At 34.9% G+C, this 57,671-nt stretch carries 46 protein-coding genes, 1 tRNA gene and 1 pseudogene (1 of these 48 running past the window's edge); 25 read left to right on the top strand and 23 right to left on the bottom strand.

What is annotated here, in order from left to right:
* From CF599_RS07870 to CF599_RS07855, 4 genes are all read left to right on the top strand, one after another.
* Positions 1-792 carry the 3' portion of an SH3 domain-containing protein gene (locus CF599_RS07870; RefSeq protein ID WP_121965490.1) on the top strand. 387 nt of this gene lie to the left of the window's left edge, so the window shows 792 of its 1,179 coding nt (coding positions 388-1,179); its start codon lies beyond the left edge, outside the window; the stop codon is at positions 790-792.
* A 54-nt stretch (positions 793-846) separates the two neighbouring features.
* Positions 847-1,665, top strand: a complete 819-nt coding sequence (gene panB, locus CF599_RS07865) for a 3-methyl-2-oxobutanoate hydroxymethyltransferase (protein WP_121965489.1) — start codon at positions 847-849, stop codon at positions 1,663-1,665.
* Positions 1,666-1,742: 77 nt separating this feature from the next.
* Positions 1,743-2,441 carry an RluA family pseudouridine synthase gene (locus CF599_RS07860; protein WP_121965488.1) on the top strand — a complete coding sequence of 233 codons (699 nt, stop codon included), beginning with the start codon at positions 1,743-1,745 and terminating at the stop codon, positions 2,439-2,441.
* A gap of 70 nt (positions 2,442-2,511) precedes the next feature.
* Positions 2,512-3,588, top strand: a complete 1,077-nt coding sequence (locus CF599_RS07855) for a hypothetical protein (RefSeq protein WP_121965487.1) — start codon at positions 2,512-2,514, stop codon at positions 3,586-3,588.
* A gap of 47 nt (positions 3,589-3,635) precedes the next feature.
* On the opposite strand, the gene CF599_RS07850 is transcribed toward CF599_RS07855, so the two are convergent.
* Entirely contained in the window at positions 3,636-4,478 is an 843-nt protein-coding gene (locus CF599_RS07850) for a sulfurtransferase (protein ID WP_121965486.1), read from the bottom strand.
* 29 nt (positions 4,479-4,507) lie between these two features.
* Positions 4,508-5,446: a hypothetical protein gene (locus CF599_RS07845; protein ID WP_121965485.1), complete on the bottom strand. Its 939-nt coding sequence runs from the start codon at positions 5,444-5,446 to the stop codon at positions 4,508-4,510.
* 175 nt (positions 5,447-5,621) lie between these two features.
* On the opposite strand from CF599_RS07845, the gene CF599_RS07840 reads away from it, so the two are divergent.
* The 3 genes from CF599_RS07840 (at position 5,622) to CF599_RS07830 (ending at position 10,996) form a co-directional block, all read left to right on the top strand.
* Positions 5,622-8,156, top strand: coding sequence for a heavy metal translocating P-type ATPase (locus tag CF599_RS07840; protein ID WP_121965484.1), 2,535 nt, complete (start codon positions 5,622-5,624; stop codon positions 8,154-8,156).
* A gap of 945 nt (positions 8,157-9,101) precedes the next feature.
* The gene (gcvT, locus tag CF599_RS07835; RefSeq protein WP_121965483.1) at positions 9,102-10,184 is read left to right on the top strand and encodes a glycine cleavage system aminomethyltransferase GcvT; all 1,083 of its coding nucleotides are present in this window, start codon (positions 9,102-9,104) and stop codon (positions 10,182-10,184) included.
* A 101-nt stretch (positions 10,185-10,285) separates the two neighbouring features.
* Positions 10,286-10,996, top strand: coding sequence for a YebC/PmpR family DNA-binding transcriptional regulator (locus CF599_RS07830; protein WP_121965482.1), 711 nt, complete (start codon positions 10,286-10,288; stop codon positions 10,994-10,996).
* Positions 10,997-11,057: 61 nt separating this feature from the next.
* Here the strand turns inward: CF599_RS07830 and CF599_RS07825 are convergent, their stop codons facing one another.
* Positions 11,058-12,041 (bottom strand): AraC family transcriptional regulator, encoded by a 984-nt coding sequence (locus CF599_RS07825; RefSeq protein ID WP_121965481.1) that lies wholly within the window; start codon positions 12,039-12,041, stop codon positions 11,058-11,060.
* A 120-nt stretch (positions 12,042-12,161) separates the two neighbouring features.
* Here CF599_RS07825 and CF599_RS07820 point away from each other — a divergent pair, with 120 nt between their 5' ends.
* The 3 genes from CF599_RS07820 (at position 12,162) to CF599_RS07805 (ending at position 16,565) form a co-directional block, all read left to right on the top strand.
* Positions 12,162-14,567, top strand: coding sequence for a TonB-dependent receptor (locus CF599_RS07820; RefSeq protein WP_121965480.1), 2,406 nt, complete (start codon positions 12,162-12,164; stop codon positions 14,565-14,567).
* A 303-nt stretch (positions 14,568-14,870) separates the two neighbouring features.
* Complete coding sequence (locus CF599_RS07810; RefSeq protein ID WP_121965479.1) at positions 14,871-15,725, top strand: neutral zinc metallopeptidase; 855 nt, start codon at positions 14,871-14,873, stop codon at positions 15,723-15,725.
* 57 nt (positions 15,726-15,782) lie between these two features.
* On the top strand, positions 15,783-16,565 hold the full coding sequence (locus tag CF599_RS07805; protein WP_121965478.1) for a hypothetical protein: 783 nt from the start codon (positions 15,783-15,785) through the stop codon (positions 16,563-16,565).
* Here the strand turns inward: CF599_RS07805 and CF599_RS07800 are convergent.
* On the bottom strand, positions 16,557-18,098 hold the full coding sequence (locus CF599_RS07800; RefSeq protein ID WP_121965477.1) for a YifB family Mg chelatase-like AAA ATPase: 1,542 nt from the start codon (positions 18,096-18,098) through the stop codon (positions 16,557-16,559). The two genes, CF599_RS07805 and CF599_RS07800, sit on opposite strands and share 9 nt — an antisense overlap.
* Before the next feature lie 312 nt (positions 18,099-18,410).
* Between CF599_RS07800 and CF599_RS07795 the strand changes: the two genes are divergently transcribed.
* Genes CF599_RS07795 through CF599_RS07785 form a run of 3 tightly spaced genes read left to right on the top strand, consistent with a single transcriptional unit; the run spans position 18,411 to position 24,241 of the window.
* Positions 18,411-19,553, top strand: a complete 1,143-nt coding sequence (locus tag CF599_RS07795; protein WP_121965476.1) for an efflux RND transporter periplasmic adaptor subunit — start codon at positions 18,411-18,413, stop codon at positions 19,551-19,553.
* 54 nt (positions 19,554-19,607) lie between these two features.
* Positions 19,608-22,757 (top strand): efflux RND transporter permease subunit, encoded by a 3,150-nt coding sequence (locus tag CF599_RS07790; RefSeq protein WP_121965475.1) that lies wholly within the window; start codon positions 19,608-19,610, stop codon positions 22,755-22,757.
* A gap of 11 nt (positions 22,758-22,768) precedes the next feature.
* Entirely contained in the window at positions 22,769-24,241 is a 1,473-nt protein-coding gene (locus CF599_RS07785; RefSeq protein WP_121965474.1) for an efflux transporter outer membrane subunit, read from the top strand.
* A gap of 885 nt (positions 24,242-25,126) precedes the next feature.
* On the opposite strand, the gene mltG is transcribed toward CF599_RS07785, so the two are convergent.
* From mltG to dapF, 3 genes are read right to left on the bottom strand one after another with little or no spacing between them, the layout of a single operon-like run.
* Complete coding sequence (gene mltG / locus CF599_RS07775) at positions 25,127-26,164, bottom strand: endolytic transglycosylase MltG (RefSeq protein ID WP_121965473.1); 1,038 nt, start codon at positions 26,162-26,164, stop codon at positions 25,127-25,129.
* An 8-nt stretch (positions 26,165-26,172) separates the two neighbouring features.
* A complete protein-coding gene (locus tag CF599_RS07770; RefSeq protein WP_121965472.1) occupies positions 26,173-26,697 on the bottom strand; it encodes a GNAT family N-acetyltransferase in 525 nt (174 codons plus the stop codon).
* A 5-nt stretch (positions 26,698-26,702) separates the two neighbouring features.
* Positions 26,703-27,485, bottom strand: coding sequence for a diaminopimelate epimerase (dapF, locus tag CF599_RS07765; RefSeq protein WP_121965471.1), 783 nt, complete (start codon positions 27,483-27,485; stop codon positions 26,703-26,705).
* Between the two features lie 134 nt (positions 27,486-27,619).
* Between dapF and CF599_RS07760 the strand changes: the two genes are divergently transcribed.
* Together CF599_RS07760 and CF599_RS07755 are read left to right on the top strand one after the other, a co-directional pair.
* Positions 27,620-29,020 carry a S1C family serine protease gene (locus CF599_RS07760; protein ID WP_121965470.1) on the top strand — a complete coding sequence of 467 codons (1,401 nt, stop codon included), beginning with the start codon at positions 27,620-27,622 and terminating at the stop codon, positions 29,018-29,020.
* A gap of 113 nt (positions 29,021-29,133) precedes the next feature.
* Positions 29,134-30,582 (top strand): glyceraldehyde-3-phosphate dehydrogenase, encoded by a 1,449-nt coding sequence (locus tag CF599_RS07755; protein WP_121965469.1) that lies wholly within the window; start codon positions 29,134-29,136, stop codon positions 30,580-30,582.
* A 185-nt stretch (positions 30,583-30,767) separates the two neighbouring features.
* On the opposite strand, the gene CF599_RS07750 is transcribed toward CF599_RS07755, so the two are convergent.
* The 3 genes from CF599_RS07750 to CF599_RS07740 form a co-directional block, all read right to left on the bottom strand.
* On the bottom strand, positions 30,768-31,337 hold the full coding sequence (locus tag CF599_RS07750) for a TlpA disulfide reductase family protein (protein ID WP_121965468.1): 570 nt from the start codon (positions 31,335-31,337) through the stop codon (positions 30,768-30,770).
* Positions 31,338-31,417: 80 nt separating this feature from the next.
* Positions 31,418-32,737 carry a solute carrier family 23 protein gene (locus tag CF599_RS07745; protein ID WP_121965467.1) on the bottom strand — a complete coding sequence of 440 codons (1,320 nt, stop codon included), beginning with the start codon at positions 32,735-32,737 and terminating at the stop codon, positions 31,418-31,420.
* Positions 32,738-32,868: 131 nt separating this feature from the next.
* Positions 32,869-35,130, bottom strand: a complete 2,262-nt coding sequence (locus CF599_RS07740) for an aconitate hydratase (protein ID WP_121965466.1) — start codon at positions 35,128-35,130, stop codon at positions 32,869-32,871.
* A 319-nt stretch (positions 35,131-35,449) separates the two neighbouring features.
* Here CF599_RS07740 and CF599_RS07735 point away from each other — a divergent pair, with 319 nt between their 5' ends.
* A complete protein-coding gene (locus tag CF599_RS07735; protein WP_121965465.1) occupies positions 35,450-35,920 on the top strand; it encodes an OsmC family protein in 471 nt (156 codons plus the stop codon).
* A gap of 239 nt (positions 35,921-36,159) precedes the next feature.
* Here CF599_RS07735 and CF599_RS07730 read toward each other — a convergent pair whose 3' ends face one another.
* From CF599_RS07730 to CF599_RS07720, 3 genes are all read right to left on the bottom strand, one after another.
* On the bottom strand, positions 36,160-38,922 hold the full coding sequence (locus tag CF599_RS07730) for a bifunctional aconitate hydratase 2/2-methylisocitrate dehydratase (protein ID WP_121965464.1): 2,763 nt from the start codon (positions 38,920-38,922) through the stop codon (positions 36,160-36,162).
* 406 nt (positions 38,923-39,328) lie between these two features.
* Entirely contained in the window at positions 39,329-40,702 is a 1,374-nt protein-coding gene (locus tag CF599_RS07725) for a peptidylprolyl isomerase (RefSeq protein WP_121965529.1), read from the bottom strand.
* Complete coding sequence (locus CF599_RS07720) at positions 40,689-41,558, bottom strand: hypothetical protein (RefSeq protein ID WP_121965463.1); 870 nt, start codon at positions 41,556-41,558, stop codon at positions 40,689-40,691. The genes CF599_RS07725 and CF599_RS07720 overlap by 14 nt, the downstream gene beginning before the upstream one ends.
* A gap of 349 nt (positions 41,559-41,907) precedes the next feature.
* On the opposite strand from CF599_RS07720, the gene CF599_RS07715 reads away from it, so the two are divergent.
* Positions 41,908-43,500 (top strand): peptide chain release factor 3, encoded by a 1,593-nt coding sequence (locus tag CF599_RS07715; RefSeq protein WP_121965462.1) that lies wholly within the window; start codon positions 41,908-41,910, stop codon positions 43,498-43,500.
* A gap of 442 nt (positions 43,501-43,942) precedes the next feature.
* Here the strand turns inward: CF599_RS07715 and CF599_RS07710 are convergent, their stop codons facing one another.
* The 7 genes from CF599_RS07710 to CF599_RS07685 form a co-directional block, all read right to left on the bottom strand.
* Positions 43,943-44,329, bottom strand: coding sequence for a hypothetical protein (locus CF599_RS07710; protein WP_121965461.1), 387 nt, complete (start codon positions 44,327-44,329; stop codon positions 43,943-43,945).
* Positions 44,316-44,465 carry a hypothetical protein gene (locus CF599_RS19500; protein WP_158221773.1) on the bottom strand — a complete coding sequence of 50 codons (150 nt, stop codon included), beginning with the start codon at positions 44,463-44,465 and terminating at the stop codon, positions 44,316-44,318. Before CF599_RS19500 ends, CF599_RS07710 begins: the two co-directional genes overlap by 14 nt.
* On the bottom strand, positions 44,458-45,000 hold the full coding sequence (locus tag CF599_RS07705; RefSeq protein WP_121965460.1) for a hypothetical protein: 543 nt from the start codon (positions 44,998-45,000) through the stop codon (positions 44,458-44,460). Before CF599_RS07705 ends, CF599_RS19500 begins: the two co-directional genes overlap by 8 nt.
* Before the next feature lie 299 nt (positions 45,001-45,299).
* Positions 45,300-46,541 (bottom strand): beta-ketoacyl-ACP synthase II, encoded by a 1,242-nt coding sequence (gene fabF, locus CF599_RS07700; protein ID WP_121965459.1) that lies wholly within the window; start codon positions 46,539-46,541, stop codon positions 45,300-45,302.
* 54 nt (positions 46,542-46,595) lie between these two features.
* Entirely contained in the window at positions 46,596-47,141 is a 546-nt protein-coding gene (locus CF599_RS07695) for a TetR/AcrR family transcriptional regulator (protein WP_121965458.1), read from the bottom strand.
* A 726-nt stretch (positions 47,142-47,867) separates the two neighbouring features.
* Positions 47,868-48,383, bottom strand: a complete 516-nt coding sequence (locus tag CF599_RS07690) for a DUF2892 domain-containing protein (RefSeq protein WP_121965457.1) — start codon at positions 48,381-48,383, stop codon at positions 47,868-47,870.
* Positions 48,384-48,536: 153 nt separating this feature from the next.
* Positions 48,537-49,193 (bottom strand): HAD family phosphatase, encoded by a 657-nt coding sequence (locus CF599_RS07685; RefSeq protein ID WP_121965456.1) that lies wholly within the window; start codon positions 49,191-49,193, stop codon positions 48,537-48,539.
* A gap of 89 nt (positions 49,194-49,282) precedes the next feature.
* Here CF599_RS07685 and CF599_RS07680 point away from each other — a divergent pair, with 89 nt between their 5' ends.
* From CF599_RS07680 to CF599_RS07655, 6 genes are all read left to right on the top strand, one after another.
* A complete protein-coding gene (locus CF599_RS07680; protein ID WP_121965455.1) occupies positions 49,283-49,825 on the top strand; it encodes an RNA polymerase sigma factor in 543 nt (180 codons plus the stop codon).
* 44 nt (positions 49,826-49,869) lie between these two features.
* Complete coding sequence (locus CF599_RS07675) at positions 49,870-50,283, top strand: hypothetical protein (RefSeq protein WP_121965454.1); 414 nt, start codon at positions 49,870-49,872, stop codon at positions 50,281-50,283.
* Positions 50,284-50,287: 4 nt separating this feature from the next.
* Positions 50,288-50,719 carry a hypothetical protein gene (locus CF599_RS07670; RefSeq protein ID WP_121965528.1) on the top strand — a complete coding sequence of 144 codons (432 nt, stop codon included), beginning with the start codon at positions 50,288-50,290 and terminating at the stop codon, positions 50,717-50,719.
* Between the two features lie 296 nt (positions 50,720-51,015).
* Positions 51,016-52,227, top strand: coding sequence for an RsmB/NOP family class I SAM-dependent RNA methyltransferase (locus tag CF599_RS07665; RefSeq protein ID WP_121965453.1), 1,212 nt, complete (start codon positions 51,016-51,018; stop codon positions 52,225-52,227).
* 95 nt (positions 52,228-52,322) lie between these two features.
* Positions 52,323-53,249, top strand: coding sequence for an endonuclease I family protein (locus CF599_RS07660; protein WP_254050256.1), 927 nt, complete (start codon positions 52,323-52,325; stop codon positions 53,247-53,249).
* Positions 53,250-53,570: 321 nt separating this feature from the next.
* A complete protein-coding gene (locus tag CF599_RS07655) occupies positions 53,571-54,599 on the top strand; it encodes an endonuclease I family protein (RefSeq protein ID WP_121965451.1) in 1,029 nt (342 codons plus the stop codon).
* Between the two features lie 67 nt (positions 54,600-54,666).
* Here CF599_RS07655 and CF599_RS07650 read toward each other — a convergent pair whose 3' ends face one another.
* Positions 54,667-55,272 (bottom strand): NAD(P)H-dependent oxidoreductase, encoded by a 606-nt coding sequence (locus CF599_RS07650; RefSeq protein ID WP_121965450.1) that lies wholly within the window; start codon positions 55,270-55,272, stop codon positions 54,667-54,669.
* 94 nt (positions 55,273-55,366) lie between these two features.
* On the opposite strand from CF599_RS07650, the gene CF599_RS07645 reads away from it, so the two are divergent.
* Positions 55,367-56,275 (top strand): LysR family transcriptional regulator, encoded by a 909-nt coding sequence (locus CF599_RS07645; protein WP_121965449.1) that lies wholly within the window; start codon positions 55,367-55,369, stop codon positions 56,273-56,275.
* 32 nt (positions 56,276-56,307) lie between these two features.
* Here CF599_RS07645 and CF599_RS07640 read toward each other — a convergent pair whose 3' ends face one another.
* Positions 56,308-56,955 carry a DedA family protein gene (locus CF599_RS07640; protein ID WP_121965448.1) on the bottom strand — a complete coding sequence of 216 codons (648 nt, stop codon included), beginning with the start codon at positions 56,953-56,955 and terminating at the stop codon, positions 56,308-56,310.
* A 386-nt stretch (positions 56,956-57,341) separates the two neighbouring features.
* Here CF599_RS07640 and CF599_RS07635 point away from each other — a divergent pair.
* Positions 57,342-57,415: transfer RNA gene (locus tag CF599_RS07635), tRNA-Met, on the top strand.
* A 161-nt stretch (positions 57,416-57,576) separates the two neighbouring features.
* Here CF599_RS07635 and CF599_RS19810 read toward each other — a convergent pair.
* A pseudogene (locus tag CF599_RS19810) lies at positions 57,577-57,671 on the bottom strand (transposase); the annotation flags it as partial.

Below are 57,671 nucleotides of genomic sequence, written 5' to 3'. Positions count from 1 at the left end.
TTATATAATGGTACTCCTGTAGGGATTAACTACTATCCTTATGACAAAGAGGCTTGGATAAAAATTACCTTTAACGAAGGACAAGGTTATATCCCTGTGAAGTACTTAGGAAAAAGACCAATACTTGCTAATTTAATAGCTAGCTATAAGAAAGCTACTGATCCGAAAGAACAAAAAAGACTAACGCAACGTATAGTAGAACTTGGTTGGAATAGTTCTGATGAAGAGGCTGCAAAAGCTTTATTAGTATTCGCTGACTTCGCAGAGAAAAACGGACAACCTGAAAAAGGGGCTATTGCTAGATTACAAGCTGAAGTACTAAAAGCTACACCTGAGGAAGAAATGTATGAGAAGATACTAGCGATGGTGAGCAAAAAACAACTTGGTTTTACGTTAAATAATGTGATAGAACCAACAAAAGGTTTTAGCTTAGCCACGTTAGAGAAGACTTTCGGAAAGATTAAAGAAAGTTATTCTAACTTAGACGACTGTGCTTTAGATAACTATGAGAGCAATATTAAGTTCAATAATGCTGAATGTATCGGTCATGATGTTAACAAGACCTATACTTTAAGAATAGTTAATATCGCTAATGGTGCAGGTTTTAAGATAAATAATAGTGTATTAAACGAAAATACAACTGAGAAAGAATTTTTAAAAATTGGAAAGGGATTAATTAACTTAATTCTATCTACTGAGAAAGCTTATCAAATACCTATAGGTGATTCAGCATATCGATTCACATTTGCAGAGGGTAAGTTAAGTAAGGTAGAGTTAATATATTTCTGTTAGTCTTATTTCTAATATTTATATATTATTTTATAATAACCCAAAAAAACAAGAAAAATGTCTGTAGCAAAAAAGGACTATAAAAAAGTGACAACTAAGTCGCTAATAGATATGAAAGCCAACGGAGAGAAGATATCAATGCTTACGTGTTATGACTACTCTATGGCTAAAGTATTAGAAGCAGGTGGAGTTGACGTTATGCTTGTAGGAGATTCTGCTAGTAACGTTATGGCTGGTCATGAGACTACCTTACCGATCACACTAGATCAGATGATCTATCACGCACAGTCTGTAGTACGTGGAGCTGACAGAGCGCTAATTGTTGTGGATTTACCATTTGGTTCTTACCAATCTGATCCTAAAGAAGCATTGCGTTCAGCTATTCGTATTATGAAAGAAAGTGGAGCTCACGCTGTCAAGATGGAAGGTGGAGAAGAAATCAGAGATGGTATTAAGCGTATCTTAGATGCTGGTATTCCTGTGATGGGACACTTAGGTCTTACACCTCAGTCTATCTATAAATTCGGTACTTACACTGTAAGAGCGAAAGAAGAAGAAGAAGCTAACCAACTTATCAAAGATGCTAAGATGTTAGAAGAGATAGGATGTTTCTCATTAGTATTAGAGAAGATTCCTGCTTCACTAGCGAAAAAAGTAGCTGAGAGTATCTCTATACCTGTTATTGGTATCGGTGCTGGTAATGGTGTAGATGGTCAAGTATTAGTAATACACGATATGATCGGTCTTACACATGAGTTTAGCCCTAAATTCTTACGTCGTTATATGAATATCTATGAAGATATGAAAAACGCAGTAGCTCAATATGTTGATGATGTAAAAGCTGTTGACTTCCCTAACGAGAAAGAGCAGTACTAGAAACAATAAATACATTATACTATCTTAAATATCCTTTTTAAAATTAAAAAGGATATTTTTGTTTAAAATTATTACAGATGAAAATTGTCTCTACACCCGAAAACCTACAAGTACTATATGAGGATAACCATATTATCATTATCAATAAACGCGTAGGTGATCTTGTACAAGGTGATCAGACAGGCGATATGCCGTTAAGCGAAATAGTAAAGCTTTACTTAAAGAAGAAACACAATAAACCTGGCGAAGTATACTTAGGTGTAATACATCGTCTAGATCGCCCTACTTCAGGGTTAGTGGTATTCGCTAAAACGTCAAAAGCGCTAACGCGATTAAACGAATCTTTTAAGAACAGAGAAACACAGAAGACCTATTGGGCAGTGGTAAAGGATGCACCACCTAAGGTAGAAGACACTTTAGAACACTTCTTAGTCAGAAACCCTAAGAACAATACTTCGAAGGCGCATAAGAAAGAAGTTCCTAATAGCAAGAAAGCTAAACTTACTTATACGATGTTTCACCAGTTAAAGAACTACTCTGCTTTAGAGATAGACTTATACACTGGAAGACATCATCAGATACGCTGTCAGTTAGCCGCAGTAGGATGTCCTATTAAAGGAGATCTAAAGTATGGTGCTGATAGAAGTAATCCAGATGGAGGAATACACTTACACGCTCGTAAGCTTACCTTTATTCATCCTGTAACTAAAGAGAGTATGACTATCATAGCTCCTACTCCAGATGAAGTGATATGGAATAATATAGAACCTAAATAATATGAAAGGCTATTCAGAGATGAGTAGCCTTTTCTTATTTAATTGTATATTAGTATTAAAATTGCAACCAATGAAAATAGAACAGAAATACTCCTATACACTTAACTCAGAAGAGACTATCCTCTCTGCTACGCTATCTAAAGAAGATGAAGTGGTAATGGTACTGAGTAATGGTGATGTGGTAAAATATAACTTCCTATCTAATGAGGCTACTGAAGTATCAACGCTTAAAGACAGTATAAAATATCCTGATAATGGCTTTGATCTAACTGACTGGATTTCTATCTATACGCTAGATGATATCATCGTTATAGTCAATGACTTTAAACGCCACGGTTATGTATTTAACTCAAAACAAGAATACCGATTACACTTATGGAGAGGAGAATATTATGTAGAACACTCTAAATACCCTATCTCCTTATATAAAGATGATAACGACGTACCACATCTTATCTATGCAGATGACTGGAACCGTGTACAGATTATGAATCTTAATACTCGCCAAGTCTTAACTGCTACCAAATCATTAATAGAAGAAGGTGCTGAAGAACGTCACATAGAATATTATAAAACCCAAAAAGAATCAAACAAACTTGCTTGGCCTAGAAGCTATGACTACTTCTATGGGGAGTTAATGATGGCTCCTGATAATAAACACTTCGCTAGTGCAGGGTGGTTTTGGGGTTCATATGATTGTAGTAATGCTTATCTTATCGATGATTTTATCAATAACATTAGAATATCTGATATTCATATCACAACTGGCGAGCATATAGTCAGATCTATGTGCTGGGTAAATAACAACACTATTGCTATAGAATATGATCCTAATGTAGAAGGTGATGATGATGCTACAAAAGAATCATTAAAAGAAATACATTTATATCAAATAGAAAATAATAAATCGAACTTATCAGAAAAGATAAAACTACAAGATAAAGACATCAAATACGACAATATGTACTTTGATACAACACTAGATGCCTTTGTATTAATCAACTCAACTAAAGCTGTATATATCGTCTCAAAGACAGGAGAAGTACTACATCAGGATAATACTATTCGTACAAGAACATATAACACTACGTATCAGCAGTTCTTAGAGCTTAAGGAGAAGAGTGTGAGTGTGTATAAGCTAGTATAGCTAATATACATACTAAAAAAGGCTGTCTTTTCGAACAGCCCTTTATACTATTTATCAGTTGCGATAGCCTTACCACTTCTAGACCATTCACTCCATGAGCCTACATATAATTTAGGAGTTGGTAATCCTGCTGCTGTAATCGCTAATAAAGTATGACATGCTGTGATACCAGAGCCACAGTGTACTGCTCTATTATTTAAAGGATAATCACCTAATACAGAACTATACTTCACTTTTAATAACTCTTCACTTAAGAACAGTCCTTCACTATCTAAATTAGACATATAGGGAATGTTAATCGCACCAGGTATATGCCCTGCTATAGTATCTATAGGTTCTGAGATTCCTTTATATCTACTCTCCTCACGCACATCGATCACGATATAATCTTCGCGCTCTGCATTAACAGCTATCTCATTAATATCAGCTAATGGCAATTGCCATGCAGTAACAGGATAAAGTCCTACTTCACTTATCTCTACTTTATTATTATTGACAGGATAACCTGCTTTCTCAGCTGCTACCATCCCTCCACTTAACACTTGTACCTTTTGATGTCCTACTGCTGTAAGCATCCACCAAAAGCGCGCTGCTGAATTACCTCCAAATACTGTATCGTAAATAATCACATGACTATCTGGTGTTATCCCTAACTCTTGAAGGCTTTGACCAAACTTCTCTACAGATGGCAAGGGGTGTCTCCCTCCTTTAGAAGCATCCTCTCCTATCTCTGCCAACTGCGTATTCCCATCTACGAATATAGCTCCTTCTAAATGTTGATTGTCATAATTCTCTCTCGCGACTTTACTATTCGTAGCGTCTATTAATATAAATGAACTACCTGAGTCTTTTAACTGTACTAGTTCTTGTGGTTTAATGATTGGTTTCATTTAGTTTGTATGTTTTGGTTGTATACTTTTTATAAACTTGGCGGAACGATAATCTTAGCTAGGTTTAGATCTAAAGCTAAGAAGTCTCTATTTTCCTTAACAGCGACAAATGCCTTAGTCGCTAATATAGATGTTTCATCTTCTATAAGCTTGCGTTTTACTACCATATTTGCTTGATAAATCATCTGAATACTATGCTCCGATTCTGATAATTCTACTTCTAGTTTTAAGATTCCGTATTCTTCTGCCACCAAATATGGCATTACTTTATTAATAACAGGATTAAAGGCTTTAGAGTTATAGACTGTCACTAATTTAGGTAAAATACGCTCTCCTGATACTACAGATGGCTTGCGAGTATATATAATTTTTTCTACCGGATAGCCCGCTATTTCACTTACCACACCAGTCGCTACTCGATCATACTTATCTAAGGTAATATTGGTTTGCAACTGTTCAGCTTCTAAAAAACCTTTGCCATAACGAAAGTTAAGCTTTGCATTAGGCACTATGGTAGACCCAGCATATCCTTGTCCTTCTTCTAGTAAATCATTCCATCTATTTTCTAATACATAACTTGGTCCTTCTCCCTTGTATACTACTTCATAGCCAGCTACATAGATATTATTCTTTAAAAATGGAAGTGTACCATACCTAGTGATAAAGCTAGGATTAGCCTTGATAAAAGCATTCAGATGTTCAGCTTGCTCAGCAGGCAGTTGACTAATATACTTCTTTCCTAATTCCTTACTGTATAACGGATCTTCACTTATCGCTCTTAGAAAGTCTTCTACTATAGTATCACTAAAAGACATCTGATAAGTTAGTGCTCCTTCTTCAAATTCACTAATCTCTTTATCCTTATTACTTGTCTTTTCTATAGTTGTTGTATCTTCTTGTTGTTCCTTATTCTTACAGCTGACTACTAATAATCCGATAGCTAATAACCCTATGCTTATTCTTCTCATCTCCTTTTTATTTTCAAAAAACTAAAGTACGAAAATAGTAATCACAGGATTTATAAAAAGCCCTTTTCTTTATATTAAATCCCCAAAAAGATATAACGCTTCATAATAATTGTATAACAGCATATCTGCCTTTTTATTCGTACTTTGTATATGTAAAAAAGAATACCCTATAAATATGAAAAAAGAATATAAAGTAAGCGGTATGAGCTGTAATGGTTGTAGAACCAAAATAGAAGATACGCTTAATGAAATACACGGTATTAAAGCTGAAGTCTCATTAGAAAAAGAATATGCCAACATAGAATCACATCATGATATAGATACATTAACCTTACAAAAAGCATTACTTCAAAAAGGGAACTATATCTTACAAGAGATTGTGACTAAAGAAGATGGTACTCAAGAGATACTTCCAGCATTAGAGATAAGTGAGGAAGAGATGTACGTACAAGAATTGCCAGAAGGTATGGCTGATAAAGCGGGTAAATACTTCTGTCCAATGCTATGTGAGGGAGATAAAGTCTATGATACCAACGTAGGATGTCCTGTCTGTGGGATGAACTTAGAACAAATACCTGCTCCTAAAGTAGAAAAGACAGTATACTACTGTCCGATGCTGTGTGAGGGAGAAAAAACGTATGACAAACCAGGTAACTGTCCTAAGTGCGGGATGAATCTAGTCCCTAAAACAATAATGGTAGAGCAGGAAGACACTACATACACTGATATGCTTAAGAAATTGCGTATATCAGTTGGGTTTACTATTCCTGTCTTTATACTAGCTATGGGATCTATGATACCAGGTGATCCAATAGGTAAGATAGTGCCTCATGAATGGAATAACTATATCCAATTATTATTTACTATTCCTGTAGTATGGGTATGTTGGATGTTCTTTACTAGAGCGTGGACTTCATTCAAAACTTGGAATCTGAATATGTTTAGTTTGATTGGATTAGGATCAGCAGCCGGTTTGCTATTTAGTGTAGTGGCGCTATTCTTCCCGGACTTATTTCCTCAGGACTTTAAGGGAGAACATGGTATACATTTATATTTCGAATCTGTAGCAGTGATCCTAACCTTAGTACTAGTAGGTCAGGTAATGGAAGCTAAGGCACATAGTCGTACGAATACAGCTATCAAAGAATTATTAAAACTATCACCTACTGAAGCTACTTTAGTAACTGACAGTGGTGAAGAGGTTATCCAAATAGAGAAAATAGTAAAGGGTGATCGCTTACGTGTAAAACCAGGAGAAAAAATACCTGTAGATGGTGTCATCAGTGAAGGAGAATCTAGTATAGATGAATCTATGATTACTGGAGAGCCTATCCCTGTACATAAGGTAAAAGACGATAAAGTAGTCTCTGGTACAATCAACGGAAATAGCTCATTCATTATGACTGCAGAGAAAGTAGGTAATGAAACGCTATTAGCACAAATCATCGAAATGGTGAATAACGCAAGTAGATCTAGAGCCCCTATCCAGAAGCTGGCAGATCAGGTAGCGAAGTATTTCGTGCCTATCGTAGTGCTGATTTCTATAGCGACATTTATTCTATGGAAAGTAATGGGACCTGAGCCTAAACTTGCTTATGCATTCGTAAACGCACTTGCTGTATTGATTATCGCTTGTCCATGTGCATTAGGATTAGCTACTCCTATGTCTATTATGGTAGGTATCGGTAAGGGGGCTCAGAATGGTATTCTGATTAAGAATGCTGAAGCTTTAGAAACAGCGAATAAAGTAAATGTCTTAATCACTGACAAAACAGGTACTCTTACAGAAGGGAAGCCATCAGTAGAAAAGATAGTAAGTGTACACCCTGATTATACTGAAGAGGAGCTATTAATGCTTACAGCTTCATTAAATCAAAATAGTGAACACGCACTGGCTACTTCGTTTACGAATAAAGCGAAAGAGCAAAAGATGCAGTTGACTCCTGTCAAAATGTTTAATAACATCACAGGAAAAGGAATACAAGGTGTAGTAGATAAAAAACGTGTTTCTCTAGGAAATAAAGCACTTATGGAAGTAATACAAGCTGAAATAACGGCTAGTATTCTACCACAAGTAGAAAAAGAACAGAACTTAGGAAAGACCGTTTCTTATATCGCAGAAGGAAATACAATCATCGGATACGCTGTACTGTTTGACAAAATAAAAGAAAGTAGTAAACAAGCTGTAAAACAATTACAAGACAAGGGAATCGAAGTGATTATGATCACTGGTGATAACCCTAATACGGCTAAAGCAGTAGCTAATGAATTAGGAATTAAACATTTCTTAGCTGAGGCAATGCCAGAAGACAAGTTAAATGAAATCAAAAAGCTACAAGAGCAAGGTAAAATTGTCGCAATGGCTGGTGATGGAATAAATGATGCTCCTGCCCTAGCCCAAGCTAACGTAGGTATCTCAATGGGTACAGGAACTGATGTAGCGATAGAAAGTGCTGAAGTAACTTTATTACAAGGGGATTTAGCTGGTATACCTAAAGCAATCAACCTAAGCCATGGAGTAATGAAGAATATTAAACAAAACTTGTTCTTCGCATTTATCTATAATAGTGTGGGAATACCAATAGCAGCAGGGATATTATACCCGATGTTCGGTATCGTATTATCACCTATGATAGCAGCAGTAGCGATGAGTTTTAGCTCTGTATCAGTTATTACTAACTCATTAAGACTAAAAAACATTAAACTTTAATCATCATTTTTTTTTTATAACCTTAAATCTACAGATAACATTTAAACGAGAATGATTTGTGCAAAACAGAGCAAAATTAGTGATTAAAGCACACTGTAGTGTGGTTTTAGAGCTAATTGACGCTATGTAAAGTAGAATTAATTCGCAGTAAATGGTGGTTGCAGATTTAGGGTATTACCTTAAATCTAATTTAAGGTAATCCTTTCATTTTTTAAGTCGGAGCGATAGCAATAGCTCCGACTTTTTTTTGTGCTGATTTTAGGTTAACTAAAGGACAAAAAAAAGCCAGGGCTCACTATCCCGGGCTTTTTTATTCACCTTAAAAACTAAAACTGTAAACACAAATACCAAATTTTAGTTGATTAAACCGAAAAAAAGGCCATTCAGAGAATGGCCTATTCAGATACATCTATATAAGAAAAAACAAGTCCCCACTCTGTTTTTTAATAATTGTATTAGATGCTCTGAGTAATATCTTCAAGCTTAACAGGTGCTAATGTACAAATAAAATACTAATATTAACAAATAAAAGAATACATAATAACAAATTAATACATCAACAACAAATCAATCAATAAAATAACATTAAATAGCAACTTATAACTAACAGACACTATGTTTATTAACAAATACAAGAGAATCATAAATACTATCTAATGTAAACACAGCCTTAACAATGATTATTGCTCATTAAGTTACTTTTTCTCCTACTTGCTGATACCTTACAATAACACAATATTACTTATCACAAAACATAAGGTTACCTGCTATCATTAAAACAAGGTTTTCTTCTTCCCAAAAACGAAACATATACTATTATTATATCATCCATACTACCTAACCATTTGTATCATTCTCTTTAACAATATCAACTCTAAATGACTTTTATTTGAAGTAAAAAAAACTTACTTTAGCACCAATTATTATTAAATCAATAACAACACGATGAAACAAGTAACTTTAAACCATATACACGAAGCTTTAGGGGCTAAGATGGTTCCTTTCGCAGGTTTTAATATGCCAGTACAATATGAAGGAGTAAATGCAGAACACGAGACAGTAAGAAATGGAGTTGGTGTATTTGATGTATCTCACATGGGAATCTTCAAAATATCAGGACCTAATGCTTTAGCATTAATCCAAAAGGTTACTTCTAATGATGCATCTGTATTAGTAGATGGTAAAGCACAATACTGCTACTTCCCAAATACAACTGGAGGAGTTATAGATGATATTATTACATATAGAGTAAATGAAAACGAATATTTGATGGTTGTAAACGCATCAAATATTGAGAAAGATTGGAACTGGATAAGTTCTCATAACGATATGAATGCTACATTAGAAAACTTATCTGATGGGTACTCTATCTTAGCTATTCAAGGGCCTAAAGCTATTGAAGCAATGCAAAGCCTTACTGCTGTAAACTTAGCAGATATTAAATTCTACAACTTCGTGATTGACACTTTCGCAGGTGTGAATGATGTAGTTATCTCTGCTACAGGATACACTGGATCAGGAGGTTTTGAAGTTTATGTAAAAAACCAAGATGTTGAAGCACTTTGGAACAAAGTATTTGAAGCAGGTGCTAACTGGGGTATCAAACCTATCGGATTAGCTGCACGTGATACTTTACGTCTTGAGATGGGATACTGTCTATATGGTAACGAGCTAAACGATGAGATTTCTCCATTAGAAGCTGGTTTAGGATGGGTGACTAAATTCACAAAGAACTTTATCAACTCTGATAACTTAAAAGCTGAGAAAGAAGCTGGTATCAAAAATAGATTAGTAGGTTTTGAATTAATCGGTAAAGGTATTCCAAGACACGACTACGAAATCGTTGATGCAGAAGGTAACGTAATCGGAAAAGTAACTTCTGGTACGCAATCTCCTTCATTAGGAAAAGGAATCGGTATGGGATATGTACCTGTAGCTCTTGCAGCTGAAGGTAGCCAAATCTTCATCCGTATTCGTAAAAATGACATTGAAGCAAAAGTGGTTAAAACACCATTCTACAAAAAATAAGACAAATAGAAGAGAGTTTAGAAATAAGCTCTCTTTTTTTTTGTGATATATTTGAATAATGAGTTATTTTTGCACTACTAAAAATTAAGTAAATAATTATTATGGGAAGAGCGTTTGAATTTAGAAAAGGACGTAAGCTAAAACGTTGGTCTGCTATGGCTAAAACGTTTACAAGAATTGGTAAGGATATCGTAATGGCTGTTAAAGAAGGCGGACCTAATCCTGAGGCTAATTCACGCCTTCGTGCAGTAATACAAAATGCTAAGGCAGCGAATATGCCTAAAGAAAACGTAGAACGTGCTATTAAACGTGCTACGGATAAAGATACTGAGAACTATAAAGAAGTTATCTTCGAAGGATACGGACCACACGGAATCGCTTTCTTAATCGAAACAGCAACTGATAACAATAATAGAACAGTAGCAAACATTAGAAGTTACTTCAACAAATGTAACGGGACAATGGGTACGCAAGGTTCTGTTGAGTTTATGTTTGACCACACGTGTAACTTTAGAATCCCTGCTGAAGAAGGTAGAGATTTAGAAGAGTTCGAATTAGAATTAATAGACTACGGTATCGACGAAATCTTTGAAGACGAAGATGGTGTAATGATTTATGCTCCTTTCGAAAGCTTTGGTGCTATCCAAAAAGAATTGGAAAGCAGAGGTATCGAGATTTTATCTTCTGGATTTGATAGAATTCCTCAAGTAACAAAAGAATTAACAGAAGCTGAAATGGCTGATGTTGAGAAATTGTTAGACAAGATCGAAGAAGATGATGACGTACAAAACGTTTTCACTACAATGGCTTAATAACCATTGACTAAAATATAAAAAAACGAGCTGTTTATAATTAAACAGCTCGTTTTTCTTTTTATATATCTGTGAGACAGAATTTTTTAGGAGGATACCCATAGTGCTTTTTAAACGCTTTAGAAAAAGCGACAGAAGATGAATATCCTAGATCAAAAGCTATCTCAGTTATAGTGTGCTTAGCAGCTTCCAACTTCTGAATAGCGACATTCATTCTTCTCTGTTGTGCATATTCAAACAAACCTAGGTTATATAAGTACTTAAAACCTTTTTTTAGTTTATACTCATTGATAAAAAACATCTTTGACAGCTCCTCTGTAGTATAAAACTCTTTATAGTTTAGATCTATAAAATCACGTACATTTAATAAGATTACCTCATCTTCCACTGTCAGTTTTATACCGAGTTGCAACTTAGTACACTCTTCTACTCTCACTTCTTTCTCATTTAATAAAATAGATACTATTTCTAAAACCTTACTTTTTACAAAGATTTCTTTTGCAATACCTTTATAGTTACAAGTCTTGATTACATTAGATAAGATTAGTAACTCTTGAGTCAACTTTACTTCTTTCACTAAACTGTAAGACTGATTATTCTTAATAGCATTAGTAAACTCAGCAATAGTCTCATCATACTGGCTCCATTCATTAAAAAAATCTAGAGGCAAATAGATATCTAAATGTTCATATACAGCATCTTTCTCAAATAGTACATCTGCTGTACTACCGCATTGAAGATATCCTAAATAACAATGAAATGGAAGGTATCTATTCGTTTTCCCATTTAAAACATCCCGTACAATATGCTTCCCAAAAAAGAAACTTAACTCTATATAATCAGTCTCTTCAAATACATACTGCAACTTATAATCTTGATTATACTTTAGATAGTATTGTCTTATAATAATATCCACACTATCGAATATATAATAAGTAGTAAACATTCCTAAATCATTTACAAGTTCTTTCTTAGACTGAGACATCGCTTTAGTCACCATATTCTCTATCACAAAGAACTCTACTATCTCTTCTCCGTTTTTCATAAACTACTACTTAGATTACTAAAATGCTATTTTTTATTCCCTTTTGGCTAAGCTAGTCCATACGAGAGAATATACTTTTGTTTGCGAATTCAAATTTATTCAATCTAAATTAACTATTTGATGAAACCACTATTTTTAATTAAAACAAGTCATAAATATCTATTTACAGGTCTACTACTAGCCTCTTTAAATAGCTTTGCACAAGAGAATGGAAACCTTAAAGGGACTATTGTCAGTCATACACAAGAGAAACTAGCAGGGACTAGTATTATCTTAAACAATAATGTATTTACAGCTATAGCTGATAACAATGGGAAATATCTATTCGAAAACATCAAATCTGGGAAGTACCTTATAACGGTGCAATATAAAAATACGATCGAGAGAGATAGTATTACGATAGCGCCTAATCAAACATTATCAAAAGACTTTATGCTTTATGATGACAATAGCGAAACACTAAATGCTGTGGTCATTAATACAAATAAGAATATTCGTTCTTCTTCTTCTTTGCGTACAGCTGCTAATTTACTTGACGTACCCCAAAATATCCAAGTCATCGATAAAGGGTTAATGGATGACCAAATTAGTATCACAATGAGTGATGCGATAGCACAGAATGTGAGTGGTGTTCGTTCTGTGTTACATCAAGAACAAGCTGGTGCAGGTATTTATGCTCGAGGATATACTGCTACTAACTTGCGTAATGGGATGGATATATCTGGTACTTTCGGCCCTCTGAGAGAAGATAATACTTTTATAGAACGAGTAGAATTCGTTAAAGGACCGGCAGGTTTTATGATGGGAAACACTCAGCCAGGTGGATTCTATAACATTGTTACCAAAAAGCCTATGGGGGCTAATAAGACTACTGTCAGAACTACACTAGGTAGTTATAATCTATATCGTGCAGAGGTAGATGTGGATACTAAACTGACAAAAAATGAAAAACTATTATTCCGACTAAATGGAATGGCTACCAAAACAAGTTCATATCAACTATACAATAAAAACAGTTATCTATCATTTGCTCCTTCTCTAAAATACAACATTAGCGAAGATACCAACGTTACTTTCGAATACATATTTAACTCTAATGAATTCGAAGGTGGGTTTGCTAAATATGCCTATTCAAAGAATGGTTTTAAAGACCTACCGCGTAAATTTACTTTTAGTGACCCTATCATAGACCCTACTACGATTAAAGAGCATAATGTATTCATTAATCTTAATCACCGCCTAAATGATGATTGGAATCTTACTGCTAAACTAGGGTATGTAAAAGCAACTATGGAAGGAGAGAATATGTATCCTATTTATAATTCTATAGATGATCAAGGTAATGTTACACGTGGATTATCAATAAATGATGCATTAAACACTGCTAAAGTAGGTCAAGTGTACATGAATGGTAAATTTAATATCACTGACAAGATTAAAAACAATGTTCTTTTCGGTTTAGATATGGGGCAAAAAGAACATATGGCTGACTGGTCTGAAATTGCAGATGATAAGGGGAATATCATTCAAGTTGGGCCTAAATTCAACATCTATAATCCAGTGTATGGAAAACTAACAAAAAAAGACATTCCTACTTATGATCGCTCTCGTTCTTTAAGAGAAAGAGCCGCTGGTAATATCCAAGAGTACAGCTACATCTCATTATACATCCAAGATGAGATATTATTACTTGATGAAAAACTTAGATTAGGACTAGGAGTACGTTACACCTCAACAGAAAAAACAACAAGTGCTTCTAAAGGAGATGCTGTAAAAAATCAAGCATATACACCAAGGTTCAGTGTAAGTTATTCTATTACACCTGCATTTACAGCTTATGCACTTTATGATCAAAGCTTTCAAGAACAAGCTGGTAAATTAGAGAATAACAAAACAGCAGATCCTTCTAAAGGAACTAACAAGGAGTTTGGGCTTAAGAAAACTTGGTTTGAAAAGAAACTATTCACCTCTTTAGCCTTCTATCAAGTAGATAAAACTAATATATTAACTCCATTAGATGCAAGTGCTAATAATCAAATTATGGTACAGAGTGGTAAAGCTACGTCTAAAGGAATAGAGTTTGATATGAATGGCCAAATCACAGAAGGATTAACATTGACTATGAACTATGCTTATACAGATGCTAAGATAACTGAAGACAATAACCCTAATAAAAAAGGACAACTCCTTCCTGGAACTGCAAAACACAGTACTAATGCTTGGTTAACGTATAGAGTGCCATCAGGAACCTTTGAAGGTTTAGGATTTTCTCTTGGGTATCAATATCAAAAGGATCGCTCACAAGCTCCTGTCCAAGCCAAAACATATTTACCAGATGATTACTTTACTCTTGACGGTGGTGTATCTTATAAGAAAGACAATTATGCCTTTAATCTTATAGTCAACAATATCACGGATAGATATAACTATGTGGGTTACTTCCCAGGAGCTTGGGGATATACACATTATGGCTGGAGAGCTACTACTCCTCTATCATTTAAACTTAGTCTAGCGTATACTTTTTAAGTAGACAATTTATTTAAACCTAAAATAAGTGATAGACAGATAAACGAAAAGTAATTATACAAGGTAGGTCTGAATTAATGATTAAAGCATACTATAGTATGGTTTTAGAATTAATGAAAGAGCTATGAAGTAGAATTGCTTTGTAGTATTTGGCTAATGCTGATTCTGGGTTTAACTCCATCCCCTTCAAAACATTTGTATTGGAGGGGATTTTTCTTTCTAACCTCAACCTTCTATCATTATTCGCATTCTTTGAGTACTGCTCTCCTATTTTTGCTATTTTTGCAATAAAAATTTTTCATTATGAAATGGGAAGGTAGAAGAGAAAGTAATAACGTTACTGACAACAGAGGTAAATCTGCAGCTGGAAAAACAGCTTTAGGAGGAGGATTAATTGGTATCATCGCTACACTGCTTTATTTATTTGGAGGAGAAACTGGTAAACAGATTGCTCCTGTGATAGAACAAATGGGTGGTAATCAACAAACAGAACAAGTAGATTCAAGACAACTCTCTAATGAAGAAGTAGAGATGGGTAAGATGGTCGCTGTTATGTTCGCTGACACAGAAGATGTATGGCACAAGATATTCAAAGAAAACGGTATGCAATACCGCGAACCTAAGATGGAGTTATTTGATGATAACGTGAACACACAGTGTGGTAGTGCTACTGCTGATGTTGGTCCTTTCTACTGCCCTGCAGATGAAACAGTCTATATGGACTTGAGATTTTTTGAAGAACTACACACACGCTTTGGAGCTGAAAGAGGTAACTTTGCTATCGCCTATGTTATCGCTCATGAAGTAGGTCACCACGTACAAACATTACTGGGTACAAATAGTAAAATACATCAACTACAACAAGGTAAAAGTAAAAAAGAAGCGAATAAACTATCTGTCGGATTAGAACTACAAGCTGATTTCTATGCTGGTATGTGGGCGAAGTACAATCAAAAATACTTAGATGCGAAAGATATCGACATTGCACTAAGTGCTGCTCAAGCTGTAGGGGATGACGCTATCCAAAAAAGAGTATCAGGTCAAGTAAACCCTGACTCATTTACACACGGTAGCTCAAAGCAACGCAAAGAATGGTTTATGAAAGGATATGATACTGCTGACCTAAACCAAGGAAATACATTTGACTTTATTAGATAATACACAATTACCAATAATTACTATATTAAAAAAGACTCAAGACAAGAGCCTATCCCCATGACAAACTTAAAAGACATACTAAATAATATTAAACAGAATAGCTATGTATTAGCTCCTTTCCAAGTAATGAGCGAAGCTTTTACATACTATAAGAAGACATTCTTCTTAGTAGTAACTTCACTTCTACTAACTATTTTTGCTTTTTCTTTTATAGGAACAGCGATATTAGATCAATTCGTTACTTTAGACAAAAAAAATCCTGCTGTATTACAAGAACAAATACAGAAGTTGATATTACTGATGACACAGGAACCATACTTATATTACTATCTAGGGTTCTTTATCGTTTTTACTGCTTTAGGCAACATACTTATAGCTGGTTTTTATAAGGTCAACGCAGATATATCATTAAAAAAAACACCTTCATTCTTAAGTGCATTTAAATATTTTGTTAGCATTAAGGGGCTCTACGTATTTATTGCACATTTATTAATAGCTATTGTTTTTATGGGGATTACTATTCCTTTGAGATTAATGGACTTAGAAATGGTATCTATGGTGATTAACTGGCTTATTAGTACATTGACTATATTCACAATTCCATTGATAATATTCGGTAATTTAAACCCTATAGCTGCCATTAAGAATAGTATTATGGTTGTCAATAAACAACCTATACCTATCATCCTAACGATAGTTTTAAACTACTTCTTTCTGATTAGTGGTTTGCTATTCTTTGTTGTGGGTATTTTATTTGTTTTACCATACCTATTTGCCGTTTATTTTGTGTTATATAAACAAGTCATTGGATATAATCTAGAAGAGGAGAAGTTAACCTAACCATCCCTCTCTATCTAGACTACGATACTGTATTGCCTCAGCTATATGCTGGGGCATTATATTTTCTGACTTATCTAGATCCGCTATTGTCCTAGATACTTTTAATATCCTGTCATAAGCTCTAGCTGATAAACTTAACTTCTCCATTGCTCTTTTTAATAACGAAAGAGAATCTTCCTGAAGTGCACAGTATTTTCTTAGTAAAGCAGTATTCATCTGTGCATTATAATGTACACCTTTATGACTAACAAAGCGTAGAGACTGTATCTGTCTAGCTTCGATTACTCGCTCGCGAATATCTTTACTAGGCTCAGCTAATTGTTTTTCAGATAACTTTTCGAATGGCACAGGATTAACCTCGATATGTATATCGATACGATCAAGTAAAGGGCCTGATATCTTACCTAAATAACGTTGCATCTCAGCCTGAGAAGACTTGACTGGAGCGTATGGATCATTAAAGTATCCACTAGGACTAGGATTCATACTAGCGACTAGCATAAATGAAGAAGGATAGGTAATGGTAAACTTAGCTCTAGAAATAGTCACTTCCCTATCTTCTAAGGGCTGTCTCATTACCTCTAATACTTCTCTTTTAAACTCTGGCAACTCATCTAAGAACAGTACTCCGTTATGTGCTAAGGATATTTCCCCAGGCTGTGGATAACTACCTCCACCTACTAATGCTACACTAGAAGCAGTATGATGAGGACTTCTAAAAGGCCGTGTTCTCATCAGCCCGCAGTCCTTTGCTTTCCCTACTACACTGTGAATCTTAGTAGTCTCCAGCGCCTCATCTATTGTCATAGCGGGCAGTATACTAGGTAATCGCTTTGCTAACATTGTCTTCCCAGATCCAGGCGGACCTATTAGAATAATATTATGTCCTCCTGCCGCTGCTATCTCCATCGCTCTTTTTATACTTTCCTGTCCTTTTACATCTTTAAAGTCTATTTCTAAATGTTGTTCAGCCTCCGCATTAAACATTTCCTCTAGATTGATACTTACAGGAGTCAGCTCTCCTCTACCCTCTATAAAGTCAATTACTTCACTTATATTACTTACTCCATATACCTCTAATCCCTCCACTATAGCAGCCTCCATCTCATTCTCTTTAGGGATAATAATTCCCTTAAACCCTTCTTCCTTAGCTTTAATAGCGATAGGCAATGCTCCATTTATACACTGTATAGATCCATCTAGGGACAATTCCCCCATCATAATATACTCAGATAATTTATCGTTAAGACTGATTTGATCAGAAGCAGCTAGAATACCTATTGCAATCACTAGATCGTATGCTGACCCTTCTTTGCGCAAATTAGCAGGAGCTAGATTAACTGTTATTTTTCTCCCAGGAAATTTATAGGTGTTATTCTTAAGTGCGGCAGCTATTCTAAAACTACTCTCTTTTATAGCACTGTCAGGCAATCCCACTAAGTGATATCCTACTCCTCCATCTATATGTACTTCTACAGTAATAGTAGTCGCCTCGATCCCAAACACAGCACTTCCAAATACTTTTATTAACATAAATTATCATTATTAATTAATATTCTCTAAATAATATTATTTATTTCCTAACTTTATAAGAACCTAATAGTAGCCATAGTGTAGACCGATACCACAAAAAGCAACAACTTTACAAATGTTCAACGATATAAAATTAAGTAATATGACTAATAAAAACATTACACTATTCAAACACAATGCTCTATAATTCAAACATCTGAAACATAAATTCACTATATTAATTCTCATTTTTGGCACTTTTGGCATTAGTATTGAATAGTACACTGTGGAGATAGACTCTCACCTTCAAACAACAATTAGTATTTTATAAGTATGATTAAAAGTAGAAAAACAATTTTAGTAGCATTCTCATCGTTGATTATGTTTGGGACATTGATAGGGATCAACAGCTGTAATATAGGTTCTTCTAAAACATTAGATCCTAAAGAAAATGCTTTAGCTCTTCCTATCATAAAAGTAGATACAACAACAGCTATTACAATCAAAAACTACATAGGAAATATAGAGGGAAAAGTCAACGTAGAAATCAGACCGCAAGTAGAAGGTATACTTGAGAAGATTTTTGTGGATGAAGGAGCCTTCGTAAAAGAAGGACAACCTTTATTTCAAGTTGATCCTTTACAGTACCAAGAGATTTTAAATAATATGGTCGCTACTGAAAACGTAGAGAAAGCGAAGCTAAGAAATGCTAAACTGGAGATAGACCGTTTAAAACCGCTTATTGACAATGAAGTAATCGCTCAAGTACAACTAGAGACTGCGAAGTCTAACTATGATATCGCTAAAGCTTCTCTAGCTAGAGCTACTGCTGCTGTTAATAGTGCTAAGATTAGTTTAGACTATACGATTATTAAAGCTCCTGTGAGTGGATATATAGGTCGTATGCCTAAGCGTATCGGTAACCTTGTATCTAAAGGAGATAAAGAACCTCTTACTGTATTATCTGACGTGAGTGAAGTATATGTGTACTTCGGTATGAGTGAGTCTGACTTCCTATATTTTAGTAAGGGAAATAAGAAACAAGACAGTATTAGTACAGGACAATACTTACCTGACGTAGTGCTTATCCTTGCCGACGGACACGAATATCCTGAGAAGGGTAAAGTGGATATGATTAATGGGCAAGTAAACAGAACGACCGGTTCTATCTCATTAAGAGCTTCTTTTCCTAACTCTAAAGATGTGATGAGATCTGGTAATACAGGTACTGTCAAACTAAAAGAAACGAATCCTCACGTGATTCTAATTCCACAAGAAGTGACCACATCTATACAAGACAAAACTTTTGTCTACACATTAGATAAAGATGATAAAGTTAAATTACAGTCTATACTATTAAACGGAGTATCTGGAAACAACTTTATTGTTTCTGAAGGCTTAAATATCGGGGATAGAATTATCAAAACTGGTTTTGATAAACTAACAGAAGGTATGTACGTAAAGCCACTTAACTAAACGTCCAAAACAAAACAACAAGACTGAATTAGACACCTTACAAAACAAAACAATATGCTAAAAGCCATTATAGATCGCCCAATATTAGCCACAGTAATTTCGATTATGTTTGTATTACTGGGTTTAGTAGGGCTTACATTATTACCCATAACAAGATTTCCTGAGATAGCACCGCCAAGTGTAAGTGTATCTACATCTTATCCAGGAGCCAATGCAGAGACTGTCGCACAGAGTGTTTTACTACCGATAGAAGAATCTATTAACGGGGTAGACAATATGACTTACATTAGCTCTAAAGCTAGTAACAGTGGTTCTGGAACGATTAATGTATTCTTTAAAGCAGGTACAGATCCTGATCAAGCTGCTGTAAATGTTCAGAACAGAGTAAGTAAAGCTGCTGGAGATCTACCGTCTGAAGTGAATGAAAATGGTATCTCAGTAACGCCACGTCTAAGTGGTAATATCATGACGATTAACTTCTACAGTGATCACCCAGAAGATGTCTATGACGAAACTTTCTTACAAGCTTATACGCAGATTAACATTAACCGTGAATTACTTCGTGTACCAGGAGTAGCATCAGTGAGCCGTATCGGTGCACGTGACTACTCTATGAGAACATGGTTAAATCCAGAAAAACTAGCTCTTTATAACCTAACTCCACAGGATATAATCGCAGCTATAAAAGACCAAAACTTCGAAATTGCACCTGGTAGTTTTGGAGAAACTTCTGATGAAGCTTTCGAAACAGCCTTAAAACATAAAGGGAGATTTAGTCTTCCTGAACAATATGAAGAAATCGTTATCAAGACCAATACTGATGGTTCAGTATTATTACTTAAAGATGTAGCTAGAGTAGAATTTGGTGCTTCTAACGTAGGTAGTGATAACAGTGTGAATGGGCACCCTGGTCTAACGATGAATATCACGCAGACCAATGGATCTAATGCTCGTGATATTGATATTGCAGTGCGTAAAACGCTTGAGAAATTGTCTAAGTCATTCCCTCAAGGAGTTCACTATGAAATCAGCTACTCTGTTAAAGCACAGATAGACGAATCGATTAGTCAAGTTAGAAGTACTCTATTTGAAGCCTTCTTCTTAGTATTTATCATTGTGTACTTGTTCTTACAAGATTTCCGCTCTACGATAATTCCAGCTATTGCAATCCCTATTTCATTAGTAGGTACATTGTTCTTTATTTATTTAATGGGGTTCTCTATTAATATATTAACGATGTTTGCCTTAGTACTGGCCATAGGTATTGTTGTGGATGACGCCATCATCGTGGTGGAAGCCATACACGAGAAGATGCATCACACGGGAATGAAAGCAAAAGAGGCTACTATCGTGACGATGAACGAGATCACTAGAGCGATTATCTCTATTACTCTAGTAATGTCTGCTGTATTCTTACCTGTAGGATTTATGCAAGGACCAGCTGGTATATTCTATAAACAGTTCGCTTATACTTTAGCCTTTGCTATCCTAATTTCTGCAGTGAATGCACTGACATTAAGCCCTGCCTTATGTGCCTTGTTTTTAAAACAACCATCTGGTGAAGAATACGCTGCTCAAAAACAACAAAAAGGAATTAAAAGAGTCGCAGGTAAATTCTTCTTTTCTTTTAATACTGCATTTGACAGCTTTACAGATAAATATGTAGTTGCAATCAAAAAATTAATTACGAATAAGAAAGTAGCTATCGCAGGATTAGTATTAATCATAGGACTTGGAGTTGTGTTTTTATATAAAACGCCTTCTTCTTTTATCCCTAGAGAGGATGATAGTTATATCACTTATTCACTAGCAATGCCTCCTGGAGCTTCCTTAGCACGTACTAAATTAGTATTAGCGAAAGCAGATAGTATCTTAAAGTTGCGTACTGATATCGTGGGAATGACAGCTATCTCTGGTTATAACACCATAGATGGTAACTCTAGCCCATCATTTGCCGTAGGTTACGTTAACCTAAAGCCTTATAAAGAAAGAGGTGACGTTAAGAATATAGACCAAATTATAGATGAGATACAGTCTGACTTATCTCAGATCAATGAAGCTTCATTTAACGTATTCCCTAGACCGACTATATCAGGTTTTGGAGATTTCGGTGGTATTGAGTTTGTTCTTCAAGATCGTATGGGTGGTGGATTTACGGAATTCAACCAAGTAAGTGATGATGTAATCAAACAACTAAAAGAGAAAGAGGAAATATCAAATGCCTTTACTTCTTTTAAAGCGAATTATCCACAGTATCTATTAGAGATTGATTATGTGAAAGCTAAATCTTTAGGAGTTAGCGTGAAGGACTTAATGACAACGGTTAAGAACTATTATGGTCGTGTGAAAGCTGGGGATTTTAATAGATTCGGGAGAACGTACCGTGTGTATATGCAAGCTGACATTCCTTTTAGAGAAAGTCCAGAGTCATTCTCTTCTATCTTCGTAAAGAATAAAGACGGTGAGATGCTTCCTGCTAATACACTAATAAAACTAAAGAAAGTATTAGGTCCTGAGACAGTGACGAGATATAATCTATACAACTCTATTTCTGTAAAAGTAACACCTGCTCCTGGATACAGTACAGGTGATGCAATGAAAGCAATAGAAGAAATCACAGAGAAGCTACCAGGTAACTATTCTTATGAGTACACAGGTATGTCATTAGAAGAAAAAGACTCAGGTAACCAAGCGATAATCATATTCGGATTGAGTATCATATTTGTTTATTTCTTATTATGTGCTCAGTACGAAAGCTATTTATTGCCAGTTGCCATTCTATTAACAGTACCAACAGGTCTATTAGGAGTTGCTTTATTTGTCAATCTAGCTGGATTACAAAACAATATCTATGTACAGGTAGGACTAATTATGTTGATTGGGCTGCTAGCAAAGAATGCTATTCTGATTGTGGAGTTTGCCTTACAGCAACGCAAGAATGGATTGTCTATATTTGATGCCGCTATTGAGGGAGCTAAGATGCGTTTAAGACCTATCTTAATGACGTCATTTGCCTTCGTAGCAGGTCTAGTTCCATTGATGTTTACTGTAGGACCATCAGCTCAAGGAAACCACTCTATCAGCTTCAGTGCGGCAGGTGGTATGTTATTTGGAGTTGCAGCAGGTATATTTATTATCCCTGTTTTATTCTTCATCTTCCAAACTTGGGACGAGAAACTTAAATCTAAAATAACTAACGACTAAATATAGAAACCATGAACAAAAAGAGAATTATAAAAAGTACTTTGTATGTATCGGTGGTTTCAGTAGCCTTAGCGTTACACTCATGTGCGCCTCAATCAAAATACAAAGCGCCTAAACTAGACTTACCAGAACAATATAGAGGCCAACTAGACTCTTTAAATGTAGCGAAAGATTCTGTCGGAATCGCAGATATAGATTGGAAATCGTTCTTTGAAGATGAGAAACTTATCGAATTAGTTGATAGAGGGCTAGAGTACAACTTCGATATGCAAAATGCATTAAAAAACATAGAAATAGCAGATCAAAAAGCTAGACAAGCCAAGCTAGAATGGTTGCCTAAAGTAGGATTAACAGCAGGAAGCGTAGGTTATCAGTATAGATCTGAGAATTACTATGGTACTCCTTCATCGAATTACTACAAGAGAAAAGGCAAAGACGCTCCTGATAATATGTACGTAAACTCTGCTCAGTATGTCTCTTCTTTAAACATAAGTTGGGAACTAGATGTCTGGGGAAAAATGAGAAGTATCAGTGCAGAGGCATTAGCAATATATCTTCAAACGCACGAAGCTAAAAAAGCTGTTCAGACAGCTCTAATATCAACTATAGCTGAGGGATATTATAATTTGCTATTATTAGATGCACAGATGGAAGTAGCTCAGTCTAACTATGAGCTAACGAAAAACACGCTTAAAATAGTGGAGTTACAAAGAGATGCAGGACAGACAACATCCCTAGCTATTCAACAAACTCGTAACCAAATGTTAGTGGCTAAGGCATTAATTCCTTCGTTAAAACAACAAATAGCAATACAAGAAAACGCGCTATCTCTACTAACAGGTCAACTACCTGATGCGATAGAACGAAATACTAAATTAGCTGATGTCAAATATGAAGAAACATTAACTACAGGTGTGCCATTATATTTGGTAAGTCAAAGACCTGATGTACAACAAGCAGAGCTAGAATTACAAGCTAGAAATGCGAGAGTAGGTGTAGCTCAAACGAGTAGATACCCATCTCTAACCATAGATGTAACAGGAGGGCTAAACAGTATGTTAGGTAAGAACTGGTTTAATATCCCAGGTTCATTATTCGGAGGGCTTATAGGTGAGTTAACAGCTCCTGTATTTAATAAAAGAAAACTGAAAACGAACTTTGAAGTTGCTAAAATAGAAAGAGAAAAAGCCGAGCTAGATTTACAGAAGTCTATCTATACTGCTATCACAGAAGTATCTGATGCTTTAATCACACTAGAAACTGTAAAAGAACAAATAGAAATAGCGGAAGAACAAGTAGCTACTTCTAGATTAGGGGTAAAACAGTCTAACTTATTATTTAATAGTGGATATGCTAACTATATAGAGATTATCAATGCACAAAAGAATATGTTAGATACAGAACTTAATCTAAACAAATTAAAACAGAATAAACTAATCTCAAGAGTGAAGCTATACAAAGCTCTTGGAGGAGGTTGGAAATAATAGCTAACTGCTATTGCGACTAAAAGACTGCTAACGCAGTCTTTTTTTTGCTTCATACTCAGAGCCAATCCAAAAAAAACAATTGGCTTTTTTTATTTACCTTTCAAATTCTTCGGAAATCAACCCAAATAATCAATCTATTGGTTCACTTTTTTTCTAAAACCCCCTCATTTTACCCTAAAATGAAGAATTAGCAAAAAAAATCTATATCTTTTTTTTAACGATAAAAAATATAACTAACTAAAAACAAACGCTTTATACTATTTATAATAAATCACTCCCTTATCATCATACCCCTTCAATCCCAGCAGGAGTCAGTACTGATATACAGTTGCTCGACAGTTGCTCGAGTATTCGCCGTAAATAGTCGCTCTGACAAATATTAGTCGAGCAATACTTCTCGCATTGATAGGTAACTTACGACTAGCTGGGTATTGAGTTTAACCCAGATTACGCGATAGACATATAAACGAAAAGTAATTATACAAGGTAGGTCTGAATTAGTGATACAAGCATACTATAGTATGGTTTTAGAGCTAATGAAAGAACTATGAAGTAGAATTACTTTGCAGTATTTGGCTAATGCGTAATCTGGGTTTAAGTTCAGACAAAAACTAATTTGCAGAGATAAGGTGTACGGAGATATAGTGATTACTAGGTGGAAATGTAGGATGCGATTCTTCCTTACGTCAGAATGACAAAGTTTGGGTGTAACACAATATTATGTATGTGAGATACTGTGTGCCTACTTGATAGAAATACTTTATGCGTTTGCTCTTAAAGCCCGAAGGGCATAGATTCTTAATTCCCTTAAGGGAATTAATTCCACAAAAAAAGCTGCCTAATAATAGACAGCTTTGATTAAATTAATGGTATAATCTCTTGTTAGTTGATACCTGCTTGGTTAAGCCACGCACTGTATTTCTTACTATTAGCATTGTGTTGTGCTAAAGTAATAGCAAACTCGTGGTATCCTAATTTATCTACACTTGCACAGAAGTACACATACTCATGTTGTTCAGCATTTAGGACTGCATCTATACTTGATTGATCAGGCATAAAGATTGGCCCAGGAGGCAATCCTACATTCTGATATGTATTATAAGGTGATGGTATTTGCGTATCTTTTAAATATACTCTTTTGATGATTTGTTTAAAGTCATTTGTATATAATTTCTTCGCAAATACGACAGTTGGATCAGCTTGAAGAGGCATTCCTAATTTTATTCTATTTAGATATACACCTGCTACTCTAGCTGTCTCATCACTCTTAGCTGTCTCTTTCTGTACGATAGATGCTAAGATAGATACCTCTATAGGAGTTAATCCTAAAGCTTTAGCCTTCTCCTCACGCTCACCGTTCCAGAACTTAATATATTCCTTCTCCATCATATTACGCATCTTAAGAGGATTCGCATTCCAATAGAATTCATATGTCTGTGGTAAGAAAAACACCAATACATTCTCTTTCGTAAAGCCATGCTCTTTTAAGAAACTTGGATCATAGAATGTATCAAGGAAGCCAATACTATCCGTCTCAAACATAGATCCTAACTTTCCAGCAAAGTCTTCAATACGCTCAATGTTATTAAAAGTCAGTTTGACAGGAAGATTACTCTTTAATGCCTGAATAAGATCATAGCTATTCATACCATTCTTAAGTTTAAAACGACCGCTTACTACATTAGATGGATAACTGCGTTGTTCTGCTATTTCTTCAAAAGCTGCTTTATCTTTTAAGTGAGGCTCTAATAATTTCAACACTGTTAGAAAGTTATCTTCTTGCTTGATATAAACATATTGTTCCTCATTCCAGTTTTGTAGATTAGGGCCAAATGCTTTTTCATACCATACGTATAAATACCCTAATAGTCCAAATCCCCCAAGTACAACTAGAATAACTAAAATGTTCTTTAACTTCATAATTCGATTTAAAATAATAATTGATATAATGCTTCGTCTATATAGACATTACCTACTCTCTCCCAGTCTTTTTTTATTCCTACTAATGTAAAACCATTCTTCTCGAATAGCTTTAAACTAGGTTGATTATCTACAGATATATTAGCATAAAGTTGATGTAACCCCAACACTTCTTTACTGTAATTAATCACTAATTCTAACGCTTCTGACCCCGCTCCTTTTCCTCTATCATCAGGAGACTGAATAACGATACCGACTCCAGCTCTATTATTCTTTGGGTCAAATTCAAACAAATCTATTAACCCCAATGCCTCTTCCGTATCTATGTTGCAAATCACTAAACGCAATTGTTTAACTTCATAGATATCAAGATGTGCATTCTCTAGATACTGACGAATCAAGAATCGACTATATGGAGTGATTGTGTTACTCACTTTCCATAAATCAACATTGTTTTCTATCTGATAGATGAACTCTAAATCTTCAGGTTCTAAAGCGCGTAAAAATATAGTATTCCCACGAATATGTAGCATCTTTTTTAAATTTCTATTGTTCCTTCAAAAACTAATTTGGCAGGCCCACTTAATAATACATTCTCAAACTTCTGACCATCCTCAGTATCAAAGCTAACTGTCAGATTTCCACCCTCTACATCTATCTTGATATGCTTATCATCACATTTACCTTGAGCGTACATAGAGATAGCTACAGCAGTAGCACCTGTACCACAAGATAAGGTCTCATCCTCTACTCCACGCTCGAATGTGCGTATTCTAAAGTGATTAGGTCCCTCTTGCTCTACGAAGTTGACATTCGTTCCACCTGGACTATATAGTTCACCCTCTCTTATATCACGTCCTCTATTATAAACATCATATCTACCTAACTCTCTTACTACTTGTACATGGTGAGGTGATCCTGTATTTAAAAAGCTGTATTTATTTTCGATTTTAATATCAGATACATCTATCATCTGTAGACTTACTGTATTATCAGGATTCACTGTTGCTAAATGTTCGCCATCTATAGCTATAAAACGACATTGATTGTCTATTATTTTTAATTGCTTAGCAAAAGCGACTAGACATCTCCCTCCATTACCACACATCGTGCTCTCACTACCATCTGCATTATAGTACACCATCTTAAAATCATACCCTTCTGCTTCTTCTAATAAAATCAATCCATCACCACCTACGCCGAAACGTCTATGGCATAAATGAGCGACAAGTTCTTTATCCTGCTTTGGAAAAAAGCCTGTGCGGTTATCTATCATCACGAAGTCATTACCTGTTCCTTGGTATTTATAAAATCTCAACATATAACTTATCTTACTTAAAGACGTAAAAATACGAATAATGATTGTTAAAATAGCTTGTTAACTGTTGGTTAAACCTCTTTTAATCTGATTAATTATTTATTAACTTTAATATACTAATTTTAATAAATGTATTTATGAAAAAGATTTTAGGTGTTTTTTTAATTTGTTTATTAAGCGGAAGTATGACATTGGTTGGTTACAAATACTTTTTTGAAAACCAATCAATTATAAATAATATTGCAGCAAATGATGCTACTTTAGGACTGTCTAATCAGAAGAATTCTCCTATTCTTAATGGAGCAATTGACTTTACTCAAGCAGCTGAAAATACAGTTAACACAGTAGTCCATGTTAAAAACCTTAGCTATGTATCTCCTAAGTCTAATTCTATTATGGAATTATTCTATGGTTACAAACAAGAACCAAGACCACAAATAGGTACTGGATCTGGTGTGATTATCACAGAGGATGGATACATCGTTACAAATAATCATGTGATCGCTAACTCTTCTCAGTTAGAAGTAACATTATCAAATAATGAGACTTATAAAGCAAAGCTTATCGGTACAGATAAAGAAATGGATATCGCACTACTAAAAATAGAACCAAAAGAAAAACTGCAATACATGGTATTCGGTGATTCTGATAATATCCAACTAGGTGAATGGGTACTCGCTGTAGGGAATCCTTACAACTTAACATCTACTGTAACTGCTGGGATTATATCTGCTAAAGCGCGTAATCTCTCACAAGCAGGGATTCAATCGTTTATACAAACTGATGCGGCGATAAACCCAGGTAACAGTGGTGGTGCCTTAGTAAATACTAGAGGTGAGCTAATCGGTATTAATACAATGATTTCCTCTAATACAGGAGCCTATGTGGGGTACGCATTCGCTGTACCATCTAATGTAACACGCAAAATAGTGGAAGACCTATTAGAGTATGGTAATGTCCAAAATGCTTCATTAGGGGTATTAGGATATGAATTAACACCTCAAGTAAATGAACAATTAAAGGTAAAAGATATCAAGTATGGGTTCTTAATAGAAGAGGTGATCCCAAGCTCTGGGGCGTCTAATGCCGATATTAAAAAAGGTGATATCATCACAAAAATCAACAATAAGGACATTAAAACCTTTGTGGATTTGCGTTCTATCATTAACACTAAACGCCCTGGTGATAAAGTCGAAATAGAATATGTAAGAAGTAACAAAGCATTAGCAACAACTGTAACCTTAGGAAAAAGTGAAGCTCGTAAAATAGAATTAAGAGGAATCGAACTTCAAGAACTAGATGCTACTGATAAAGAAAAGTGGAATATCAGTTATGGGCTTAAAATAACTAAACTAATGGACAGTGATTATGACAAATATAAGGAGGAATTATTAGGTAGTATTCTCCTCTCAATCAATGATATTAAAATAACAAATGTGAATCAAGTGAAAAATATACTAAGTCAGGTTAATCAAAAACAAAAAATAAAGATCACTTTAGTGAATAAAAATGGGGAATATTTACGTTTACTAATATAATCATACGTTTCACCCAATAAAAACACTAAAAAGTGCTTTTTAAACTTTGCAACTTGATTAATTCATTAAAAAAACAGACTTTTGCAGTAATTTATCACAACACAATTTAATATATGAAAAATACTAGTCTTTACGAAAAAGAATTAGCTTTTCAAGCAGATCGCAGAAAAGCTTGCGTCGAGTTCATTAAGATCATTAGTGACCTATGGTACGACAAGTCTATAGAGCTGTTAATGTTCCGTAATCAACTTATTGACCGCAGCGTTAGCGATATTATTAACTTACATGAATATGCAGCTAAATTTGTTGGAAAACCAATCAACATTTTTGATTCTGTAGAAATAGCTGAGGCGATTCAAAGAGCTGACTTACCACCTTCTAGAATCGACATCGGTCGTCTAACTTACGAGTACCACTTAGAAGACAACAAATACAGCAATGCATTAGAGTTTGTTGTAGCTAAACTAAAAGATGCTAAAGAAACAGAAGAGCTAGTTCCTAAGGATGTAGTACTTTACGGTTTTGGTCGTATCGGTCGTTTATTAGCTCGTGAGTTAATGAACAAAATCGGTAAAGGACAACAAATGCGTTTAAGAGCAATTGTAACTCGTGATAAAAACGATGCAGTTCTTTTAGAAAAACGTGCTTCTTTACTAAAATATGACTCAGTACATGGAGATTTCGAAGGTTCAGTTATCGCTGATCCAGAGAATAACGCTTTAATCATTAACGGTACTACTGTACACATGATTTCTGCTAGTACTCCAGAAGAAATAGACTATACACAATATGATATCGATAATGCTTTAATTATTGATAACACAGGTGCATTTACAACAGAAGAAGCTCTTAGACGTCATTTGTCTTCAGTAGGTGCTTCTAAAGTATTATTAACTGCTCCTGGTAAAGGTGTTCCAAATATCGTACACGGCGTTAACCACACTGAGTATGATCCTAATGAAGTGGATATCTGGTCTGCAGCGTCTTGTACTACGAATGCTATCACGCCTATCCTTAAGGTTATGGAAGATAACTTCGGTGTAGTAAAAGGACACTTAGAGACTATCCACGCATATACAAATGACCAAAACTTAGTAGATAATATGCATAAGAAATACCGTCGTGGTAGAGCTGCTGCATTAAATATGGTTATCACTGAGACTGGTGCAGGAAGTGCTGTAGCGAAAGCGTTACCATCATTAGCTGGTAAATTAACGTCTAACGCTATCCGTGTACCAGTACCTAATGGATCATTAGTAGTATTAAACTTAGAAGTAAGCAAAGAAACTACAGTTGAACAGTTAAATGAGGTTATGCGTAATGCTGCTCTTAACGGAGACTTAGTAGAGCAAATCAAATACTCTATCAACAACGAATTAGTATCATCTGATATCGTAGGTACTTCTGCTCCATCTATCTTTGATAGTAGAGCTACTATCGTATCTGCTGATGGTAAAAATGTAGTAATGTATGTATGGTATGATAATGAGTATGGTTATAGCCACCAAGTTATCCGCCTAGCTAAGTATGTTGCTCAAGTAAGACGTTACACTTACTATTAGTAGGTTAGAAATTTATAGATATAGAAAAGTCCAGCAGATGCTGGACTTTTTTTGTGCCATATAATAAGACATGGTAATAGCTTCTGGTCACTTGACTATTCAGTAACTATTAATCCTTATACAAAATAACAAAGCCTTACAAGAAAGATATCTCATAAGGCTTTGTCTATATTTTATTCTATTTATTACTTTAATAATTCATCTAGAGATACTCTAAACTTAGAGCTATTCCAGTCCGCTGCACGGAACTTGCGAACGACGATATTACCTTTTTTATCTATGACATAAGATGCTGGTATAGACTCTGAGAATAATACTGCAGGAGCTGCACTTTTCTGATAATAGATAGGCAAAGTCGATTTATTCTTTTCTTTAAAAGCTTTTACTTTATCAGGCTCATCAGTTGTGATAAATAAGAAAACAACCTTGTTTTTATAATCATCATATAGCTCTTGAAAGCTTGGTTTCTCAGCGATACAAGGAGGACACCATGTTGCCCAAAAGTTAATTATTACAACTTTTCCTTTTACGCGATCAAAATCAAAAACCTCCCCTTGCTCATTGACTAATTGCCATGATTCGTAATTAACTTTCTTCTGATCTGATACTTTCTCAATATTAGGACTCATCGCTAATAAGCGATTAAGCCATACTTTTACATTTGTCCCCACAGGTGTAAAGAAAAACACTCCTAGAACAATTATAAATATTACATTAGATATCCACTTCTTGCTCCCCCTATTTTTTGCACTCATAGCCTTAAATTCATAAACAACACACTAAATATAGAACAATTACTCGCTAAAACCTAGGTAAAAGATTTCTAATGCTATTGCTATGATTTTTTATACATATCGTCAAAGTCAATATCTTTCCTTCCTGGTAAGACAACATTTAGTACTATCCCAATGATAGAAGCCAATGCCATTCCCTCTAAAGAGAATAATTCTCCAATGTGAATAGCTGCTCCACCAATACCAATAATTAAGATAACAGATGATATAATAAGATTTCGCTTTACTTTAAAATCTACATTGTTCTCTACTAACATTCTCAATCCACTTGATGCTATAATACCAAATAACAAAATAGACACTCCGCCCATGACAGGTGAGGGAATAGTACTTAACAAGGCTGCTATCTTTCCACAGAAACCGAATACAATAGCAAAGCATGCTGCACCTATAAACACATAAATACTAAAAGCACGTGTAATCGCTAATACCCCTATATTCTCTCCATAGGTAGTATTAGGAGGCCCACCGATTAATGAAGCAAGCATAGTTGCTATTCCATCGCCAAGCATACTCTTATCTAATCCTGGGTCTTTAATCAAGTCTTTATCTATTACCTTACTCAATACTAACTGATGCCCTATATGCTCTGCAATAGGGACAATAGCTACTGGTAACATCAATAGAATAACATACCAAGAAACAGACGGTTCATAATGAACAAAGGGAACCATAAAGTTAGGTACCTCAAACCAATTGGCTGCAACTACTTTCTCGAAGTGAACTACACCCATAATCGCAGAGAAGCAATATCCTCCTACAATACCAACTAAGACAGGTATTACACTTAAAAAACCTTTAGTAAATATCGCTGCAATAATAGTGATCGTTAGGGTAACTAACCCTATCATCACGTATGTTAAGTCATACTCGCCTTGAGGGTTATTAGTCACCATTCCCACTGCTGTACTAGCTAATCCTAGTCCGATAACCATAATCACTGGCCCTACTACAATAGGAGGTAATAACTTCATCAGCCAACCCGTACCAGCCTTTGCAATCAACAACGCAACTAATGAATATACTACCCCTACCAAGAAACTTCCAACTAAGAAACTCCCAACAGGCATACCTGAAGTAGGATCAGCTTCTAAAGCCTTCATTGCAATAATAGGATTGATAAAGGCAAATGAAGAACCTAAATATGAGGGTACTTTACCACGTGTTATAAAGATAAACACCAATGTACCTATACCACTTGATATAAGCGCTATCGCAGGATTCATACCTGTTAAAGTAGGCACTAAAACAGTAGCTCCAAACATAGCAAACAGATGCTGAATGCTCAATAATATCCACTGCCCTAACCTTGGTTTTTCATCGACTGCTAAGACAATCTTCTTTTCTTCTATCTGACTCATTATTTACTTGTTGTTGTGTAGTTAACTTCTCGCAAAGTTAAATATTTCAAAACAAAACTAATCTTCTAATTGCTATAAATGAAAAAAGGGTATCCGTGTGGATACTCTTTTTTCATTTATAACTATTGTGATTACTTACCAGCTGCAATTAAGTTTAATGCAGAACCAGCTTTAAACCACTCTACTTGACTTGCATTATAGGTGTGATTTGCTTTAATAATATCTTTAGATCCGTCAGCATGTACAAACTCTAAAGACAATTGTTTACCAGGAGCAAAATCAGTTAAGTCTAAGAAGTTGATTGTATCATCTTCTTGAATCTTATCGTAATCCGCCTCATTAGCAAAAGTCAAAGCTAACATTCCTTGTTTTTTCAAGTTAGTTTCATGGATACGTGCAAACGATTTTACAAGTACAGCCATTACTCCTAAGTGACGAGGTTCCATAGCAGCGTGCTCACGAGAAGATCCTTCTCCATAATTCTGGTCACCCACTACGATAGTTGGTACACCTGCAGCTTTATAAGCTCTCTGCACTGCAGGTACTGGTCCATACTCCCCTGTCAATTGATTCTTAACATTGTTCGTTAAATGGTTGAAAGCATTCTCCGCACCAATTAACATATTGTCAGAAATATTATCTAAGTGACCACGGTAACGCAACCAAGGTCCAGCCATAGAAATATGGTCAGTCGTACATTTACCAAATGCCTTAATCAACAATTTAGCTCCTGTTATATTCTTTCCATCCCAAGGTGCAAAAGGCTCTAACAACTGCAAACGACTTGATGTAGGTGAAACCTCTACTGCCACACTTGCTCCATCAGCAGCAGGTGCTTGATATCCTGGATCATCAACTTCAAATCCCTTTGTTGGCAATTCATCTCCTGTTGGTGGAAGTAGTTTCACTTCTTCTCCATTGTCATTGATTAGGGTATCTGTGATCGGGTTAAATCCTAGATCACCTGCAATCGCTAACGCTGCTACCATCTCTGGTGATGTTACGAAAGCATGCGTATTAGGGTTACCATCAGCACGCTTAGAGAAGTTACGGTTAAACGAGTGAACAATAGTATTCTTCTCTTGTTTATCAGCTCCCTCACGATCCCACTGTCCGATACATGGTCCACAAGCATTAGTAAATACCTTAGTCCCCATCTTCTCAAACGTCTCGATAATACCATCTCTTTCTATCGTATAACGGATTTGCTCAGAACCAGGGTTAATACCGAACTCTGCTTTAGGCGTAATACCATGAGCAACAGCTTGCTCTACAATAGACGCAGCTCTTGACATATCTTCGTAAGAAGAGTTAGTACAAGATCCGATTAATCCCCACTCTACTTTTAATGGCCATCCATTTGCTTCAGCCTCAGCTCTCATTTTAGATACAGGAGTACCTCTGTCTGGCGTAAATGGTCCATTAATATGTGGTTCTAATTCTGACAAGTTAATCTCTATTACCTGATCAAAGTATTTCTCTGGTGTAGCATATACTTCAGCATCACCTGTTAAGTGTTCTGCTACTTTATCAGCTGCATCCACTACATCTTGACGACCTGTAGCAGCCAAGTATCTTCTCATTGAATCATCATATCCGAAAGTTGAAGTAGTCGCTCCAATCTCTGCTCCCATGTTACAAATAGTACCTTTACCAGTACATGACATAGAAGTAGCTCCTTCTCCGAAATACTCTACTATAGCACCTGTTCCTCCTTTTACAGTAAGGATATCAGCTACTTTAAGAATAACATCTTTCGGTGCAGTCCAACCATTTAATTTACCTGTTAACTTCACCCCAATTAATTTAGGAAACTTTAGCTCCCAAGCCATACCAGACATAACATCTACAGCATCTGCTCCACCTACACCAATAGCCAGCATACCTAATCCACCTGCATTCACAGTATGTGAGTCAGTACCGATCATTAATCCTCCTGGGAAAGCGTAGTTCTCCAAAACTATTTGGTGAATAATACCTGCTCCTGGTTTCCAGAACCCAATACCATATTTATTAGAAACTGACGATAAGAAATTAAATACTTCTGATGATTGTGTTTCTGCCACTTTCAAATCTGTAGCTGCTCCTACTTTTGCCTGAATCAAGTGATCACAGTGTACCGTAGTAGGTACAGCTACTTTCTCTTTTCCAGCATGCATAAACTGTAGTAATGCCATCTGTGCTGTTGCATCTTGACATGCTACGCGATCTGGTGCGAAATCAACATAATCCTTACCTCTCTCAAATGATTGAGCAGGCATCCCATCCCAAAGATGAGTATATAATATTTTCTCTGAAAGTGTTAATGGACGACCAACTATCTCACGAGCTTTAGCTACGCGATCCGGCATTTTATCGTACACTTTTTTAATCATTTCTATATCAAAAGCCATAATATAAGTTCTTTTTTTACAATTAAATTATATATACAATTTAGCAATTTTTGATTCAAACAATTTCTATAAAAATGTTAAAACACAATATTTAAAATGATTCTACTTAAACAAAGTAAGTTTATAGAGGATACTTGAGAACTAAAGTTTAAGGATAATACCGTAAAAGGTGATTAGTTGAGTATTTTATTTAAATTTGAATAAAAACTAAAGCTAATAAGGGTAGTTGTTACACATCCTCTATCTAAATTCACCAACCAAAATATATAGGTAAGCAAATGCTATTTGTGAATTCATCATCTTACTTAAAACAAATACTATGTACAAACACCTTTTTAAAGCAGCCCTAAATTGGGTTGCTACTGACATGCTAAAAGATTCAACCAAAAAGGTGTATGCTAAAAGCCATACCATCAAAATAGAGGGAAAAGATAACTTATCTATTTCAGCAGCCAAAGCCTTTAAAGGAGATCCTACATTGCTAAATCCGGAAGATTTATTGCTGAGTGCCCTTACGTCGTGCCACATGATGTCGTATTTATACGTATGTCAGCAACATGATATAGAGGTGCTTGCTTATGAAGATAATTCTGAGGCTACATTGGTACTAAATGCTGATGGTAGCGGACGTATAACTAAAGTGGTTTTAAATCCGATAGTACATATCAAAGATGAATCACAAAAAGAATTAGCGCTACAACTGCATACCCAAGCCAATAAACTTTGCTTTATTGCTAATTCTTGTAATTTTGAAATAGAACATCATGCTCAATGCTTCAGCATAGAATAAACACTTGATTAAAAGTATACCAATAAAAAAGCGAGGTAATCTGTATAGACTACCTCGCTTTATATTTATACCTTAAATCTGCAGAAAGCATTTAAACGAGAATGAATTATACAAAACAGAGCAAGATTAGTGATTAAAGCATACATTAGTATGGTTTTAGAGCTAATTGAAGCTATGTAAAGTAGAATTTATTCGTAGTAAATGGTAGTTGCAGATTTAAGGTTAATATACTATTCTAATTATTTAGTAGAAATAGGCTTGAACTTAGTTAAGTTGATTCCTTCTACAGAAGCTTTGTATTCAGCTAATGTAGGGATTCTACCTAAGATAGCAGATAGAACTACTACTGGAGTAGAAGCCAATAAAGACTCTCCTTTTTTGCGTTCTGAATCTTCTACTACACGTCCTTGGAATAAACGAGTAGATGTAGCCATAACAGTATCTCCTTTAGCCGCTTTCTCTTGGTTACCCATACATAGGTTACAACCAGGGCGCTCTAAATACATAATATTTTCATATTCTGTACGGTTCGTATTCTTTGGCAATAAGTCACTGAATTCAAATCCAGAGTACTTTTGTAAGTATTCCCAATCACCTTCAGCTTTTAACTCATCAATGATATTGTAAGTTGGTGCAGCAACTACTAAAGGTGCATTAAACTTAACAGTACCTGTTTGTTTCTCGATGTTTTTAAGCATTTGAGAAACAATCTTTAAGTCATCTTTATGAACCATACAAGAACCTACGAAACCTAAGTCTACTTGCTTGTTATCTCCATAGAAAGAAAGCTCTCTAATCGTATCGTGAGTATAACGTTTAGACACGTCTTCGTTATTTACATCTGGATCAGCGATCATTGGTTCTTCGATGATATCTAAGTCGATAACTACCTCAGCATAATATTTAGCATTAGCATCTGGAGTTAATGCTGGTTTGTCACCAGATTTAATCTCTTCGATTCTCTTATTTGCTTTATTGATTAAACCTTGAAGAACTTGAGTTTTGTTATCCATACCTTTCTCGATCATAATTTGGATACGCCCTTTAGCGATCTCTAATGATTCGATTAATGTATCATCTTGAGAAATACAGATAGATGCTTTAGCTTTCATCTCTGCAGTCCAGTCAGTAAATGTGAATGCTTGGTCAGCAAGAAGAGTTCCGATGTGAACCTCGATAATTCTACCTTGGAATACGTTCTCTCCTCCGAATTGTTTCAACATTTGAGATTGAGTAGCGTGAACTACATCACGGAAATCCATGTGTTGTTTCATCTCTCCTTTAAACGTAACTTTTACAGACTCTGGGATTGGCATAGAAGCCTCTCCTGTTGCCAATGCAAGAGCTACAGTTCCTGAATCCGCTCCGAAAGCAACACCTTTAGACATTCTCGTATGAGAGTCACCACCGATAATGATAGCCCACTCATCGATAGTGATATCGTTTAATACTTTGTGAATAACGTCAGTCATCGCATGATATTCTCCTTTAGGATCACGAGCAGTAATCAAACCGAAGTCATTCATAAACTTCATCAATTTAGGGATATTAGCTTGTGCTTTTTTGTCCCATACAGATGCAGTGTGACATCCTGATTGGTAAGCTCCATCTACGATAGGAGATATAACTGTAGCAGCCATTGCTTCTAACTCTTGAGCAGTCATTAAACCTGTTGTATCTTGAGACCCAACGATGTTTACTTCTACACGTACGTCAGAACCAGCGTGTAATACTTTTCCTGAAGTTACACCTACTGCATTTTTATTAAAGATTTTCTCTACAGCTGTTAACCCTTGTCCTTCTATAGTGATTTCTTTAGATGGAGCAAAAACTACAGGAGCTTCAGTTCCCAATAATTTAGCTGCGAAAGTTTGGATCTTTTTACCAAAAACGATAGCATAAGAACCACCTGCTTTGATAAACTCCATTTTTTGTGGAGTAAGTGCTTTAGAGATATCTATAAGCTCTTGGTCTCCATTATAAAGTTTTTTTGTTTTTGTATTGATTGTAAGTACAGTACCAGTAGCTACAGAATATACTTGCTCTAATATTGGCTCACCTTTTTCATTGCGAACTACTTCACCATTAGCATCTGTCTTCTTAACCCAGTTTTTAAGGTCTAATCCGATACCACCTGTTACATCTACTGTAGTTAAGAAAATAGGAGAAATACCATTAGTACCCCCTACGATAGGAGCGATATTAACGAAAGGCACATAAGGACTTGCTTGTTTACCTGTCCATAAAGCTACGTTATTAACACCTGACATTCTTGAAGATCCTACTCCCATAGTACCTTTCTCAGCGATTAACATCACACTCTTACCTGGATTAGCAGCCTCTAAAGCTTTAATCTCTTTTTGAGCAGCTGGAGTGATCATACATTGTCCGTGAAGTTCACGGTCAGAACGAGAGTGAGCTTGGTTACCTGGAGAAAGTAAATCTGTAGAGATATCTCCTTCACCTGCGATGAAAGTAACAATCTCTATCTTCTCTGCTACTTCAGGAAGTTTAGTAAAGAACTCTGCCTTAGCATAACTCTCTACGATATCTTTAGCAATAGCATTACCTGCTAAGAAAGCTTCTTTTAGACGATCTGTATCAGCATCGTATAAGAATACTTGTGTTTTAAGTACATTAGCTGCACTCTGAGCAATAGCTACATCATTACCTAAAGCTAAATCAAGAAGAACCTCGATAGATGGTCCACCTTTCATATGTGATAATAATTCAAAAGCAAAAGCAGGAGTAATCTCTGCTACTACAGCTTCACCTAAAATGATTTCTTTTAAAAACTTCGCTTTAACACTAGCAGCACTTGTAGTACCTGGCAAAACATTGTAGATAAAAAGTTTAAGAGAATCCTCACGGTATTCATTCTCTGTATCTTTTACTTGTGCTATAACTTCACTTAGTAATTCAGCACCATCAATAGGCTTAGGGTTAAGTCCTTGATTTTTTCTTTCTTCAATCTCGTTGATGTAATCCTTGTAAAGGCTCATAGTTAATGTCTATTTAATAAAAAGCTGACAGATAAATCCTCTCAACCCATATATGTTATTTAGTATTAGTTCTTCTCTTAGTAATCACCCTATAAACTTATCAATCTCATTAATAACTTTATGACAGGCTCATACTTCGAATTTTTGTCACTACAAATTTAAGCAAACTAATTAATATTCAAAAGTTTTTAATGTTTCCCTCAAATACAAAAAATATTATTTATAAACATTCTACTTCACTGAATAAAACTCAATAGTTTTAATAAACAGGCTACTCTTTTCTGAAATTATTTATTTTTTAATGCTTAAAATATCATATTGCAACAAATAGTCCATAAACATAAAAAAAACGACATTCTAGCCTATTGCTAAAATGTCGTTTTCAATCTTTCAGATTATTATATTCTTATTTTTTCAGCCAATTATTACGAAATTTACAATCGCGAAATTCACCTTGAATGTTAACATAAGCATCTATTATCTTCTTAGATACCCATTTTTCAACTTCGATACCTTGTTTTTTGTTTAGAGCCATGTTCTTAACCTTCGTATAATCCTCTGCAAAGTCTATTTTATGCTCTGCATATTTCTTATTGATTGTTACGATACGGTAGTACTTCTCTTGTTTTTGAGCATCATTCTTTAAAGCTGCTGGAGATACTTCTCCCTCTTTTAAATTAGACACTAAGAAGTATAGCTCTCTATCTTCCATATTATTAAGTTCAAAACGTGGATCTAGTGATCTAGGATCTTTCATCACACCATTATTAAACTTAGTATCTTTATTATCAGAAGAAGCTGCTGCTGCATCTGCAAAGCTAATTTCTTTATTAACTATCTTCTCACGGATAGCATCTATTTTCTTCTTAGCCTCTACTACAGCCTCTTCTGTAGGCTTAGGAACTAAAAGAATATGTCTTAAGTCTAATTGTTGTCCGCGAATCTTCTCTAAATAGATAATATGAAAACCAAATTCAGTTTCGAATGGCTCAGATATTTCTCCTTCAGCTAAGTTAAACGCTACCTCTTTAAACTCTTTAACGAATTGTGTCTTCTTATTAATAGAATAAAATCCTCCATTACTAGCAGATGCTCTATCGTCAGTGAATAATACAGCCTTACTAAAGAAGCTTGCTCCATTCACTAATACGTCTTGTTTCATCTCCTTAAGACGATCTATTACTTTTTGTTTTTGTTCTTTAGAGATCTCTGGTTTTATAACTATCTCAGCTATCTCAACCTCATCACCTACAGTAGGCAATTGATCTTTTGGAATCTCATTAAAGAATGAACGTACTTCTTCTGGAGTGATCGTTACTTTCTCTACGATATGCTGTTGCATATTTTGAGTCAGTTTATTTTGTTTAACGATATCAAAAAGTGTCTCACGTAATTCTTCTTCGTTCTTTTTATTATAGAACTGAAGTATCTTATTCATAGACCCTACTTCCTCTACCATTCTGTTAATCTGATCATTCATAAAAGATGTCACCTCAGCATCTGTTACTGGTAAACTATCTAATATTGCCTGATTAGCAAAAAGTTTGTCTTCTAATAATTTTTCAAACAAATCACATCTTGACAAATCTCCAACTGGTATACGCTGAGACTTAAGCTCTAACAACGTCTTGTCAATTTCTGATTCTAAGATAATGTAATCTCCTACTACTCCTACTACTCCATCTATTTTTCTACCCTGTTTAGCTTGCCCTTGTGCAAAACCTACAAAAGAAAGAGCTAACCCTAAAGCCAACATTACCTTCTTATTAAAAAACTTCATATCTATTATTTTTTTTAGCATCCTTTAATATATCTTCTTCGTATTGTTTTAATAATTCCATTTTACGGTCATTAAGCACCATCATCTTTAATGATTTCTTTAAATAATCAAAAGGGATAACACTACCTCTTGATAAAACCGTATTCACTTTTACAAAATAAGTACTATTTTCTTCTTCTACCTCAAAAAAGCTATTGTTTTTTAAGTAATTATCTTTATTACTACTATTTAGGAACGGAAGTTTCTCATATATCTGTTTCACATCCACCCATATAGAATCATTTAACGCATATGATTTCATATGTAATGACATCGATTCTAGCTTAGCATGATCTTCTTTTCGAGCCGAACTAAAGTATCTTTTGATGGTATTATAGTTACTATTTTCTTTTAATACATTTGCATAAGACATCTTCACCAACATATCTTCTACTAAGAAATTCCCCTTGTACTTATCGTAATATACTTTTAAATCCTTATCATTAATAAGTGTATCAATATTCTTCTGAACTAACTTCTCTAGATAATCCTTTATCAATAAGTCACTCTTAAACTGATCTACTAATTTATCTATCTCCGCTTTTTTATCTTTAGATAGATTAAACTCTGCTGCTTCGATTAATAGATTCTTAGTTGCCCACTTATCTATATATCGAGTAACGATGGCTAAACTATCTTCCTTATCTGCATTAGAAGGCACCAAGCTTAATACATCATCTTTATCTAAATATACATCATTCACTCTTGCTGCAGCGCCGTCCTTAGGTTTAGATCCCCCTGCACGATCACAAGACGTCACAATACTTAGACTCAAAACGCCAATCAATAATGCTCCTACTAAATGATTTTTCTTCATATCTCTATACTATCTTGATCAATCATTCTCCAAAAATACTTATTTTATACGTACATATAAAGCATAAAAGTAGATACTATATCAATTTATATATTCTACATTTTACATCCAACACACAATAATACAAATACTTTCAGAAAATAAAACTACATATTAACGAAGTATTGATAATATTCTTCTCATTTATACTAGGTATGATAACTACTTTATCTCCTTAATTATTGCATTTGTATATACATACAAGGTTTATACACTAAATATGCAACTACTCTATAATACCTTAAATCTGTAGAAAACTCCTTTTAATTCAACAAAATATAAGTACTTTTGTACCTTAAAATTTTTAAGAATGAGTTTTTTAAAGGAAATAGATCGTAGACGTACATTTGGTGTAATTGCTCACCCTGATGCTGGTAAGACAACATTAACTGAGAAGTTACTTCTTTTTGGTGGAGCGATTCAAGAAGCTGGTGCAGTAAAAAACAATAAGATTAAGAAAGGAGCTACTTCCGATTTTATGGAGATTGAACGCCAACGTGGTATTTCTGTTGCGACTTCAGTTCTTGCATTTAACTATAAAGATAAAAAGATTAACATCCTTGATACACCTGGTCACAAGGACTTCGCTGAAGATACTTTTAGAACACTTACTGCTGTAGATAGCGTTATCGTAGTTATAGACGTAGCAAAAGGGGTCGAAGAGCAAACAGAAAAACTAGTCGAAGTATGTAGAATGCGTAACATCCCGATGATCGTGTTTATCAATAAACTTGACCGTGAAGGGCGTGATGCTTTCGAACTTATGGACGAAGTAGAACAAAAATTACAACTAAGAGTAACGCCTTTAAGTTTCCCTATCGGTATGGGGTATGACTTTAAAGGTATATATAACATTTGGGAGAAGAATATCAACCTATTTAGTGAAGATAGCCGTAAGAATATTGATGAGACCATTAGTATCTCTGACCTTAGTTCTCCTGAATTAGATAGTATCGTTGGAGCAAAACCTGCTGCTACATTACGTGATGAGTTAGAAATAATAGAAGGAATTTATCCTGAATTTAATAGAGATGAATATATTAACGGTACATTACAACCTGTATTTTTTGGTTCAGCCTTAAATAACTTTGGGGTACGTGAACTATTAGATTGTTTCGTTCAAATAGCACCTTCTCCACGTCCTAAAGAATCTTCTACTAGAATAATCGATCCTAAAGAGAATACGTTCTCAGGATTTGTATTCAAGATTCACGCGAATATGGACCCTAAACACAGAGACCGTTTAGCGTTTATCAAGATTGTATCTGGAACATTTGAAAGAAATACACCTTACTTACATGTAAGACAAGGTAAGAAACTTAAGTTCTCTAGTCCGAATGCTTTCTTTGCAGAGAGAAAAGAGATCGTCGATATCTCTTATGCAGGAGACATCGTAGGTCTACATGACACAGGTAACTTTAAGATCGGTGATACACTGACTGAAGGAGAAATAATGCAATTCACAGGTATACCAAGTTTCTCACCTGAGCACTTCCGTTATATCAATAACGCTGATCCTATGAAATCTAAACAATTAGAGAAAGGTATCGATCAGTTAATGGATGAAGGAGTAGCACAGTTATTTACGCTTGAAATGAATGGACGTAAAGTAATTGGAACTGTTGGTGCACTTCAGTATGAGGTTATCCAATACCGTTTAGAGCATGAGTATGGAGCGAAGTGTACATATGAGAACTTCCCTGCATATAAAGCATGTTGGGTACGTCCTGAAGATCCTAAAAACGAAGAGTTCAAAGAATTTAAACGTATTAAACAAAAATTCTTAGCCTTCGATAAATCAGGTCAATTAGTGTTCTTAGCAGATAGTGAATTCTCTATCCAAATGACACAAAGTAAATTCCCAACTGTGAAGTTAGGATTCACATCAGAAGAAATTAAATAGTCTTAAATACTATATAGTACAAAATCGCTTAAGTTAGTTCTTAAGCGATTTTTTTTTATATCTGAATTAGGTAACCACAATCCGCATCAAGTAGAGACGCAATACATTGCGTGTCACCCACAGCAATCACAATACGTATCAAGTAGAGACGCAATACATTGCGTGTCAAATACAGTAATCACAATCCACATCATGTTGAAAGAAAAACATCTAACGATGTTTTATGTGGGCGTAAAGTATTACGCCCCTACCGTAGTATGCCAACAGAACGTGATATACATGCCGACAAACAACATCCACACAATATCCACAATACCTACGCTGTCGCGGACTTGTAGTCCGTGACGTGCATATCCACACAGTAACGACGATCCTTATCATGCTGAAGAATGAAGCATCTCATACGAAAATCCACAATATATATTATATATATTGATTCCCCCTACCGCTGCATATCTATTTCTCCTCCAGGAATTACCCCTACCACATAACTATCCCATAAAGCAGTAAGCCACTTACTTTCGTATCCTACGCTTACAGCATCTATTAATAACCCAAAATCATCAGAAACATAAGAGGCTAATTCAGAACTACTTGACTTACTAAATACATCTTTAAATATCCTTTCTAAAAGAGCGTCATCTACCCCCAAAGATTCACTAGACACCTTGAGTTTCTCTACATTATCAAACTCTACCATCCATTGAGTCGAGAAGACATCATTATCTCTATCATCCAATAAATCATCTACCTGACTAAAATTATCTTCATTAGCTAAGATTGCTTTTGAGATATTTTCAAGCTTTTCTACAATTTCAAATTTCTTCATCAATAACAATATCTACTTCTACTAATAAAACTGAAGACTGTGTACGATAATCAATATCTATCTGTAGTTTTCGATAGCCTGTCCCTACATAATGGGTGCAGATTACATGATTTCCTTCATACAAATAACTACTCATCTTTTATATATTTTGAATTAGAATATACGAATAGATATTTACTCTTACCTAGCTTAGTATAATGATCTTGTTGTATAAAATCATATTCTTTAATAAAGTATCGCACAATAGATTTCACCAAAAAAGATTGTTCTAAATTTTTGCTCCTAGTAGATAGCTTATTACTGAACGAGAATTTATTCCCATCACAGAAGACAAAACTCAACTGTCCCATATTCTTTTCATCGTCCAATATATCACCTCCTACTAATTTTTCTATCTCAACTATTGCTTTAGAATGCAGCAACTTATTATTTTTATAGATATACACATTGCTTGCATCTAATATAATCTTTAAATCAAACTTCGTAAGGTAAGCTCCTATATATACTACTACTTGACAAATTGCCCCCATAAGAATAACGCGTGCTACCATATTATATGTAATAACAATACTACCTATTAACAAAGCTATATTTAAGCTAATAAACATCAATAATAAAAACCCCCATACATTGAGTATAGACGCCTTAATATTAAACTCTTTCCTATTCATCTTTTAAATATTTTAGATTAGTATATATAAAATCATCTAACGATGTTTTATGTGGGCGTAAAGTTCCCCCCCTACCATTGTGTGCCAACAGGACGTGACATGTTTGTCAACAAACCACATCCACATAATAACCACAATTCTACGCTCTTGCAGACTTGTAGTCTGTGATATACATACCCACCTCTAATATACTAAAATCCCAACAACTATAAAACACCCTAAACCCCTAATAAACTGAAGTACAATAGATTTTAAGCAATAAAAAACGCTTAAGAGTAGATCTTAAGCGTTTTTAATACTTATACTTTCTTAAAGATGACGATGGCATTATGTCCTCCGAATCCGAATGAGTTGCTCATCGCTACGTTGACTGTATGCTGTATCGCCTCTTTCTGTACGATATGAATACCATTAGGGATACTCGGATCGAGGTTTTCTATATTGATAGTCGGTGGGATGATATTATCCGTGATAGACTTGATAGAGAGAATAGCTTCTATCGCTCCTGCACCGCCTAATAAATGTCCCGTCATAGATTTGGTAGCACTGATGTGTAAGTTAGATGGATTATCTCCAAATACAGATTGTATTGCTTTGATTTCACATAGATCACCTACAGGGGTAGATGTCGCATGCGGGTTAAGATAGTCCACTTGATAAGGTGATAACTGGGCTTCCTCTAAAGCCAACTTCATCCCATAAGCCGCTGCTTCCCCCTCAGGTAACGGAGAGGTGATATGATACGCATCAGCTGTCATAGCTGCTCCTACTATCTCACAGTAGATCTTCGCCCCTCGTTTTTTAGCAGATTCGTACTCCTCGAGAACTAAAGCACCTCCACCTTCTCCCATCACGAAACCATCTCTCCCCATATCATATGGTCTAGAGGCCGTAGTATAGTCCTCATTACGAGTAGACATAGCCTTCATCGCATTAAATCCTCCTATCGAAGTCTCTAATATAGGAGCTTCAGAGCCACCTGCTATCATTGCTTTTGCCTTACCTAATCGAATATAATTAAACGCATCCATAATCACGGTATTAGAAGTCGCACAGGCTGACACAGCACAGTAGTTAATCCCCATAAATCCGTGCTTCATCGCAATCATCCCACTTGCCATATTCGGTATCATCTTAGGTACTAAGAATGGATTAAACCGAGGGTTATAATTATTCTTCACGTACTCTTTCACTTCACTTTCGAATGTCGTTAATCCTCCTTGTCCTGTCCCCAAAATCACACCTATATCAAATGGAGAATATAACTCTGCAGATATACCTGAGTCTTCTATTGCCATAGCAGCACTGTATAAAGCATACTGTGTGAATAAGTCAGATCGCTTAATTTCTGTTGCATCAAGATACTCCTTTGCATTAAAATCACTTACCTCACAGGCAAACTTCGTTTTAAACAGTGTGGTGTCAAACTTGCTTATTGGCACAGCTCCACTTTTACCAGCAACTACATTGTCCCAAAAAGTCTTTACATTATTTCCTAGAGGAGCGACTACGCCCATTCCAGTTATCACTACTCTTTTCATATTTGTTGTTTTTATTTCTACCTACTACTAGGTAGGTATTATGCGTAAAAAAATTTATATCTCTAACACTCCGTTTTGAATAATCTTATATGTCTTATCTCCCATGACATTATCTAATAATAGAGAGGCTAATAAAGAAGACTGTACTAGATACGCCTTAGTCTTAGCGTCAGTATCAAAAGAGAATACTCCCTCTTCCTTACCCTTCGCTAATAAATCTGTCAAATAATCTAAAATGGTATTTGCCATCTTTTTTAATTCCTTCTTCATATCATCAGATAAAGTATCCACAGATGATGACAGCGCTCCCATTAAACATAACCAATGTTTCTTATTGGTCTTGTCATGCATAGTCACGAACTTTTTAAACTGAGTACGACTATCCATTTTATTCCACGAGTCCGTCACTACCTTAAATTGCTCTATAGTAGACTTAATAACTTCTACTCCTAAATCTGATTTGGTAGGAAAGTGATAATGTATAGACGCATTCTTGATATTCAGTCTAGTCGAAATATCAGTATAACTAAACGCATTATATCCCTTAGTTCTAATTAATTCATCCGCTATATTGACTATGTCTGTTCTTGTATCTTTCATCGTACAAAGATATAAACTTTACCTACTTACTAGTAGGTAACTATCAAAAAATATTTCATTCCATTTCTAACATTACTATTCAACAGATAAATTCATCAGAAAATTAGTCTTCAAAAATCTAGTATACAACAACATAGAATCAAAAAAACTATAACGGTCAATCTCTGTAATCAATTCCATTTTCTTACTACACCCACTTATTTAATCACTTTAAAGTTGTAACTTGCACTCACCAAATAATTTCTATTCTACTAGAAATCAACGATCCTAACTCATGAGGATTAAAGTTATTTTACCCTATCTAAATCCAAAACCGCCTTATTACTAACCTCTGCTAAAGTTGTTCCTATCTCCATTCATATGAATGTATACTGACAACATTGTGAGAGCATAGTGACACTATTAAAAAGCTCATTTTAATGGACTCACTATGGACTCATTATGGACTCACTATGGACTCACTCGGAATAAAAGTGCATAAAGATGCCTTTTATATAGCTCTAAGAATAAATTGCGGAATTTTCACATAAACTGACCTAGAAGATTGGTCAAAAAAAGTAGATAATTCATATAATTACTACTTCACAAATATAAGTAAAAAAATAACTACTTCACACAGGGTAAATAAATTACACTAGTATTAATCATAACAACAGAGCCTAAAGTATGGCACAAAAAAAAGCTACACCGTAGTGTAGCTTTATACTTATATAACAAATGTTGAAATTAGATTTTCTTCATTTGTTGTTTCATCATTTTTACTTGATCTTTTAGAGCTCCTTGTTTATCTAGCTTCTGTGCTTCGCTTAATAACTTCGTTGCTTCTAATTTTCTTCTTTTAGTCATTGCAATACCAGCTAACTGTAATTTAGCCATAGCTAAGTCCTGATCCATATTAAGACCTAACTCTATTGCTTTCTTCATATACTTTTCAGAAGCGTTTAAGTTAGTCTGTGAACACATAATACCCAATAGGTAATTATAGTAACCATTCTGTTTACGCACTAATGCTGTGTCAGGATTTTTGATTTTATCTAACCATTTCTTCGCTCCGTCAAAGTCTTGTTTTCTAAGCTTTAAAAACGCTAATAGGATAAACTCGTTTTTATAGTAAAGTAATATTACTAATGAAATAAGGAATAATAAGAAAATACCGTTACCGATATTACCTTCTACAAATTGCCAAATCGAAACTGCAAATAATACTGCAGCGATACCTAATTTAATATATCTATGAAACATCTACTTAATATACTTTTATTATAAAGAACGCAAAGTTAATAAATTCTGACCATTATAAAAATAAAACAAAGTCAAAATAAAGAACCTTACATTCTAAAATTACTATAATACTCTTAACTCCTCCCTTATCGAATACTTAATCTATACTATAGACTATAAATTAATTATATAATCTGCGTCTATATCTCTAAAGTCGTGTACTATATGGTTTGCCCCTGTATAATCTTGTTGTTTTGAGTTAGCACTTTTATATCCGATCACTCTAATATCAGCAGCATTAGCCGCCTTAATACCATTAGTACTATCCTCTATCACCATACAATCTTCAACAGCATTGTGCTTAGCTAATGACGCAGCTTTTAAGAAGATAGTCGGATCAGGTTTAGACTTAGGCAAATCTTCGCCACTTACGATGTGGGTAAAGAAAGGATATAATCCGAAGCGAGTGAATACTCTATCTATCGTACTCTTAGAAGCAGAAGATCCCACGATAAGTTCAATTCCTTTAGCGTGTAATCCTTCTATAAGTTCACGTACACCCTCTATTAATTCTAAATCGGGTTTGGTATCAAACGATTCGTTAAACAAAGCTCTCTTTCTCAATACAAGTGATTGTACCTCTCCTTTTACGTCATATAATTCTTTAAGACGCTCATAGGTATTCTTAGTAGAGTGCCCTGTGAACGAATTATAAACATGCTCAGACACGTCTATTCCTAATTCTTTAAAGTGTGTATGATAAGCGTAGCGGTGTACTGGCTCAGTATCCACGATAACACCATCCATATCAAATATAACTGTCTTGACCATTTTTTTAAGACAAAAATAAGGTCTTTATATCAAAAAAACGACTTTAATTATATACATTTACTTTTCTCAGTAAAAAAACAACCTAACTCTTGTCTAACGAAATCTCACTTTTAACTCGATTACAAAATAGCGATACAAAGCATGAAGCATTTCGTGAACTAATCTCTACTTATAAAGAGAGACTATATATGCACATCCGTACATTAGTACTTAATCACGATGACACGGACGATGTACTTCAAGAGGCATTCATTAAGATATATCAAAACATAGATACCTTTAAGGGCAACAGTCAATTGTTCTCTTGGATGTATCGCATTGCTACTAATCAAGCATTAGATTTCTTGAAACAAAAAAGCAAAAAGCACAACCTCTTAGATGGCGAAATAGGTGAATATCTAGTCAGTCAACTAGAAGCTGATAGCCTATTCGATGGAGATGAGGCAGAATTACTACTTCAAAAAGCCATAGCAACACTTCCTCAGAAGCAACAACTCGTCTTTAAAATGAGGTATTATGAAGACTTAGATTATCAATCTATCTCTGAAATATTAGATACTAGCGTAGGAGCACTTAAAGCTTCTTATCACCACGCAGTCAAAAAAATAGAACTTTTTTTAGAATCAAATTAAACCTTTAGTACAATTAATCGTCTAAGTAAGAAAGGAGAATAAAAATGGAAAATAAACTTTTAAATAATAAGAGTCCTAAACAAGTATTTAAAGTACCTGAGGATTACTTTGCTAATTTAGAGAATAGAGTACTCTCTGCTGTAGAGAATACAACTCCTACTCCAAAAGTTATCCCATTATACAGAAACAAATTTGTATGGATGGTAGCAGTGGCTTGTCTTACACTTTTTGTAGGTATTAGCGCAGTTTATAAAACTGAAAAGAACAACCAAATCAACAACGAGAATATAGAAACTTATCTAGAATACAACCAATCTTATTCATTAAATAACGAGATTATCAATTCGCTTAATGAGGAGGATATCAAAGATCTAGAAGAAAATATAGAAATACAACAATCACAATTAGATCATTATTTGCTATCACATATTGATATCGAATATTACTTAAATGAATAACACAATGAAACACCTCTTAAGTATTATACTAGCCCTAGTGTGTAGTACGCTAATTTATGCACAAGATAATCATGATCAGATACGTTCGCTAAAAGTAGCTCATATTACTTCCGAGCTAAAACTAAGCAGCGATCAGGCAGATAAGTTCTTACCTATCTATATCACTTATGACAAAAAAATGTCAGAACTACGTCATACAGATATATTCAGATATATCAAGAACACTGATATCGAAGACTTAAGCAAACTAAGCGACAGGGAAACAAGCAAAAAAGTACAAGAACTAATAGACTTCGAAGAGAGCTATTCCTCTACTAGAGTTAAGTTTATCGAAGATGCTAAAAAGATCATCGGTGAAAAGAATATTCTAGTCTTAAAGAAGGCTGAAGACGACTTTAATCGCAAGCTTCTAAAAAAATATAAAGACAAGAAGTAACCTATTTAACCCTAAATCATTGATAAACAGATAAACGAAAAGAAATTATACAAGATAGATCTGAATTAGTGACAGGGCTGAGTATAAAATAGTCCTATGGACTATTTTAAAACGAAGAGCCAGCTATAGCACGGTATATAGTATGGTTTTAGAGCTAATGAAAGAACTATGAAGTAGAATTACTTTGTAGTATTTGGCTAACACTGATTTAGGGTTTAACTTAAAATAATATTAATCAATACCTATAAAGCCCGCAAATCGACGTATATTTGTGGGCTATATTTATATATATAATAATGAGATTACACAGAAACCTTGTATTTACAGTTATCGACTCTCTTTTAGCAATATTCAACGATGGAGAATATGCTGATAAAATGGTAGCTAGAGCATTGAAAAAAGATAAACGCTGGGGAAGCGCTGATAGAAAATTCGTAGCTGAAACTATCTATGAAATCGTGAGATGGAGAAGATTATACGCAGAGATAGCTGAAGTAAAAGATCCTATCAACAGAGATGATGCATGGAGAATCTTCGCTGTTTGGGCTGTACTTAGAGGGTATAAATTACCAGATTGGAAATACTTTGAGAATACACCAGAACGTCGTATCAAAGGAAGATTTGACGAACTTACTAAAACTAGAAAATACAGAGAGTCTATTCCAGACTGGATGGATGAATTAGGAGTTAAAGAATTAGGTGAAGAGAAATGGACAAAAGAACTTGCTGCTCAGAATAAACAAGCTAGCGTGATCTTGCGTGTAAATACTTTAAAGACTACAAGACAAAAACTATATGGTATACTAATGGATCTAGATATAGAGACTATTATGCCAGAAGAATACCCGGATGCCTTAATCCTAAAAGAAAGAGCGAACGTATTTATGACTGACGTTTTTAAACAAGGATTCTTTGAGGTTCAAGATGCTTCTTCACAACGAGTAGCGAGATTATTAGATGTACAGCCTGGTATGCGTGTAGTAGATACATGTGCTGGTGCTGGTGGTAAGACATTACACATTGCTTCTCTTATGGAAAATAAGGGACAGATCATCGCTATGGATATTTACGAAAGTAAACAAAAACAGCTTAAGATTAGAGCGAAAAGAAACGGAGCATTCAATATCGAATACCGTATCATCGAAGGAACTAAGACAATCAAAAAACTTCATGAGAAAGCTGATCGTGTATTAATCGATGCACCATGTAGTGGATTAGGAGTACTGAAGAGAAATCCTGATAGCAAGTGGAAACTTAGACCTGAGTTCGTAGAAGAAATAAAACAAGTACAAGAGCAAGTATTACAAGATTATTCTAAAATACTTAAACCAGGTGGAAAAATGGTATATGCTACTTGTTCTATCTTACCTTCTGAGAATGAGCACCAAATCGCTAAATTCTTAAGTTCAGAAGCTGGTAAAGACTTTAAATTAGTAGAAGATCACAAGATATTAGCTAGTGAGTCTGGATTTGACGGATTCTATATGGCCTTATTACAGAAGAACTAGTTCTCTGTTTTAAATAAAAATACCCAAAGCCTGTTTTTAATTAAACAGGCTTTTACTTATAAAACACTTTTAGAAACACACTTTAAATCATGAAAATGAAAATGTTATTAGTAACAATAGCGTCATTCTTACTGTCATTCTCTGGATGTAGTAAAGACCCTATTATTACAGAGGCTACTCCCCCAACTACTGAGAAGCCTATTCCACCGGTTAAACCTGTAGACCCAACAGAACCTGTAAAACCCATAGAGCCTACTAAACCAGGAGACTTCACTATCCCAAGTGATCAAAAAGCATACTACACTGGAGTTGACTTTACTAAAGTAGGTATGGCATTAAAAGCGGAATTAACTAAGGTAACTACAGATAAACACAAGAGAACTTTATCTTATGGACAGATATGGGATGCTGCTAAAGCTACTGATTTAACGCCTGATGGTAATAATGTTTACTTACTATATGGTCATAAAGGTCAAACTACTGGTAACACTGCTTTCACAAGAGGTAAGAATAATAATGGGGGTGGACAAGGACAGTGGAACAGAGAACATACTTATGCTAAATCACTAGGAACACCAAATCTAGGAGAAGCAGGCCCTGGAGCAGATGCTCATCACTTACGCCCTGCTGATGTTAAATGGAATGCTGACAGAGGGAATAAACCATTCGCTGCTGGTAATGGATTCTCTAAACCTGTAGGGGCGAACTGGTACCCAGGTGATGACTGGAAAGGAGATGTAGCTCGTATGATGCTATATATGTATGTAAGATATGGAGAAAGATGTCTTCCTTCTAATGTAGCTGTTGGTCAAAAGAATAGTAAAGATTCCAATATGATTGATTTACTATTAGAATGGAATGCTGCTGATCCAGTGGATGAAATCGAAAGAAAGAGAAACGAATACCATGGTAATAGTTCAAACACTTACGCTCAAGGTAATCGTAACCCGTTTATCGATAACCCTTATTTAGCAACACAAATTTGGGGTGGTACACCAGCTAAAAACCTATGGACTAAATAGTTTCTAGTTAACATTAAAACTTATACTAAAAGGGGCAATCTGACAGATTGTCCCTTTTTTAATGCTATAAAATGTCAAAAATACCCTATACTACTATGCAATAATCACCTTAAATAATTATAAAAAAAGACTTAAATACAATAATAACTTAATACGAAATAGGGAAGCCTAGTTTTTTAACCTTCGCAATCCATTATTCTCATTCTTTACGACAATATTGACTCAAAACTCTTATAATACGTACCTTGTACTTATTAGAATAATCGTTTTATACTGTTATTCTATCACAGAAACAGAATAATAAAAACACACTTAACAGACATGAGAAAAACATTACTATTATTAATGGGAGTAACGATCTTTGCGACATCGTGTACTAAAGATCCTATTATTACAGAACCAACAGAAAAACCTGACGGGGGTACTAAACCAAAACCCGAGGATCCTGAAGAAGAAAATATCGTAGGAAATACAGGAGATTATGCTATACCTGCTGCTTATCTACAATACTATGCTAAGGTAGACTTTACTAAAGATGGTATGCAGTTAAAAAAACAACTCGCTAAACTGGTAAAAGAAACACACAAGCCACAAAGTTACACACCTGGTATATGGTTCGCTTCAGAGTTCACAGATGAAGATCCAGAAAATAAAGACAATGTTCTTCAGATATACTCTTGGCCTGATAGAGATGCAAAAGACGATATCACCAAGAAAAGATCAGTCAATAAAGAACATAAGAACAATAATACCTCTTCACTACCAGTAACTTCATTATGGGAACGTGAACACGTATTCGCAAAAGCCCTTGCTGTAGATAAACCAAAAAATCAAAAAGCATTAAACACAACATACTCAGAAGATAAACCAACAGCTATAGAAGATATAGCAGGGCATGACGCACATCACTTACGTGCCATAAATAGATCAACTAACTCTTCTAGAAGTAACAGAAAATTTGTAGATGGTACTGGAAATTCTAAGACAGTAGGTAAAGAATACTGGTATCCTGGCGATGAATGGAGAGGAGATGTAGCTCGTATGATGATGTACATGCACATACGCTATGAGAATGAGAATGGTGGTGGATATACTAAAGCTAGTAAAGCTGGTATGCCTATTGATAGCAAAAATGGTCTATTAAGTGATGAAATGATAGATCTATTCTTAAAATGGAATGCTGAAGATAAAGTATCCGAGATAGAGAAAAGACGTAATGAATATCACGGAAATCCTAATAACCCTGTTTATAAATATTCACAAGGTAACCGTAACCCATTTATCGATAACCCTGAATTAGCATACCGCATTTGGGGAGGTCCTAAACCAGTTAATAACTGGGGTAAATAACCTGCGTTAAATAAACATTATAATAAAAGGCTAGTGAAACTTTAATCTCACTAGCCTTTTATTGTTATTAGATTGACTCTACTACTCTATCTAAATGATCCTTATACTGCTGTTTATATAACGCTATTTTTTCCTCTGTTCCATTCTTCTCAATATCATAGAAGTGCATTCCTTCTACTGTTTCTAATGACAAGAAACTATTCATTCTGTGCAACCCAAACAACACTCCCTCATCAACACTCGTTTGATTAAAAAACTCTCCTTTTAAAGTAAAGGCAGTCTTAGGTGCATTCCAAGAAGAAGTTATCATGTATTTTCTTCCTAATAATGAACCTCCTCTACCATAGTTAAGATTAGGACTTTCGTTCTTACGCCCATCACTGTAATACAACCCATTGCGATGCCCGTGTGTCAAGACCTTATCAAGGTATTCTTTTAATCCATGTGGCAAACCAAACCACCACACTGGCACATGATAAATGATTAAATCTGCCCATACGAAGTTGTCTACCTCTGTCTGTAAGTCATATTCTTCATTAATATCAGTAACCCTCACCTCAAGATTGTGTTTATCTCTCAGTGTTTCAATATCTAATTCAACTAATGTAGCATTAAATTGCCCTTTTGAGTGCGTAAAAACTTGCCCTCCATTTATTACAAATACTTTTTTCATATTCTTTTATCTAAATTTTATACTGCAAAGTTAAATCACACAGTATTCAATTAAAAATTATATAACTTTGTACTATATATAACTACACTTATACATGAAAGCAAATTTAGAATGGTTTAGAACCTTTAAAGCTATCTATGAAATTGGCACTTTAAGTGGAGCTGCTAAAGAACTATACCTCACACAACCAGGTGTAAGTCTGCATATTAACTCTTTAGAAGCTTACACAGGATTTGCTTTATTTGAACGCACACCACGTAGAATGCTACCTACAGAAAGGGGCAAGTTACTCTATCAACAAATACTCCCATCTATCAGCCATTTAGAAGACGTAGAAACTAAGTTTAAGAAAAAAGCGGGGCAAGATAGAATAACGATAACGATAGGAATGTGTGAAGAAACATTTCAACAGACACTAGAACATAACATACCTACATTTGACTTTAATATAATCATACAGTTTGGCAAATCAAGCTACTTAAAAGAACAACTTAAGAAAGGATTTTTAGATCTTATCATTACTAATGAATCGGATATGAATAAGGATATAATCTATACACACTTGGCACGCGAAACATATCAAGTAGTAGCAGGCAAACAGTCTTGTCTTAATGCTTTTAACCTATTGAAATTAAAGGATAAAGCTGCAATAGAACAATGGCTGATAGAGCAATCATGGTATAGTACAGCCACTGAGATGGATGTTCTGAATGCATTTTGGCATATAAACTTTGGGCATGCAGCTCCATTCACAGCGAACTACATTGTACCGAACAAATTCTCCATAGTACGTTGTTTAACTATTGGTAAAGGATTAGGTCTACTGCCTAATCTCATCACTAAAGACTCTTTAAGTGAGAATAAGCTAGTCAAACTATGGGATGGATATAAACCATTAGAAAATGACTTATACTTAGCTAAACGTTCTAAAACGCTATTTGAAGATCAAATAAGACAAGTAGAAGAAGTACTTATACAAGAATACCACACTATTAAAACATAATGTGGTATTCTTTATATATCTAATACAGTAGTTTATACTGCTTTTTCTTTCTGTAATTTGGCTTTTATAAACTCGTAAACAATAGGTAGAACAGAGATTACAATAATCAATAATACTATCTTAGAGAAATTATCCTTAACAAAAGGGATATTCCCTAAGAAATACCCTGCTAGAGTTAGTCCTAATACCCATACTATTCCCCCAACTACGTTATACGTCATAAAAATACTATAGCGCATCTTACCTATACCTGCTACAAAAGGCGCTAATGTTCTAACGATAGGAACAAAGCGAGCGATAACAATAGTGCGTTCCCCATACTTTTCATAAAATGAGTGTGTTTTGTCTAAGTGCTCTTCTTTTACCAATTGCTTTCCAAACAACCTAATCTCTGTCAAACGCATTCCTACTTTGCGTCCGAGATAGTAATTAAGGGAATCACCTGTTATGGCTGCTATTAGAAGTATAACTATAGCTAAGACTATATTTAGCTCATCTGACTGAGCTACTAACATACCGGTAGCAAATAAAAGTGAATCACCAGGTAAGAAAGGCATAACAACTAGCCCAGTCTCTACAAAAATGATCAGAAATAAAATAACGTATAACCACGTTCCGTATTGCTCTATAAAAAGATGCAAATACTTGTCAATGTGAAAGAGATAATCCAATAGTTCCATAGTATCAAAGATAGATATCAAAACAAATTACTACACCGTTTTCACAAAAAAATAACAATCTTCTTTTTCTACCTTTAAATACTAGCTATACCATTTATAGTAATCACAGAAAAACTTACGAATAATCAACAGAACTAGCTGTACTATCAAAGAATTCATATCTCGAAAACTTGTGCAAAAAAAGGAACAATGCCAATAAACATCACACCTAAGACAATTATTTTAAAAAATTCAAAAAAAATATTAGACAGTAAACTTTTCATTATAAATGACTTAAAAAAAACACTAGCATATTTTGACAAATAACTTTAAAAAACTATTTGGAGAACCCATAAATACTACTATATTTGCACTCGCAATACGGAAGTAATGCAAACTAAAATAATGGCGAGGTAGCTCAGTTGGTTAGAGCGCAGGATTCATAACCCTGAGGTCACGGGTTCAACTCCCGTCTTCGCTACAACAGGTAAAAAGGACATCTTTATAAGATGTCCTTTTTTTATTTATATCAATAAAGATACATTATATCATTTGTTTTGGTAATTGCTTTTTTTGCATACTTTCCACAACTTCGTCAATCCGTTTTTGTTTAGTTTCTTGGATCAATCTCAAAAGTTGTGTTTATGCATAAAGTTTAGTCAATCTGTATAAGAAGAAGTCAATATCTCTTACTCCTCTAAATTGAGCCCTGAATGCTTTAATTTTGGCATTAAATG

This window comes from Myroides sp. N17-2 (assembly GCF_002286775.1).
GTDB lineage: Bacteria > Bacteroidota > Bacteroidia > Flavobacteriales > Flavobacteriaceae > Flavobacterium.
Note: the sequence above shows the minus strand (reverse complement) of the source record. Positions and strands in the feature narration are given on the sequence as shown.

What these genes read in the sequence shown, in the direction of transcription:
- CF599_RS07660 (WP_254050256.1), top strand. Translation starts at nt 52,323, where the DNA reads ATGAAAATGTTATTAGTAACAATAGCGTCATTCTTACTGTCATTCTCT.
- gcvT (WP_121965483.1), top strand. Translation starts at nt 9,102, where the DNA reads ATGAAACAAGTAACTTTAAACCATATACACGAAGCTTTAGGGGCTAAG.
- CF599_RS07830 (WP_121965482.1), top strand. Translation starts at nt 10,286, where the DNA reads ATGGGAAGAGCGTTTGAATTTAGAAAAGGACGTAAGCTAAAACGTTGG.
- CF599_RS07850 (WP_121965486.1), bottom strand. Translation starts at nt 4,478, where the DNA reads ATGAAACCAATCATTAAACCACAAGAACTAGTACAGTTAAAAGACTCA.
- CF599_RS07740 (WP_121965466.1), bottom strand. Translation starts at nt 35,130, where the DNA reads ATGGCTTTTGATATAGAAATGATTAAAAAAGTGTACGATAAAATGCCG.
- CF599_RS07805 (WP_121965478.1), top strand. Translation starts at nt 15,783, where the DNA reads ATGACAAACTTAAAAGACATACTAAATAATATTAAACAGAATAGCTAT.
- CF599_RS07710 (WP_121965461.1), bottom strand. Translation starts at nt 44,329, where the DNA reads ATGAAGAAATTTGAAATTGTAGAAAAGCTTGAAAATATCTCAAAAGCA.
- CF599_RS07845 (WP_121965485.1), bottom strand. Translation starts at nt 5,446, where the DNA reads ATGAGAAGAATAAGCATAGGGTTATTAGCTATCGGATTATTAGTAGTC.
- CF599_RS07640 (WP_121965448.1), bottom strand. Translation starts at nt 56,955, where the DNA reads ATGGAACTATTGGATTATCTCTTTCACATTGACAAGTATTTGCATCTT.
- CF599_RS07750 (WP_121965468.1), bottom strand. Translation starts at nt 31,337, where the DNA reads ATGAGTGCAAAAAATAGGGGGAGCAAGAAGTGGATATCTAATGTAATA.
- panB (WP_121965489.1), top strand. Translation starts at nt 847, where the DNA reads ATGTCTGTAGCAAAAAAGGACTATAAAAAAGTGACAACTAAGTCGCTA.
- CF599_RS07645 (WP_121965449.1), top strand. Translation starts at nt 55,367, where the DNA reads ATGAAAGCAAATTTAGAATGGTTTAGAACCTTTAAAGCTATCTATGAA.
- CF599_RS07695 (WP_121965458.1), bottom strand. Translation starts at nt 47,141, where the DNA reads ATGAAAGATACAAGAACAGACATAGTCAATATAGCGGATGAATTAATT.
- CF599_RS07665 (WP_121965453.1), top strand. Translation starts at nt 51,016, where the DNA reads ATGAGATTACACAGAAACCTTGTATTTACAGTTATCGACTCTCTTTTA.
- CF599_RS07790 (WP_121965475.1), top strand. Translation starts at nt 19,608, where the DNA reads ATGCTAAAAGCCATTATAGATCGCCCAATATTAGCCACAGTAATTTCG.
- mltG (WP_121965473.1), bottom strand. Translation starts at nt 26,164, where the DNA reads ATGAAGTTAAAGAACATTTTAGTTATTCTAGTTGTACTTGGGGGATTT.
- CF599_RS07825 (WP_121965481.1), bottom strand. Translation starts at nt 12,041, where the DNA reads ATGAAAAACGGAGAAGAGATAGTAGAGTTCTTTGTGATAGAGAATATG.
- fabF (WP_121965459.1), bottom strand. Translation starts at nt 46,541, where the DNA reads ATGAAAAGAGTAGTGATAACTGGAATGGGCGTAGTCGCTCCTCTAGGA.
- CF599_RS07655 (WP_121965451.1), top strand. Translation starts at nt 53,571, where the DNA reads ATGAGAAAAACATTACTATTATTAATGGGAGTAACGATCTTTGCGACA.
- CF599_RS07715 (WP_121965462.1), top strand. Translation starts at nt 41,908, where the DNA reads ATGAGTTTTTTAAAGGAAATAGATCGTAGACGTACATTTGGTGTAATT.
- CF599_RS07855 (WP_121965487.1), top strand. Translation starts at nt 2,512, where the DNA reads ATGAAAATAGAACAGAAATACTCCTATACACTTAACTCAGAAGAGACT.
- CF599_RS07650 (WP_121965450.1), bottom strand. Translation starts at nt 55,272, where the DNA reads ATGAAAAAAGTATTTGTAATAAATGGAGGGCAAGTTTTTACGCACTCA.
- CF599_RS07820 (WP_121965480.1), top strand. Translation starts at nt 12,162, where the DNA reads ATGAAACCACTATTTTTAATTAAAACAAGTCATAAATATCTATTTACA.
- CF599_RS07785 (WP_121965474.1), top strand. Translation starts at nt 22,769, where the DNA reads ATGAACAAAAAGAGAATTATAAAAAGTACTTTGTATGTATCGGTGGTT.
- CF599_RS07770 (WP_121965472.1), bottom strand. Translation starts at nt 26,697, where the DNA reads ATGCTACATATTCGTGGGAATACTATATTTTTACGCGCTTTAGAACCT.
- CF599_RS07795 (WP_121965476.1), top strand. Translation starts at nt 18,411, where the DNA reads ATGATTAAAAGTAGAAAAACAATTTTAGTAGCATTCTCATCGTTGATT.
- CF599_RS07735 (WP_121965465.1), top strand. Translation starts at nt 35,450, where the DNA reads ATGTACAAACACCTTTTTAAAGCAGCCCTAAATTGGGTTGCTACTGAC.
- CF599_RS07720 (WP_121965463.1), bottom strand. Translation starts at nt 41,558, where the DNA reads ATGAAGAAAAATCATTTAGTAGGAGCATTATTGATTGGCGTTTTGAGT.
- CF599_RS07730 (WP_121965464.1), bottom strand. Translation starts at nt 38,922, where the DNA reads ATGAGCCTTTACAAGGATTACATCAACGAGATTGAAGAAAGAAAAAAT.
- CF599_RS07840 (WP_121965484.1), top strand. Translation starts at nt 5,622, where the DNA reads ATGAAAAAAGAATATAAAGTAAGCGGTATGAGCTGTAATGGTTGTAGA.
- CF599_RS07705 (WP_121965460.1), bottom strand. Translation starts at nt 45,000, where the DNA reads ATGAATAGGAAAGAGTTTAATATTAAGGCGTCTATACTCAATGTATGG.
- CF599_RS07755 (WP_121965469.1), top strand. Translation starts at nt 29,134, where the DNA reads ATGAAAAATACTAGTCTTTACGAAAAAGAATTAGCTTTTCAAGCAGAT.
- CF599_RS07760 (WP_121965470.1), top strand. Translation starts at nt 27,620, where the DNA reads ATGAAAAAGATTTTAGGTGTTTTTTTAATTTGTTTATTAAGCGGAAGT.
- CF599_RS07670 (WP_121965528.1), top strand. Translation starts at nt 50,288, where the DNA reads ATGAAACACCTCTTAAGTATTATACTAGCCCTAGTGTGTAGTACGCTA.
- CF599_RS07675 (WP_121965454.1), top strand. Translation starts at nt 49,870, where the DNA reads ATGGAAAATAAACTTTTAAATAATAAGAGTCCTAAACAAGTATTTAAA.
- CF599_RS07810 (WP_121965479.1), top strand. Translation starts at nt 14,871, where the DNA reads ATGAAATGGGAAGGTAGAAGAGAAAGTAATAACGTTACTGACAACAGA.
- CF599_RS07745 (WP_121965467.1), bottom strand. Translation starts at nt 32,737, where the DNA reads ATGAGTCAGATAGAAGAAAAGAAGATTGTCTTAGCAGTCGATGAAAAA.
- CF599_RS07685 (WP_121965456.1), bottom strand. Translation starts at nt 49,193, where the DNA reads ATGGTCAAGACAGTTATATTTGATATGGATGGTGTTATCGTGGATACT.
- dapF (WP_121965471.1), bottom strand. Translation starts at nt 27,485, where the DNA reads ATGTTGAGATTTTATAAATACCAAGGAACAGGTAATGACTTCGTGATG.
- CF599_RS07800 (WP_121965477.1), bottom strand. Translation starts at nt 18,098, where the DNA reads ATGTTAATAAAAGTATTTGGAAGTGCTGTGTTTGGGATCGAGGCGACT.
- CF599_RS07860 (WP_121965488.1), top strand. Translation starts at nt 1,743, where the DNA reads ATGAAAATTGTCTCTACACCCGAAAACCTACAAGTACTATATGAGGAT.
- CF599_RS07725 (WP_121965529.1), bottom strand. Translation starts at nt 40,702, where the DNA reads ATGAAGTTTTTTAATAAGAAGGTAATGTTGGCTTTAGGGTTAGCTCTT.
- CF599_RS19500 (WP_158221773.1), bottom strand. Translation starts at nt 44,465, where the DNA reads ATGAGTAGTTATTTGTATGAAGGAAATCATGTAATCTGCACCCATTAT.
- CF599_RS07690 (WP_121965457.1), bottom strand. Translation starts at nt 48,383, where the DNA reads ATGTTTCATAGATATATTAAATTAGGTATCGCTGCAGTATTATTTGCA.